A 57,671-nucleotide genomic window follows, 5' to 3' on the forward strand; every position below is an offset into this window, starting at 1 on the left:
ACCAATACTATCCTTACGCATATCTGGAGCAATGATAGATTTTACATATCGTACCCAATCCTTCTCAATTGTTGGACGATCTGCCTTGAAAGAATGTACTATTTCAAGATAGAAATTATCAAAATCATAATTTCCACTATGCATGAACATATAATCAGGCAACTCAATTTCGTAACGGCCAAAACACTGTTTTTGAGTATGTATTTTATTATCCATCATTGCATCCTTACTTTTTGATAAATGAGCACATCCCTGCAATACCAAGACCATACCGCACAAGAGAAATGCCACTTTGAATCCTTTCATAATCATTTACCTTTCTTTTTTGATTTTTCATTAAAATCCCAGGAAGCCTGCTGTATCTCTTTATAAACTGCCTTGCGAATATTTTCGTCCTGATAAATGTCAGTATGATGTTCACTACATACGATAGTTTCTACATTGAGTTTTGGCTCAGAACTGACCATCCCATCACCTTTTGATGCTCCTTTCTGCAAATCAAATTTAACGGGAGGTGCTATTGTGCAAATACCTTTCTCCGATAAATAAACTGTACCTTCACCGCTGTCTACTAACTGACTAAAAATGTCAGTATTAAATATTTTGTTAACTCCCTTAACGAATAGATTATCACTCGGAATATTTTGCCAGTAAAAATCCCATGTTTGGGCATCACCATTATTCGGGAGATTCTTACTTTGAGACTGCCAGCATATTTTACCTCGAGTAGTTGCTTTGCTGTTTTCACCTACAATGAACTTATCAAAAACGTTACAAGTTGAAGCTAATTTCAACTTTTTCTCGAAGGTGTTTGATTTTTTGATTAACTCTTTAACAAAGTAAAAACTATCCTCAATTTTATTTTTTTTATAATTTACAAGTTTCCTGTTAATCAAACGATACCAGAATGAATCATCCCCATAGAAGTTATAAACGTCTTCATCAATCGTTATAGGATTTAATTCAGGTGGTTTTTCCCCTTCAACAAGATTAAATGGCATAGGCTGCCAGCATAACCACCCTTTTGGGTAATCATTATTCGGTAAAGCTTCCAGCCCACACTGGCTGTAACTGAGCACCGCCGTAATCTCGGCAGCGTTAGCACCTAATACTTGATTAGTCACATAGGCAACAGCCATATCAGATGTGCTGTCGGATTTAACCGGCGTCTGCATTCCCGCCCGGAACCAGGCATAGATTTCAGGCATCCCTGTTTGCGGAACCCCAACATGAATGGCTTTCAGTAGTTCCAGATCTTTGCCAAAAGGATTTGGCTCTGGCTTGATACTGAATTGTGGGCTCTGTTCGTCTTTAGCATGCTGCGCAGCGTCTGATTTCTTCACTGGATCAGGCTGTTTAAAGTTATTTTTCGCTGAGGGCTGTTTTTCGGGATTTTCTCCGCCAGAATCTCCACCTTTTCCATCCGTCTCCGGCCCGACCTCCGCCAGCAACGCCCGCATCACCTGCCCCCCCATCCCATGGGTAATGACAATCACCTGCTTGACCGGCTCCTTTGTCATCCACGTTTCATCAGAACTTCCGGGTTGGTAGGATCCCGCGATTTGTTTGATACGACGCTTGAGCCGCTGTGCGCCATCGGCGCTTCCCTGCATCCAGTTGTAACCTACGACATGCAAAGGAAAGGCAAATCTCGCCATCTGTTTGGCAAAATTAGGATTAGCCCCCCAGGGAAGCGGATCCTCTTTCTTTGCCGGTTCAGCCGCTTTGTTAGCTTCCGTCCCGGCAGAAGGTGTAGCGGCAGGCGTTGCAGGTGCGGCGGCAGGTGCCGCTGGCGTGAAATCAAACAGCTTCTCAATGGCAGCAAAGAGATCTTTCAGCGCCTTACCTGTTACCAGAGAAGGCTTGGGAATGCTGCCCATTTCAGTTGTTGCTCCCGCCTGAGCAACTTCGCGAAGATTAAAATGTGCATCCAGATGACGCTGCAAGGTCATCAAAAATTCACCGTACTGCGCCCAACAGACTTCCCCCCAGCCACGTAAATGCCGGTCTGCTGAATCTGAAGGTCGAATGGCGGTTTGCCCCAGATAGTAGGTTTTGTCGTAAGTTTTGCTGCCTTTCTCTGCGTCCTGAGGGATGGTCAGGATCGTATCGTCACGACCAATTTTTTTACCCACCAGCAGCTTGCGCCGTTCAGAGGCATCACGGAACATCCACTCCAGTACAGAGATCATGCCCCATACATTTCGGGCAATACGCAATACTTCTTCGACCTGCCCCATTTTCTCAAAGGCGTTATTAATCTCCTTTTCAATATGCGCAATTTTCTTTTTAATATCCGCTAACTGCGCCTTAACTTTTGCCACTGCGCTTTTGCTGTCGGCGTTAGCATCCTGGCTGGCCGCATCGATGCGCTTTGCAACGTCATCAAGCCCAACCGACTTTAAAACGCGGCTACTGAGCTTATACAAATCATTCAACGCCCCCTGTAGCCCTTTAAGGACAGTCTGTAATTCAATTAATTTTTTAACCATCGGTGAACTGGTGATGGCCGCAGTCGTTTTTGATACCTTACCGCTCAGATCTTCAATTGCCGTTCCGAGGGGCGTGTGATAGCTGCCCATTCCTGCCAGTGGATCCCATACCACCGCTTTTTCAGAAGTGTTGTACAACCGGGTACCTAACAGGTCGGGAACAAAAATAACCGGGATAACCTGCTTCTTGCACTGGCACCCCTGGCGACATTCATGACTACTCATTCCCGACATCCTTATCCAATCGTGAGCGTTGCATCACCTTCAATCACCTTGCCGCCGTGCGCCGTCGGCGACCCTACCAGCGCGACTGGAATACCGTTTACGGTCAGCAATGGCGTCCCGCCGGTGATGACATCCGGACTTTCTTTCTGGCATTCACAGCGGTGCCCTACCAGCGCCACCGCAATACCATTAACTGTCAGTGTGGGGTCACCATCTTGTATCGGACCGCCGATGTGTTTATCCAGCGGGCAGATATGCTGATGTCCTTTTAATGAAACTGGAATTCCCATTTTGTTCTCCTTAACTCAATGATTGTTTACAGATTGGGCAAATTTCCGAGAGTGGATCGCCATTCATTGCGGCAACATCAAGCGAGTTGAGCGCACTGCTGGCACTGGCAGTAATTTTTGTCATGGCGTTGATTTTGAGCTGGCTGCTGGATATCGATATCCCGCTGCTGTCCATGACAATCTTGCCGTTTGGCCCCTGAATCACGACTTTTTCCGAGCCAATGAGCTGTAATTCTCGGGTGGTGACGGTGACTTTTTTCCCCGCCTGCATCTCGTACCAGCCCGCAACACTATGGTGGTGATCGCCCGCCGTCTCTTCGGTGTAATCGGCCCCCATCGTGTCTTTACGCTGGTTAAGCACATGAAAGAGATATTGGTTATCAACCTGAATTTGCTGGTTATGGATGACGTTGATCATCTGGTCGTGATGAACACGCTCTATGTGATCGTGTTCGACGATGGAGGTTTTATCGTTTTTTACCTCCTCCCGCTGGTCATGGTGGATAGTGGCAAAACGATCCTGTTCAACAACGAGGTACTCATTGTTTTTGACCTTGGTCTGAAAATCTTTTTCCGCATGGAAATAGATCAGCTGATTGTCATTTTCATCTTCAAATGACAATTCGTTATAGCCAGCCCCTTTATGCGTGTCAGTACGCAATACGGTACGGGTTTTATGCACTGGCAAGGAATGAGGTGGGACATTCACGACGTGATATGTTCTGCCGGTGATGATCGGCTGGTCAGGGTCGCCTTCCAGGAACGACACAATCACTTCATGACCAATACGCGGGATGGCCATTGCGCCGTAACGACTCCCTGCCCATCCCTGTGCCACGCGGATCCAGCAGGAACTGTTTTCGTTGTTTTCGCCTTCCAGATCCCAGGGGAACTGGACGCGCACGCGCCCTACTTCATCGCACCAGACTTCTTCGCCTTCTGGCCCCACAACCGTAGCGATTTGAGGTCCATCAACGCGTGGACGCGGATTGGGTTGTGGCCGCCAGGTCAATTTATCCGGGATCACGGTGAAATGACTTTCAAGCCATGTCCCCTTAACCCCCGCCTCTTCCTCCTGGGACTGCGACTGTTGACCCGTGGTATGTAAGGACACAATTTGCCAGACGCGGTTAAAATCGTCGTGAGGATGAGACGTCAGGGAGAAGCAATCACCCGCCGTCAACGATGGGGAATCGGAAACACCGTGTGCCTGCATCGCATCTCGGCGTAGTGCATCCAGCCGATAGCCACTGTAAGCGTCACCGTTAAAATCCGTTTTATAGCGACCGGGGTAATCATAGTGCTGCATCTGATGATGCCGATACGGCGCTTTATTACCCTGCTCACGATAGAGCATTGCCCATGCAGGGTTTTTGAAGGTGTATTCCTTTAGCAGTACCTGAGAAACGCGTAAATTTTCCTCATAGCTAAACCGTTGTACGCTGGCACCTTCATTAAGGCCTCGTTTGTGGGAATTCCAGGGCAATGCCTCCCCTTTTGGTAAGAAGGTGTAGTCATCGATAAAGACCACCTCATGGGCGTTTCCCGTAAAGCGGAAATACCATGAGATCCCCTCTTCGGCCGCGAGGCGAGAGATAAAATCCAGCGTGGATTCACGATACTGAACACAGTATTCGCGTACCGGATGATCGTGACGCAGAGAAAAATGAAATGCCGAGATCCCTGTCTTTTGCAACAATTGCGTAATAATTTGCTGTGGTGTTTGCTGCTGAAAAATACGGGAGTGGTACTCCAGAGAAAGTAACCACAGGTCAGGCCGGAGTGTCACGCTGTAACGCGTGCGCTGATGTCCGGTATCGTTGCGGGCAAATCGCGTGACTAAACCGTGAACCCGTCGCGTTAACTCGCCGTTATACCAAATTTGTAGTTCAGCGCTATCATCCAGTACGCGAGGGAAAGCGATATCATCATGCTGAGTTGCCAGCTCAAGGCTTAGTTCATAGGGTTCAGACAGCCCCTCTTTTAGCTCAAACGCAACGACGCTTAATGTGCTTGCAGATAAGGAATTCGCGACAAAGGTGTACTGAAGGCCGGTACTGTCCGCCATAATTTCATCCTCGCTGTTTAGCTAACTGGACAAAAGCGGCAATATGTTTGTTTTCCGCGAGTGGCTGACAGGCGGCCTCCGGTACTGGGTTATCCTTTTCGAGAGATTTCTCGACATTTACACCCATTCGCATTAAGTCCGGATTGTATGGCTGAGAGTTCCAGTCTTCGGTGGTGTAGTCTCTGGGATCCCATCCCATATCCAGCGCAGTGATATCCGCAATAGTGGCCAGAGATTTATCCTCAGGAATATCTTTAAGACCACAATGATCGCGCAGATAGCCTGCACTACCGATCAGATCGGCCAGGGCATTCATTTGCTCAGTGACCGACGGCTTGCCAACCGCCCGGGTTTGACAACCCACGAGTAATACTGCGGCGAGAGCGAGAAGGGTTATTTTTTTCATTTCTTTTCATCCTGATAAGAGAGGGGTGTTTGGGCTGACTTCAGCGTCTGCAACGTTTGCAGATAACGGGCCTGGATCCCTTTCAGCTGATCGTCCACTTTCTGAAGATCGGCCAGGGAAGGCTGTTTACCTTTACGGATGGATTGCTCGATTGACGTTAACTGGTAAGAGAGCGGTTCGGTCTCCGACAGACGCTGTTGAATGTCGTAAATGGCGCTTTTGAGGTAAGAGATCGTAACGGTGCGATGCTGCTTTTCGTTATTGAGGAGTTCGTCCATGAGCAACTGAAGCTTCTCTTTTGCCTGTTCATAGCCGGGCACATTGCCCTGAGAAGAAAGTTGTTCAACCTGCTTATACCATCCACGAGTTACGGTATTTCCCGGATAAATGTCATCCAGCAAACTGACCATCTCAAGCCCTGCACTCATTGATTCCACTGGCGACTGCGCAAGGATGGTCTCCAGCTTTTGCTGGTATTTTTCAAGAATCAACGGGCGGCTGGCCGTGAGCTCCGTGAGATGATTTTCCGCTGTTGCCGTCTTGACCAACGCAGGAGGGGGTTGTGTACTCATGAGCATTTCGTCAACCACGCTGCGTTGTTGAAAACGGCTAACCACAAACGTTCCCAGCAGCGTTAATAGCACACCGGTCACCATGCCAGCCAATATTCCCCTCCCTCGCCCTTTAGCTTTGGATCGCTTTCCGGCGAAAGCATTAAGCGAAGAAGTATCAGTGAATACCTGTTGTTGTCTGTCCGACTGCGCCGCTGTCTCCGCCGAAGGTGGATTGCTCTCTTTATTTTCTGGAAGATAGACCAGCGGTAACGTCACGGTAGGTCCGTTATTATTCGTCGTTGATTCATCCGGGGGCTGAATGGAATTAATCGTCTGTACCAGATAAAAATGGACACTTTGCAGGAGCGTAAAATTTATGTTGCTTATAGCATTCAACTTTTCACATATTTTACTCAACGCATATTCAGCGCGATAGATATCACGCAGCGACAACTTATTTTTAGGCAATTGCCGAATGGCCGAACCGACTCGCGCGGCAAACCAGTCGAGGATTTCTTGCCTTGCCCTACCCGGATTTACCGGTGGCCAAACTATTTCCCACTGAGAAACAATCAGCACAGCCAATAATTCACACCCTTCAGCAAAACCACTCCACTGATTTAACCGGGTACGTGCCATGCTGTAATAAACGACGCTCTGCAGGTCAACGCCATTAGAGGAAAACAACTTGATCGCCTGAGATTGCAGGAGGTTCCAGTCAATAACAGGATGAAGCGGATGATTTAATTTATTAATCTCTGCTCTAATAACCTCAAATGCTTCGAAAGCACGAGGGTCTTTGCCCGTTGCGACAGGTTGATAATCTAAATGTTCCATATAAATTAATCGGGTTCAGTTATATTATAAATAAACCCGATAAAACCCCTTGTCAGTAAAGTTGATCCATCAATGTAAATTGACTAAATATATCTCCAGCGAATGGATTATCGGATGCATCCATATAAACACGATAGCTCACTGCTCCACCATCAACTGTGAAGCGGATATCAAAGCTGCCATCCTGAATACTGGTTAATTCGCCTTTATCAAGAATATGGAAAGTTGCCCATGGGCCAGAATATCCTATGCTCCGCGGCGATGCTCCCACCGCATTGGGCACAAGCGTAATTTTACTTTCATTTCCGGAGCGCATCGCATTTGGCCAGACAAGATGGGCCGTCGTAGGGTTCCCTTGCGTATAATCAATCAATTGACCATCAAGATTAAGGACAGCACGACGCTTATTAGCACTAAGCTCTATCGGCGATATAGCATATTGAATACTAAAACCATTTTGTTTTGAGAAGAAAATCGAACGTATTTTATCTGCTTGCTGAAGAGACCTGACGATTTCAGGGCGAATCACCGATTTCCCATCCACGGCACTGGCGCGTCCCTCAACAAACACTTTCAGGTTATCTTTGTAGAAACTGTCGATGACACCATCCGGTGCAAAGAAGCGTTCCATATCGCTGAGAGCAACATCTTTTGTCGCTCTTCTGTTAAACGGATATTTGTCTGCCAGTTGTGAAAGGAATGGGGTTACCACTTTGCCTGACCACTCTTTTTCAAGCGATTGTAATGCAAGACCCATCACGGTTTCCCAGCTATTATCTGCCAATTGGCCAACCCAACGTCCAAGAGGGTCAGAGAGGTTTCTCGACATCTGTTTCGCAGTGAAGAATGTATCGGCATTATTTTGCTGGAAACGCATTTGCACCAGTAGCAGCGCCGCCTTGCCGGGCTCTGGGGCGTTGCTGATGCGATGCAATTCGGCATTCATTGCTGTTAGCGCATTGTATGCCTGCCGCAACTGCCCATTCTGATCGTCACTGTGCTCGACCAGTGCTTTCTGTTCTGTAAAGGAGCGACCAATACGGTTGAGTAATATATAGTCGGGCTGATTCTCCATTTGCTCCAGCGTATTTTTCTGCGCAATGTTGAGCACCTGCGCAACCTTTTGTTCCTTTTTAGCCGAGCCGGCAACAGGAATGTCAGGATCGACAATAGCGGCCTGAAGCTGAGTTTGCGTGTTATCCCTTAACAGCAGTAAGGCTCGCCAGATAGGCTGCCCGTTATTCAATACGGCATCTAACGCATCCGTCGCTTCGGAGATGTCGGCAAAAGGTCGAATAGAGAGATTCGTGAGCGCATTGCGCCAGCGGCTAACATAATCGCCAACATAGCGATCGGTAATCTGACGCTGGATCTCCCGTTTATCCGCTTCACTGTAGTCAGTATGCTCAGTCAGTTTTAACACCCATGCATCTAACCGAGTGATATCGACCAACCGACCCATTTGTGTGGTTAAGTAATGCCCCAGGCCATAGCGCGTCCAGAACTGAGGGATTTTCAACAGTGCCTCTTCATCTGCGACAAAGACCGTATCGAACTGCGCCCCAATTTCAGTGCGAAGATCGAGATCGGGGGGAAGTTGCTCCCGAGCCTTAATACCCAGGTTTTGATAAACACGCTGGTATAACGGGAGCCTACTCAGTTCGCGCTGGGCACTTTGGACATGGCCGACAAACGGCTCCCAGGCTTTAATCGCATCGCGATCGCCCTTACGTCGATCTCCCGCCCAGTCAGTATGCTGTAATGCGTAGTCCAGGTGCTGCATCAGCCGCTCCTGCACCTCTCGCTGCCCGGTAAATGCATTTTGCCACCGTCCACGCATGTACTCTTCAACAAGCGGAATGCTGCGCCCACTTTTGTCTTCGAGCATGCGCATAATGCGCAGTAGCGCTAATTTTTCATCCCTGTTATCTGGAGCAGCTTCCAGTTGCTTCTGCAGATCGGTCATGAGCTGCGGCAAAAAACGCTGCGTCAGAAAACGGAGATAGGTCTTTTCAACCAGTTGTCCAATTCTGTCTCCCTGATATAACCCCATATCTGAAAACAGCGAGTTTTTCTCATGGTAATCGCCATAAGACAGGGTAGCGTCACGAATAATATCCATGTGCGGTAACCAGTCGGCACCGAGGGGCTTACTGACATCAGGCGAGCCGATTTTCTGAAAGGTTTCGACTTTTTTAAGGGCTATCTCACCTGCGCGATAATTCTTGAGATAGTAATAATACCAGCCACTGAGCAGCGACAATGCAACCCCACCGGCAATGACCGTTGCAAGTGTTAACTGATGGCGGCGCAAGCGCGTAAATTCATAGTTCTCACCGGCAAGATTAGGCTCAGAGAAAAGAGTGTTCGAAAAAAGATCGTGAAGAAAATACCCGCTCTGGTTGTCTTTTGGTTGCCAGACGCCCTGCGTCGTCGTACGTAATCCATACCGTTCTGCAATGGCATCCTGGAAGAAGTCACTGCGTCTGTTTTGTTGGATTGCTGACGTAAAATAGAGGCCACGGATAAGCATTTGTCTGCCCGGATCGCGATTGTAATGCCTTAAGAGATCGTTGATGGTCTCTACGGTCACTGCTTGCAGCGCAGAAAGTTGACCTATAAAGCAAAACAACGCCGTGCGGAGATCGATCGTGGTCCCATTGATCATTTGCTCAGGCATCAGCTGATTTAGATTTTGCTGCCACTCTTCCCAAAACACTTTAAGCTCTTTACGCCAGCTATCTCCTTGTTCCGCTTCTAAAGAGAATGAAACCCCAAGGGTCTTATTGCGCATTTGTTGCGATAAAGCAGGATATATCGCCTCAAAACCATTCAGTACATCGATTTTATTGATGACAATATAGACTGGAACGCGGCATGCAAAACGATCGCTTAGCGCCAGAATTTGGGTTTGCCACCGTTGCGCCCACATACGGCGATTCTCAGCCGTCATCGCCATCAATTCCTGGATGTTAATCGTTAAAACCACACCATTAAGCGGCTGGCGAGGACGATGCGTGATTAACCAGTCCAGAAGATGCTGCAGTAATCGCCTGCCCCGATGGTGCTCTTTGTCTTTATCGTGTTCATCTTGCTGGAAGAATTCCCCGGGAGGATCGATCAGAACAGCAGACTGGGTCAAGAACAGCCCCAGCGATTTAAGCGCTTTGCCATCGGACATCTCTCGCTTCAGCTCACTCTGGAAGTTGAGCGGAATAACCTGATCGGATTTGCGGATCAGGGTACTTTTGCCACTGATACTCTCCCCTATCATCATGTACCAGGGGCGGCTGTACATGGCATTTTTGAGGTGGCTACGCTGGGAATAGTGCTGCAGCCATTCATCAAGAAAACGCGCCTGATGGTCGATACTCGCCTGATAAGGCAGGTTTTCTGCTGCCTGTTGACCGGGTAAGGCACGCTGCACTTGTTTATAGAGATACCAACTGACGGCACTCAGCCCCAGCAGCAAAAGAAGCAACGTTGCCACAATGCGATTGCCTGCCGATCCCAGCGGTTTTATTTCTCCCCATGTCCACAGAGGCCCCCATAACCAAATGGCAAGCAGCCCCATTCCCCATATCAACCAGAGTAACGTCAAAGACAATGAAAAACGGGGTAACAGAGGTTTAAGTTGTAATAATTTGCCTGCGAATACCTTCATTGCCCGCAATGGAGACAGCCAGCTGGCGATTTTATTTATAAAATACATGAATAATTACTCCAGTCCCTGTGAAGTGTCAGAATTATATTTCTTCAGAAAAGTCATTAATGAAGGTTCCCACTCCTCAAGTGAGAGTGTGCGAATACTTTTCCAGAGCGAGCAGAATTGATGCTGGGCGAGTTCACTTAAGCCGGCTTCCTCCAGCAGTCTCGCAGTAGTGAGTTGGTTATAAAAATAAAAGCGAGGATCGGCGTGTGTTCCTTTCTTCTGAATATCTTCAAGTTTGTTTAGCGCGGCCTGTAGGCCATTTAGATGAAATTCTTGCCAGAGTGATTCATCATCATTTATCGCCAGTTTGTGACGCTCTCTCTCTTTTTCTGCATCCATAATCCAGAGGCAAGTATCAGGACTGGCAAAAGATGTCCCATCACTGAATTGCAGTTTCTCAATACCGGGAAGCCTGTTAATCAGCCTCGCCACGTTTTCCCGAATGGCCAGGGCCACTTCATGATAACCACACTGCTCAGCACTTTGAGAAGAGAGATAATGCCCATCAAACCACCAGGGGGCGAGGGTCAGGCTAGTTTCAATCTCTTTCCAGACGTGCGGATCGGTGACCATTCTGTTGCGATAATCAGACACACGGTCCGAAGAGACAGCTGCAAGCTGCGTTTTGGTCCCGTCTTTGCTCGCCGGAGCACTATTCAGGTTCCCCCAAATGGCATGACGACGAACCAGATAGCCAACCGGATCAGCAGGATGGGATTCGCACAGCAGGTCGGCCACTTTAAGTAGGCTTTGTCGCCACGCTCTTTCCGAGTCAGAAGCGATTTCAAAGCTCGCTGTGGCTGACGGGATTAACGAAGAGACTGTCGGCTTAGTCTGCTGCACCTCCACCTCTTTCCTGACGAAAGCATCACTCGCCGATCGGTCATAGATCTGCATAAGCGAACTCACCTCAGATGACAGGGTTGCATCAAAAGAAGAAAGCATTTCCGATAAAGAGTGCATCGTCTCGCGGAATTGTTTTCTTTCAGCCTCATCACATCGCGATGAGAAGTACCCGGCCACGCCTTCAAAACGCTTCAAGACCTGTTGTAAAAGCCGGCCCCTTATCCGGGCATCTTGCGGCCAGGCGGTGGAGGCAAAATGACGTAAATAACCGGTCAGTAATACGCTTGCCAGCACCACCTGTTCGGGATGTCCACCGTGCTGAAGCGTGCGCAACAAATGAATGACGATCCGAAAATCTTTACTTTCCCGCTCCAGCAGGACCAGGCAATTCTCCTGAATGCGAGGAATATCAACTTGTTCATGGGTAAGTGAACCCAATCTTGCAATACCGCTATCAACCTCTTCCCATAAAGGCGCTTCTTCGTTGACTTTTGCCGTCGTTTTTTCCTCCGACAACGGGGCCAGGATCCGCTGCAGCCAGGGGTGATTGTTTAATGTCATCGCTTTTTTCTCAATTTCACCAGTGGCATGCCTGACGCAAAGGCTCAAGCGCCTGCTTCAGGCCATCAATACGAAACCGCAGGTCATTCAGCGCAGGTTGATCTGATGAAATGACCAGCTCTTTCGCGCCAAACAGCTGCTGTATTTCCGCAATACCCTGTAGTCCTCGGCTTGCTTCCAGCCGGTATCCGCTTCCTCGCCAGAACCAGCGGCTGGTGAGCACGTTACCATCAGCATGCATTTCCAGTATCTGGTCACCGTTCCCCTGTGGAGCCGTAAACGCGATTTGCATGCGAGTAATATTCTCTATGCAACTGATGGCAAATATCGCCCGTGCCGGATAGTTGCCATTGCCGGGCACCGTCAACATCACTACCCCGACTGCCCCCCCTGTATTGGATGTTTTGAGTATCATTACGGGATCGCTTGCCTGACGTTGTTTTTCCTGCTCCATAATTTGCAACCAATAGCGGTCAGGCCTGACAGCCTGATTCGTTTTAATTTCAGGGTGCCACGCCTCGTCATAACACTGAAGACGAGGTAATGGAGACGATTGCTGGCGACAGGCCAGCAGAGCCGTTTTTACCTCATTCGTAAATGATGATTCCGCTGTCGCTTTTTCTGCGACTGCCGAACAAGGAGTATTAATAAATAAGAGAAAAAATATCATTGCCATGAATGCTTTTAATTTCATCGCACTATCCCTGATTTTTTGCACTTCATATCCAGTGAACGTCTTGATATTGAGAGACTGGTGGCCGTCCTTTCTTTATCAAAATTATATTTTTCCAGACGCTGACGTAAAACTATCGTTTCGTAACGAGCCAGAATAGTTTTGAGCGAGCCGGAATCATGATTTTCAAATAAGGGAGAAAAAATACTGGCAGGACGACTGATTGTTTTCTCTCTGAGGGCCTTGTATCCGCCAGCCATACCGTTACTTTTCACCCGAGAAATATAGTCATGGAGAATATTTTCCATTTCTCTTATATTTCCCGGATAAGAATATTGGGTCAAAGACTCAACCACTTCCTCAGTTAAATAAAAATCACCAGGAAGCCCTTGCTGATTTTCGGTTAAAAAACGCTCTACAATTTTTTTAATATCCTGTCGTTGCTCCCGTAAAGGTGGGAGGTAAATTTCACTCCCGGCAATCCGGTGATAAAAACCGGCGTGCTTGCTTTTCCATTCTTCGCGATCCTGGCTGGTGAAAATAAGCTTCAGATGAACATTCCCGGCGTCTCGCCCATCCGTACTGAGTACCTCATTGGTATCAAGAAAATGCTGTAAATATCCGTGCCAGCGTGGCGCTAGCCTGTCAATGTTTTCGAGCAGTAAAAATCCCCGGTGAGCTTTTACTAAGGCGCTTCCGGAAACATTTTTCTCGCCAAATATCTTTACGCCCTGCCATTCCTCGGAAAGTACTGCGCAATCCAGATTGACGAAGGGAGCCTGTCCTGTGGAATAGCGGTGCAAATAATGGGCGAGCCAGGTTTTGCCAGTTCCCTTTTCCCCAACAATCAGTACTGGCTTTCCGAGGGACAATGCCTCTACAACATGTTGGAGACAATCGCCCGAAACGCGCCATGGCAGGGTTTCCGCAGCTTGCGTGCATTGAGCTGGCTCAATCTGGGCGTCAGTCTTTTTCAGTTCCCTTGAACGGATCAAGAATACTTGCAGTAAAGATGAAAACTGGCTTTCAACATTGAGCAATGCTTCGAGAGTTATAGCGGGTGCCAGTATCGCCCAAACACCCCATACTCTTCCCTGCCCCTCCAGCAGGGGAATCGCATACAGCCCGCATTCCCCGTTCTGGCGTAATACCAGGTCCCGAAATTTTGGATGTTCAATCCTTGCACCATAATTAAGCGATAGCCAAACAGCAGGTTTGGCGTTTCGAATAACCTGCGCCAGAGGATGTCTGAAGTCGTCAACTCTCAGATGTAGAGAGGCAGCCTTTTCATCGGTAACCTGGCAAGCGATCTCAGATCCCGGGAAAGGGATCACACCAAGGATTTGGCTTCCGCCGGGAGCCAGCATGGCAATCTTGCTGGCAAAACATGCCAAAAGATCGTCCAGTTGCTGACAGGCAAGCAAATCCAGGATCGCGGGCAGCGCTGGCTCAGGCATTAGCTTTCGACCTCAACGGTGAAATTATTCGCCTCAATGCCAAAATGTATACGGCTGATAGTATCGCCGTGGGAAAGTTTTTGTAAAATCACCATGGAAACAGGCGGCAGTAGTGCTCCGTCTATTACAGACTCCAGCATTCGAGCGCCATTTTCTTTGCGGGTTGCCCGGTCAAAAATCTCCTGATATACCGCCTCGTCAATAATAATTTCCGCGTTAAATCGTGTGGATAATTTATTCGACAACTCAGCAAGCTTGCTGCGAATAATGGACACCAATATCTCACTGCCTAACGGGAGGAAAGGTACAGTTTCCATACGTGCAAGTAAGGCCGGTTTGAAGAATGCAGCCAGTTCTGGATAGAGCGCATCAGGTATCTGCTCCGGACTATCACTCATTTCAACGATGGTCTGGTAACCCAGATTTGATGTCAGGAAAAAGGCGATATTCTTGCAATCAATAAGCTGCCCTTCGCCATCCGCCATCTCCCCTTTATCAAAGGCTTGATAGAATAAATTCAGCACGTCTGGATGCGCTTTTTCGACTTCATCCAGCAGCACAACCGAATAGGGCTTTTTACGTATAGCCTCTGTCAGGATCCCGCCTTCGCCGTACCCAACGTAGCCAGGAGGAGAGCCAATAAGCCTTGAAACAGTGTGCTTCTCCTGAAATTCCGACATATTGATGGTCGTTAACCAGGCATTCCCCCCAAAAAGGAGTTCGGTGAGTTGTAACACGGTTTCTGTTTTACCGACACCGCTTGGCCCCACCAGCAAAAAAGCGCCCAGGGGACGTCCGGTTCGCCTTAAATCTGCACGCGCGGTTAATAAATGTCGATGAAGATGCCCAATGGCAAGATCCTGACCTTTAATGGTTTTAGAAAGGAAATCAGGAAGTTCTGTGATAACTTTCAGCTCATTTTGCGTGATCTGCTGTAGAGGTACGCCCGTCCATTCAGCGATGACCGCCGAAATCTGATCTTTGTCGACATGTGTTGAAAGGCACTTCTGCGTTTTTTGTAACGTAATCAGCTGCGCTTCACGATCCGCTAATTGCAATGCGGTATCGGAAGATGCTTCTTCTTTAAGGAGAGACTGGCGCAAGGAGATTATTTCTGAAACCAGTGTCTTCTGGCTATCCCACTGCTTTTCAAGGATTTCCCGTTCGGTCTGGAGACGTTGACGCAATGAAAAAAGCTCACCCAGGCGTTCCGCATATTCGTTTAGTCCTATGCGCTGCTCACGTTCAATATGATGAATTTCTTGTTCCGTTTCTTTCAATCGGGTTTCAAGCCGGGTGAACTCTCGGGGTGGAGCCGTCAGGTTAATGGCGCAGCGCGCACAGGCGGTATCAAGAACATCGATAGCTTTATCAGGAAGTTGTCGGCCTGAAATATAACGAGCACTTAATTGAACTGCAGCGACCAGCGCCTCGTCATCAACAAGAACGTTATGCGCGATTTCATAACGAGCCACCAACCCCCGGAGAATGGTTGTTGCCTGAGCGAGATCAGGTTCGTTGACTTTTACAAGCTGGAAGCGTCGGGTTAATGCCGCGTCTTTCTCAATGTATTTTTTGTACTCCCGCCAGGTCGTGGCAGCGATTGTTTTTAACTCCCCTCTGGCCAGCGCGGGCTTGAGTAAGTTTGAAACATCCAGCCCTCCCTGCGTATTGCCCGCACCTATCAGAGTATGCGCTTCATCAATAAACAAAATGACTGGCATTGGCGCATCAAAGATTTCCTGCATGATCCCTTTGAATCTCTTCTCAAACTCTCCTTTAACTGAGGCTCCCGCTTGCATCGCCCCCAGATCCAACGAAAGCACTACCGTTCCTTTAAGCTGGTCTGGTACCTGGTTCGCAACGATGCGAATAGCCAATCCTTCAATCAGCGCACTTTTCCCCACGCCAGCTTCACCGACAACAATGGGATTGTTTTTGCGACGACGACAAAGAATATCGATCATCAGGTCTATCTCTTCATCCCGACATAAAACGGGGTCGAGCCGGTTCTCACGTGCAGCCTCGGTTATATCGGTAGTAAAGCGAGAAAGTAGCGAGCCCTCTCCACCAACATTGACCGGAGTAGTTACGGATAAGGGAGAATCAGTAGTACTATTCTCAGCGGAATCCTTTGTGATTTGATTAAGTCTGGCAGTCAACTGCTCACGGTGTATTCCTTCGATTAGGCGGCAAAAATCAACCGGAAGGTAGCGATGACGATGTGTCAGCAAAACCAAAAACAAGGCTCCGCTACGCAGCTCTTTATGATTCAGCTCCGTCGACGCCAGTAACCAGCTATCCTGTAACCATTCGATAAGCAATGGTGAAAATGAAGGGTATGACTGCGGATAGTCAGTACGATCGAGAGGACTAACATGTAATAAAGATTCTGCGCGCCCGACATCGATACCATATTCATCAAATATGAACCGAATATCGCAAAGAGGAGCGTCAATTAATTCATTTAATAAATGAATTACACTAATTTCAGTTGCATGCTGATTAACACTCGCCGCCGCGGCCTGTTCAAGAGCACGACGAACGAGAGGATGCAACCGTTCTACAAGAGCGGCTATTTCAATCCTAATCATTTTTATCTCTTACATAATGTTGTTATGAAATCACTGATTGTTCTACTGCAATAAAATATCCAGTCTATCTATGATATTTTCTGTCTGAATATGTAGTTGCCAGTTGAACAGTAAAAATCCCGCCAACGCGATAAACACCATCATCCAGATAATTTTCTTTACCGATAAAAGCCCATGCAGTCGATATTTCTTTTCTCTTGCCGTAGAGCCAACGTGAATTACCGTGTTGCTGAGAAGCGCGGTACGTTCTGCAGGTTGCTGCGGACTTACGCTTTGCAACTTCTGATGTATAAGCCGCAGAATACGCTCACGCTCTTCCTGATATTGCACCGTCATCCGGTAACGCCCCTGAAAACCCAGGCACAAGCAAAGATGAATAAACTCAAGCAAATCATGGTAGCGTGAGGGCTCGAGTAATAATCGGTTGATGAGTTGATAACATTTTTCTCCGCCCCAGGTTTCACTGTGAAAACGAACCAGCAAAGTATGCTGAGCCCAGCATTCAATTCCCCAGGGACGGGCCATAACCATTTCGTCAATAAATGTGCAGAAGAAATAACTCCAGGAAATCAAAATCCCTGGCTCATAGCGTTCCGCTTCAAGGTGCAACAATATGTGGCGAATATCCTGCTCAATCAGATCAATAAGTTTTTTATCATCAGGGGGTTCAAGTAATGATTTAACCCGAACAGTAAAACCCAGCAAAGGAGACGACTCTCTGATTAGCGGATTGGGATGGTTAATCATTCCAGAAAGGTCACCCACCGCTCCCGACGCCGGTATGTTCCTTAAGCCGTTATCTTGAGCAAACGTAGTGTGTGTGGCATTCATTTAAATTTATCTCCTGATAGCCCAGAATTGCATATCTAGCTCTGGGAACTTCCCGCCGATGTGAAAAGCAAACCCGGTATTTGTCCCCACTCTCGGCCAGTAAGGGCTCTGGCGATCTAAAGAGAAATAGATATAGCCATTATGGTATGGCAACTGACGAGGCGAGGTGGCAAGCGGACGCAGAGGGATACCATGCGTATGCGTGCTGACCAGTTTCATAATCGCTTCAGGTGTTGCGATTTTACTTTGCTGAACAAATTGCTTACTCAAAATATCAAGAGGCATGTTCGCTTTCACTGCAAGGACAAAATCTGCATCCCGGAGCAGCTCTTCTTGCGTAACCGCAGCAACAAAGACGCCAAAGCGTTGCTCAATTAACTGCAAAGACTGTGCCCGAGGTGAAAGAACGGTGCTCAGCGCCTGTCGAAGTGCCAGCATTAATGGCTGGAAACTACGCTGCAAATCATCATGGAAATAGCGCGGGATGCTCCTGGGCAATCGGCTAAGATCGGTAAACGTCATTAATTCACCGCAAAACCCGGATAACAGAGTGAACAGATGTTCGGGGTGCACAACCGCTCGGCTGTTTAAATGTTCAAGAACGGGTTGTGTGCGATTTAAAAGCTGCAGCAGCATAAATTCAGCAACATCAGCGACGCCCTGCTGACCCGGAGATCCAATCCTGTCCGCCAGATTTTTTGCTCGCTCACCAACCAGACCGGTGACTTCAGACAAGAAGCTTTTCAAATGCGTGACGGTATTAATGGTTAAGCAGGTGGGGATAAAATGCGGATCCAGCAGCAAGCTCCCGTCAGGTCTCTTATCCGCAATTCGCGCAACAGGGAGCGACGCAAACGTGCTTCTGTCATCACTTTCCAGCATCAGCCGCAGGTTAACTTTTGCGACATTTACTGCCGCTATTTCTGCACTCTGAGAATAAAGATCGCGGACAGACTCAAGACACGCCTGATAACGCGTCCGGCTTCCGTTATGCTCCAGAGAAGTATTTATCTCAAGGATATGATCGCTCGCCAAAGGCACCGCGAGATAAACGACTTGCCCAACCAGATTAGCCTCTGAGACTTGCAACGGAAGGGGAAGCACATCTTCATAAGGTAAGCTAAAGAATGTCCCATCGGGCATGATGCCTGAAGCAGTAACAAGCGTGATGCGACCAAAGCCTAAGTGATCTTCGTTAATTTTTAACTCAGATACACCGTAAAAATGCTCAGTTAAAGCTGAAAGCGAAGCATAAAGCAGATAATCATTATGCCTTTGCTGCTGCTGAAAATGTTGGGGTTTAATAAATAACCCTTCCCCCCAGACAATTCGGTTGCGGGTTAACATCAGTCTTCGCTCTCCTTGAGGATATCTACGCTGTTCTTATGCAAATGAATTAAAATCTGATAACGATGACCAATGGGTGAAACTTTTATCACTTTCTTCCACTGCGTTGCATTTGGCTGACTGAAGTAAACAGCTACCCCTATAAATCGTGTTTCTTTCTCCAGTTCCACGGGCGGAAGATATTTGTATTGGCCCGGTATAAGGGTGAAATCCTGGTGGTTCACGTAGTTTTTGCCGAGGACATCTTCAATTTTTTTGGTAGTAAGCTGATCGATATCTGTGGCTAAAAGTTTAGAGTCCTCTGACATCCAGATAACCTGAAAAGAGGCAGGCGAGGCAGCCTGACTCTCATTAGGATTGATGTCACTGTCGGCCAGCAATGTGAGCCCAGCCTGCGAAGGAAGCGTCGAAACATCAGGCGTCCCATCTACAGGCCAGAGAGGGTTTTTACATCCTGAGAGCAGGACGGAAAATAAGAGGAGCCACGGGCCTGCTATCAACATAGACAACCGTTTCATGACTTGTCCTCATCGCGTAAATCACGCAGAGCTTTATCGTAGACTTGTTCGAAAACTTCATGAAACAGGCGGTCGACCCCCTGCTGCCTTGTCGATTTTAGCTCTTCAAAATAGTGGTTATACATTTCCCAAATCCATGTCGGATCGTTTATATCAACCAGGTGATCGCGACGGTAGCGCTGAAAACGCGCCATAAGGACGTCTGGGGAGAAGGTGTCAACCACACACGTGAGGGCTTCGCTCACTGCCTGACGAGAGGCATACGCATGCATTCTCAAAAAAGAGAGGCATTCCGTTATCGCAGCAGATGGCGACAAATGAACCTGGCTCTGTTGGTCCCCGAAAAGCGCATCAACCGTGGCGACATAATCTAAGCCTAACCGCAGCGGGTTATCTTCTACGGGCTGAAGCTGCTTATTAACACGGATGCGATCCTGCTCCAGAAGCAGAATCCCTTTGATAGCAGCTTCCAGCGTGCGTCCGGCTTCTTCTAAAAAGCCATTGGCCTGCTGGCTATCCGAAAGACTTAAAAAATGTCCCATTCCGCGCATCAACGGCGTAATTGCTACACTTTCAAAGGGCTGTGATTCGTGACTCTCGCCGTAAAGAGACGATGCTGGCGTGGGGATATCAATAAATTCTTCATCCAGCATGGGCTCTGCCCGTGAAATAGCGGCCGAGGTGTCGAGGATATTATCTTCTGAAGGTATAAATTCTGAGGATGAAAGCGAACCTCCCATACCCAGAGTGCCCGGATCATAAGGGCGATGACTGTAAACAACAGATTGCGGGTAGCCTGAATGCGTACCAGTCACTGAAGGTTCATCAATGATTTGGTTTACATCGCTCTGGTTCGACATAGTAATAAGGCTCTGGGGATGTTGATAATCAGCAATATCCACTTTTTCACTACCGATGATTATCTGGGTCGTGAATGTAATGCTCCCCATTTTGATCTGGTCCCCAGCGGACAGCGCAATCACATTTTGCGCGCCAATACTGTGCCCGGCTTCGTTGACAAAAGTTGTTCCACTGACATCTTCAAGACAGAATTGACCATCTTGCCAGATAATTCTGGCATGAATACTTTGGATCTCCTGACGGCTATCCTGTACCTGCCAGTGCCGGGTTTCGCCAGCATCCAAACTTCCAATCGTTCCGCCCTCTTTACTAAAACGATGAGAACGATCGATTTTTCTGCCGACACTGTTCAAATCCACAACGGTTAGAATCAGTTCCATTGAATCATTCATATAAATTATTCCTGAACACAGAGTGAAACTTTTAAATTTTTTGGCAAAGGAGCAAGAAAGGTCGTCCAACCGAGTAGACATCCCTTTCCACGACCGAGACATGTATTTTCAGACTGGTTGTGTGCTAAATTTAACTCTAAATCCCACGCAAACTGTTCCCTCATTATAAAAGACATCACTTTTGTCAGCGGTGCAAAAAGATCGCCGTTAGGGAGAAAACGTAAAAAGGTGGAATAGCTTAATTGATTAATTTTTAATATGTATTTACTGCTAATATTTGGAGCGTATTCTCCAACAACAAAATCATTGCCAATCGACATATTGGCTTGCCCGAGTCGATTTTGTTGATGCTTTGCTATCGCTACCCGGCGATATTGCCAGCATAAAATTTTAACGTCATCCAAATCAAAGCAATGAGACATTAGTCCCTCAACAACCTGAGGCGAACGGCCGGGAGCAGCAAGGAGGCCTGCATAAGCTAACATTTTGCTGTGATTTATTGCCACCGAATCGCGTAGCACTTCACTTCCCAGCCCTATCAGGGCAAACATACATTGAGAAAATCGGTCTACACCGCCAGGGCGATATCGAACATGGTAACGATATTTCCGCCATCCACGATGTAACAGCATCAAAAAACGATGGTTAAAGAAATTCAAAAATTGCCCCGGCCCATTTTCTTGATGCATATACTGCCATGCAAGGTTTTCCAGGTAATATCCAGGTAGCGGCGACTGAGCTCCATGCAGTCCGAGGAAGGATACCTCTATATCATAACCATGATCTTGCTTATTAACGGATACTATATCGCCTGAAGGAAAACCAAGTGAAGCACTAGCGAAGTACCGAATCCGCTCATTTTCGGGTAACTGATTCTCAAGCTGTTCGATATCCTGCCCTTCACTACGGTAGAGCAACTCAACAAGCTGGTAAAAATTATAATCTTTTAAATTATTATTCATTATATCAATGAATGATTACCTTGTTGTAATGGCCAGTGGTAAGTGGAATTATTTTCAGTATCTATTAATGACAGTTCATGAAATGAGTTAATATTAGAAAAAAGTGATAAAAACCGTGCCAGGATACATCCAAATAAGTAAAACTCACCCTCACTCATGAAAGCACTTTGTTTTGCGTACAATGTTGAATGGATCCCCCGGACAGGCATACCTCGAATCAATCTGTCGACAGGTTTTGTTTCTATTTTTTCCACACCTTCAAATCTCTTCTGAGAAATTTTTGCCGCATGCCGGTCGTTCATTGCCGGGAAATCATAATTTCGAATTATCTGTAACAACGCATCCTTATCCAGAAGTGAATGGTAATTTAGTGCCATGCTGGAGATGAGTGTCCAGTGCAATTTTTCATCAATCATAGGACGCAATGTCTGCGAAGGTAATAAGACATTGCTGTAAGCAAGCCAGGGGGGTGAGTCTCCCAAAGGGAGACGGATATCGCCGATTCCAAGTTCCGCGGGTAAGTTCCGGTTTGTGCAGAGCATCGTGACCGCAACGATTTCATCACTACTCCTCAGAATGCTTTCGTCACTGCGCAAAAATGAAATATTATGCTCATAGCCCTTCATTTTCATTGAGTTACAAATGCTAACTTTGAAATAATTCATCGTTCTCTTTTTTTCAAACTCAACCTCATGCCTGAAGCTTTCAAAGGCATGATACGTCCTGAGTTCTCCCTTGATGCGTTCACCGTCCTTTCCTGCATGTTCACTTTTCCATCCTTCAACGTTCTCAACGGAAAACACTTCATAATGCTCGGGGAGCATATGGCTTGCCCTGAGCGGATAGCTCATTCGCTTTCCGTGAAGTTGAATGGGCTCCGCATGATGTTCAAATAGATTCGCCGCAGGGGAACAATTCAACTTTATTGATGACGATGTAATGCGACAGTCTGAGGGAAAAGGTTTGTCATAATGGAAACTCAGTTCAATATCGCTTACCGCTATATTCTGCGGAAGCTGGTCAAAGCCATGAATGTCGACAAACAGGAACCCTTCAGGAAAACAGAAAAACTCCTGCAAAATACGGTAGCCAGAGTAAACATTTTTAGGATATGGTAGTAAAGCATCATTGTCAGAAAAACCCACAGGGCTAGCTTTGGCTTCAGGCAGCGTAAATTCGGTACCATCCAGCTTAACCGTGACGTTTTTAATATGATTTAGCATGTAAAGATATAGTTGACTAGCGACATAGTAGTCACTGCCGAGAAACAATCTCAGGTTATCCAGCCTGATTTTATCGAGAGGCATCGCGCTAAAGGGCTTAAGTGTAAGCGAAAGACATCCATTCTCATTTGTGTTTATCGTTACAATATTGGTGAGTTCTACAGGTAAAATCCGAATATCCCTGCAGGTAGAGAATGTACATCCAGTCCCCTTTATTTCTTTGGAGCCCAGCTTAATCCCTTTTTTAACGAGGCAAGCCTCGGTAATAGATCCCATTTTGGGCTGGCACTCAATGATAGTAAATGATGGAACGGGCCGTAAATAATTAGGCCATAAAATATTTAGTAAACCATGGGTGAGCTCCGGAAAATCATCCTCAATTTTTGCGCGCAATGTACCTGATAAGAATGCAAAACCTTCCAGAAGTCTCTCAACGTCAGGATCTGCACTCTTTTCCGCAAGGAAACGGGTGAGCTGAGGGCTGGTTCTGGAGAAATCGGCCCCCTGCTTTCGTAACCAGGATAATTCATCCCTAAAAAACTCTTCTAGTTTCATAAATATTATTTATATTCACTCAAATTTATATTTGTGATTTCCATCAATACGCAAATTGAAATTGATAATGCTCTCACGCTCCTCGAGCGAAACGTATGCTTTAACCAAAAAATAAAGTGTTAAAGGATCGGCTTCATTAGGTTGCGCGATGATTTCAGCCCTGCTTATTCTCGGCTCATAATCCTCTATGCATCGTTTAATTGCCCTACACATCGCCGAATAAACCTCAACAGAGCTCCCCGTTGCATCATTGAAATCGATAATGCCTAATTCGGGACAACTCTGCGCGTTACCAGAGCGGGTGTTGAGTATCGCCTGAAGATTGCGTTTTAGAGAAGCCACCAGATCGTCAGTGTCATCCGCAGACCTGGCGGCATTGCACTCCTCAATGCGCTCAAAAAGGCTGGCAGAACGACTCCTTCGCCATGCAGTAAGCGCAGACACCCTCTTATTCCTTGTCCAAACGACCAACGAGAGAGAGTTCGAAACTCGCCCCCATATATTTAAAATGTGGCCGCACAGCCATGGACACCTGATACCAGCCAGGATCGCCTTCTACATCAGAAACGGTGATTTGAGCTGCGCGTAAAGGACGGCGGCTACGTACTTCTGCCGGCGGGTTTTCCTGGTCTGCAACATATTGCCTAATCCAGCGGTTAAGTTCTCGCTCCAGATCCTGGCGCTCTTTCCACGCACCAAGCTGTTCCCGCTGGAGGACTTTTACATAGTGAGCCAGGCGGTTAATGATGAACATGTAAGGAAGTTGAGTGCCAAGTCGGTAATTAGTTTCTGCGATTTTTCCTTCCCGAGTATTGGGGAATACTTTGCATTTCTGTACTGAGTTTGCCGAGAAGAAAGCTGCATTATCGCTGCCTTTGCGCATTGTAAGCGTGATAAATCCCTCTTCAGCGAGTTCAAACTCACGACGGTCGGTTATCAGGACCTCGGTTGGGATTTTGGCCTGAAGTTGCCCAAGGGACTCAAACTTATGCACTGGTAAGTCATGCACAGCACCACCACTTTGAGGTCCAATGATATTTGGGCACCAGCGATAACGGGCGAAGCTATCCGTCAGATTACAGGCCATCAGATAGGCCGTGTTTCCCCACAGGTAATTATCATGTTCACCCTGAATGGTTTCACGATAATCAAAGGATTTAGCCGGATTATCTTCACTGTCGTAAGGAAGACGCAACAAGAAACGCGGTGTCGTAAGTCCTAAATAACGTGAATCTTCTGATTCTCTTAAGGCACGCCACTTGACGTATGCTGGACCTTCGAAAACAGCTTTTAACTCCTTAATGGCAGGAAGTTCAGTAAAGCTTTTGAGGCCAAAGAAGGCTGGTGCGGCCGAAGAGATAAATGGCGCATGTGCCATAGCGCCAACGGAGCTGACATACTGGAGGAGCTTCATATCCGGGGCAGAGGGTGTGAACGCATAGTTACCAATGACAGCGGCTACCGGCTCTCCGCCAAACTGGCCATAACCACTCGCGTAGATATGTTTATAGAATCCAGATTGTACAATTTCAGGGGAATATTCAAAATCGTCTAACAACTCTTCTTTTGTGGCATGAAGGATCGTAATTTTGATGTTTTCTCTAAAATCCGTTCTGTCCACCAGAAGTTTTAATGACCGCCAGGAGGATTCCATATTCTGGAACTCGTCAGAATGCAGAATCTCATCCATCTGAGCACTCATTTTTTTGTCGAGTTCGGCGATCATTCTATCAACGATTAACTTATTTACTGGAACATCTTCTTGCCCTGACTCCAGTAAATTCGCTATAAATGCTGATATGCCATGCTTAGCAATATCATATCCTTCATCCTCAGGTTGAAGTCTGGCCTGATGCATTATGTGATCAAGTAATGAGGATGCCTCATTTATTAATTCACCGTTTTGATTAACACTTTCAACTATCATACGTACACCTTATTAATTCTCTATGGGAATTACTCTTTTATGGCGCTATCGTCTTCAAGAGCGATATCAAGTTCTTTGAGAAGTTGTGCACGCATTTCGCCATCTGTGAGTAACTGCTGTAAACTTGCCCTGAACGAAGGAATATTGCCCAATGGGCCCTTCAACGCGACCAGAGCCTCTCTTAGCTCAAGTAATCTTTTCAATTCAGGAACTTGTCGTGCAACGTTATCGGGTGAAAACTCTTTGAGTGCATTAATGTTCAAACTGATCGGCAACTCTTCATCAGTATTGTCTTGTAACTTATTTTTCACTGAGAAGTTCAGTCGTAGGCCAGCAGTTTGCATAACCGAATCAAAGTTATGCTTATTAATTGAGATACCCTCTCTTTCTTCAATAGCGGAGTCTTCTTTGCCACCTTTTAGGTCGCCCACAACTAAAATGTTAAGGGGTAATTCGACTTCAGCTTGTTCATCCCCTGTTGCTGGAACATACTTAATATTTATACGTTCTTTGGGTGCTATGCTTCCTTCGTATATTTTTTTACTCATCCGCGTTCAACTCCAGTCCATGTTAAGTTCAGTCACTCTTATAATTTACTTTTTATAGCACAATATAATTGCAAGGAAAAATACACCTCAAGAATTTTGAACACCAAAATAAAAGGTCAAATATATAATAATCATTTATTTTATGGATTAGAAAAAATACATTCACCCCAAGAGGGAATTAAATATTTCCCAGCGCTAAGACTAAGCGTAAAAAAGAAAAAGCTGGAACGTTATAGAAATTATAAGGAGCTTATTAAACGAAAAAAGGCGGCAAGCGCCGCCTTTCATGTCATTTGTCGTAGCATTATGCAGCTTTTACGGCATCCGCAATACGGTGCGCAAATTCGGTCACCTGCGCTTCGTCTTCACCTTCAACCATCACGCGAATCAAAGGTTCAGTTCCGGACTTACGCAGCAGTACGCGTCCACGGCTGCCCAGAGCCGCTTCAACATCCGCCATCACCGCTTTCACATTTTCATTTTCCAGCGGGTCGCCTTTGCCAGCAGTGAAACGTACGTTTACCAGGATCTGCGGGAACATTTTCATACCGCTGCACAGGTCGTGCAGGCTCATATGGTTGCGAACCATTGCCGCAACAACCTGGAGCCCCGCAACAATACCGTCACCGGTCGTTGTTTTGTCGAGCAGGATAACGTGACCTGAATTTTCAGCGCCAATACGCCAGCCTTTCTCCTGAAGTTTTTCCAGCACATAGCGGTCGCCCACTTTGGCGCGAACAAACGGAATACCCAGCTGTTTCAGTGCCAGCTCAAGACCCATGTTGCTCATCAGCGTTCCCACTGCACCACCGCGTAACTGGCCCTGACGCAGCGCTTCACGCGCAATGATATAGAGGATCTGATCGCCATCGACCTTATTCCCTTCGTGGTCGACCATAATGACACGGTCGCCATCACCGTCCAGCGCGATACCGAGATCCGCTTTTTCTGCCAGAACACGGGCCTGGAGGGCGCGAACATCCGTTGCACCGACTTCTTCGTTAATATTCAGACCATCGGGTTCACAACCAATGGTGATCACTTTCGCACCCAGCTCGCGGAAAACATTCGGCGCAATGTGGTAGGTCGCACCGTTTGCGCAGTCCACAACAATCTTCAGATGGCCCAGGCTCAGTTCATTCGGAAATGTGCCTTTGCAGAACTCAATATAGCGACCGGCAGCATCAACGATGCGGCTGGCTTTACCCAGCTCAGCAGAGTCGACGCAGGTGATCTCTTTTTCCATTTCAGCTTCGATCGCTTCTTCAACTTCGTCCGGGAGCTTAGTGCCGTCGATGGAGAAGAATTTGATGCCGTTGTCATAAAACGGATTGTGGGAGGCAGAAATAACAATTCCGGCTTCAGCACGGAAGGCGCGCGTCAGGTATGCAACGGCAGGCGTTGGCATTGGCCCCGTGAAAGACGCGGACAACCCCGCAGCAGCCAGGCCGGCTTCCAGGGCTGATTCCAGCATGTAGCCTGAAATACGGGTATCTTTACCGATAATGATTTTACGGGAACCATGACGCGCCAGCACCTTGCCTGCCGCCCAGCCCAGTTTCAGAACAAAGTCGGGAGTGATTGGAGCATCGCCTACGCGCCCACGGATGCCATCGGTACCAAAATATTTACGATTACTCATAGCGTTTATTTTCCTTCGCCGCCAGTGTGGCTTCAACCACACGCATGGCTTCTACTGTCTCTTTGACGTCATGGACGCGAATAATGTGCGCGCCTTGCATCGCTGCAATCACCGCGCAAGCCAGGCTGCCACTCAGACGTTCGCTCGGCCCTACATTCAGTAACTGCCCAATCATCGATTTTCTCGACATTCCGACCAGCAGCGGCAGTCCGTACTGATGAAACGCGGATAAGCGTGAAAGCAGCTCATAATTATGGGAGAGATTTTTACCGAAACCGAAGCCCGGGTCGAGTATCAATTTCTCTTTTGCGATACCCGCACGTTCACACCGTGCAATATGTTCAATAAAGAAGCGATTCACATCAGCAAACACATCATCGTATTTAGGTGCTTCCTGCATGGTTTTCGGCTGCCCCTGCATATGCATCAGGCAAACCGGTAGGCCGGTTTCTGCGGCGGCTTCCAGCGCACCTGGTTCTGTGAGCGAACGAATATCATTAATAATGTGAGCACCCACTCTCGCCACTTCACGGATAACCTCCGGTTTAGAGGTATCGACAGAGATCCACACTTCAAAACGCTGCGCAATGGCTTCAACCACAGGGACTACGCGCGCCAGTTCTTCTTCCACTGAAACATCAGCCGCACCAGGACGTGTTGATTCCCCACCGACATCAATGATGGTCGCACCCGCGTTAATCATCAAGTTAGCGTGTTTAACGGCCTCGATAAGCGTGTTATGCGTGCCACCGTCAGAGAAGGAATCAGGGGTGACATTCAGGATCCCCATCACATGCGGATGTGAAAGATCGAGATGCGAGTCCTGGGCGAAAAGTTTCATGGCGAAATCCCTGGTATTAAAATGGTTTAACAAAAAAGAAAAACCCCGGAGCAAGCTCCAGGGTTTCAGGTACAAACAATATCATCAACAGCAGAGGCTTACTTGTCGCCCAACTGTTCTGACATGGTGTTGCCCGGGTTCGGCGTACGCGGTTCATCAACCGGACGCGGAGCTCGTGGGGTGCCATTGTTGTCAGAATTGTTGGAAGCGCCTGGGTCTTCCCAGCCTGCTGGCGGACGCACTTCGCGGCGAGCCATCAGGTCGTCAATCTGCGGAGCATCGATAGTCTCATATTTCATGAGCGCGTCTTTCATCGAATGCAGAATATCCAGATTGTCGTTCAGGATTTCACGAGCGCGACCGTAGTTGCGTTCAATCAGTGCTTTCACTTCCTGATCGATGATACGTGCAGTCTCATCGGACATATGTTTCGCTTTCGCAACCGAGCGGCCCAGGAATACTTCACCCTCTTCCTCTGCATACAGCAGCGGACCGAGTTTGTCGGAGAAGCCCCACTGAGTCACCATGTTACGCGCCAGGTTAGTCGCGACTTTAATGTCGTTAGACGCACCGGTAGAAACATGTTCTGCACCGTAGATAATCTCTTCTGCCAGACGACCGCCGTACAGGGTTGAAATCTGGCTTTCCAGTTTCTGACGGCTGGCGCTGATCGCATCACCTTCCGGCAGGAAGAATGTTACGCCCAGAGCGCGACCACGAGGAATAATCGTCACTTTGTGCACCGGATCGTGTTCCGGTACCAGGCGACCGATAATCGCATGGCCTGCTTCGTGGTATGCCGTGGACTCTTTCTGCGCTTCCGTCATCACCATGGAGCGGCGTTCCGCACCCATCATGATTTTGTCTTTCGCTTTTTCGAATTCCACCATGGACACCACGCGCTTGTTGCCGCGAGCAGCAAACAGTGCAGCTTCGTTGACCAGGTTCGCCAGATCCGCACCGGAGAAGCCCGGAGTACCACGCGCAATGATTGCCGCGTCGATATCTGGCGCCAGCGGTACGCGACGCATGTGAACTTTCAGAATCTGTTCACGGCCGCGAACATCCGGCAGACCAACCACAACCTGACGGTCGAAACGGCCTGGACGCAGCAGCGCTGGGTCAAGTACGTCTGGGCGGTTAGTTGCTGCGATAACGATAATACCTTCGTTACCTTCAAAGCCGTCCATCTCAACCAGCATCTGGTTCAGCGTCTGTTCACGTTCATCGTGACCGCCACCCAGGCCTGCGCCACGCTGGCGGCCTACGGCGTCGATTTCATCGATGAAGATAATGCACGGCGCTGCCTTCTTGGCCTGCTCGAACATGTCACGCACACGAGATGCACCAACACCCACGAACATTTCAACGAAGTCAGAACCTGAAATAGTAAAGAACGGCACCTTCGCTTCACCCGCAATGGCTTTTGCCAGCAGGGTTTTACCGGTACCAGGAGGCCCCACCATCAGAACGCCTTTCGGGATCTTACCGCCCAGTTTCTGGAAACGGCTCGGCTCACGAAGGTATTCTACCAGCTCACCCACCTCTTCTTTCGCTTCGTCACAACCAGCGACATCCGCAAACGTGGTCTTGATCTGGTCTTCCGTTAGCATACGCGCCTTGCTCTTACCGAACGACATGGCACCTTTGCCACCGCCGCCCTGCATCTGGCGCATAAAGAAGATCCAGACGCCAATAAGAAGCAGCATCGGGAACCAGGAGATGAAGATAGAAGCCAGCAGGCTTGGTTCTTCTGGCGGCTCGCCTACCACCTTGACGTTTTTGGTCAGAAGGTTATCAAGCAGCTTAGGATCGTTCACCGGGATGTAGGTCGTGTAACGGTTACTATCTTTCTTGGTAACGTTGATCTCACGTCCGTTGATACGCGCTTCGCGAACCTGGTCCTGATTGACCTCTTGCAGGAAGGTAGAATAATCCACCTTGCGGCCATTCGACTCGCTGGGCCCAAAGCTCTGGAATACTGACATCAGCACAACGGCAATGACCAGCCAGAGTATTAGGTTTTTCGCCATGTCACTCAAGGGATTAACCTCACATTACAACTGTGTTAAAAACAGCGTCAGGATACTCAATATTCAGCTTCATTCAAACTTTCGTTTGAAATCCACCGGTTATCATTTTCGCCCGGTCGCTACAATATACACTTCTCGGGAGCGAGCCCGGGAAGAGTCCGGCTTACGAACTTTGACCTTCGCAAACAGGGAGCGAATTTCCTTAAGGTACTCCTCGAAACCTTCGCCCTGAAACACCTTCACAACAAAACTACCACCAGGCGCTAGAACATCACGACACATTTCTAACGCTAGCTCCACCAGATACATGGCACGGGGGATATCCACCGCCGGTGTTCCGCACATATTTGGTGCCATATCGGACATGACAACCTGGACCTTACTATCACCTACACGATCAAGTAACGCTTTCAGCACTAATTCATCACGAAAGTCGCCCTGAAGGAAGTCCACACCGACAATTGGATCCATTGGTAAAAGATCACATGCGATGATTCGGCCCGTACCGCCTATCTGCGTTACCGCATACTGGGACCATCCGCCAGGTGCCGCACCGAGGTCGACAACCGTCATTCCCGGTTTAAAAAGTTTGTCACTTTGCTGTATTTCATCAAGTTTAAACCAGGCGCGGGATCGCAACCCCTTTTTCTGCGCCTGAAGAACATATTTATCGCTAAAGTGTTCCTGAAGCCAGCGGCTGGAACTGGCAGAACGCTTTTTACCTGTCATTTAACATTTCCGTCCTGGTTCATCGTTGCTTGCCTGTGACGTAAATTTCTACGCAGCTATTTGGCGATATTAGGGAGATGGCGGTAGAATGAACCGTTTTCAATCCCAACGTAAGCAAAAATATACGATGAATCTGAGTACTAAACAAAAACAGCACCTTAAAGGTCTGGCACATCCGCTCAAGCCTGTAGTCATGCTTGGCAACAATGGTTTGACCGAAGGGGTGCTTGCCGAGATTGAACAAGCGCTGGAACACCACGAGCTGATCAAGGTGAAAATCGCCTCTGAAGACAGAGACACTAAAAACCTGATCGTGGAAGCCATCGTGCGCGAAACCGGCGCCTGTAATGTACAGGTCATCGGTAAAACGCTGGTGCTCTATCGCCCATCTAAAGAGCGTAAAATCTCGCTGCCACGCTAAGAATATCCTGAATCGAACACATTTTCTGTGTAAAACGAGGGATTTCTGTCAGCAGGTGAGCAAAATGCCACGCTCCTTGAGTTGATAAAAGGCCGCTATGCGGCCTTTTTCCTTTCTTTACAATGTATCAACATCTTAGCGGAGATGCGAATTACAGGTACTCAACCTTGATAATTTCGTATTCCACTTCGCCACCCGGCGTACGGATGTTAACAACATCATCCTGCTCTTTACCGATCAGGCCACGCGCAATCGGCGAGTTCACAGAGATCAGGTTCTGTTTAAAATCAGCCTCATCATCACCCACTATGCGATAAGTCTGTTCTTCTTCGGTGTCCAGGTTCAGTACATTGACGGTAGCACCAAAGATAACGCGGCCATTGTTTGGCATCTTAGTGATATCGATAACCTGCGCATTAGACAGCTTAGCTTCGATATCTTTAATACGCCCTTCACAGAAGCCCTGCTGCTCACGCGCGGCGTGGTATTCAGCATTCTCTTTCAGGTCGCCATGCTCACGCGCATCCGCGATAGCGGCGATGATTTCAGGGCGACGGACAGATTTCAGGAAATCCAGCTCTTCGCGCAGTTTTTCGGCACCACGTAAGGTCATCGGAATAGCTTGCATTTGTTATACCTCTTAAACATTCCTGTTGGGAGCGACATTACCCGCCCCGCCCCTGTGCCCACGTTAGTCATGACCATGAGCGGGCCAGAAGCAAAAAGAAAACCGACCCGGAAGCAAAGCCCAGGTCAGCAGCAATTTTTCAATTTGATACGTATTTTACCGCGAAGTTCACTATGGGTCATCGTTTACTTTGCAGGGGGTTGCGCCGTAGTATGGCGGTTTGTTTCCGGGTTGTTAGCGCGAGATTATGCGATTTTCCAGATTTATCATCGGATTGACTACCAGTTTAACGTTCGCCGTCCAGGCCGCGAATGTTGATGAGTACATTAATCAGCTGCCCGCAGGTGCTAACCTTGCACTGATCGTGCAAAAGGTCGGGGCTCAGACGCCTGATATTGACTATCACAGTCAGCAAATGGCGCTGCCTGCCAGTACCCAGAAGGTTATCACTGGACTTGCCGCCCTACTTCAGCTTGGCCCTGACTTTCGCTTTACCACAACGCTTGAAAGCAAAGGTAATGTCGATGGCGGCGTGCTGAAAGGTGACCTGATCGCCCGATTTGGCGGCGATCCTACGCTGAAACGCCAGGATATTCGCAACATGGTTGCGGTGCTCAAGAAATCCGGCGTCCAGAAGATTGAAGGCAACGTACTGATCGACACCTCCATTTTTGCCAGCCATGATAAAGCCCCAGGCTGGCCCTGGAACGACATGACGCAGTGCTTTAGCGCCCCGCCAGCGGCGGCCATTGTTGATCGTAACTGCTTCTCTGTGTCGCTCTATAGCGCCCCAAAACCAGACGATTTAGCGTTTATCCGCGTGGCGTCATATTACCCGGTGACAATGTTTAGCCAGGTTCGCACGCTGGCAAAAGGCTCGCCGGATGCGCAGTATTGCGAGCTCGACGTTGTACCAGGGGATCTTAACCGCTTCACGCTTACCGGCTGCCTGACGCAACGTGCAGACCCTCTTCCGCTGGCTTTCGCGATTCAGGATGGTGCCAGCTATGCCGGAGCCATTATCAAAGACGAGCTGAAGCAGGCAGGAATTACCTACACCGGAACGCTGCTGCGCCAGACGCAGGTCAATCAGCCCGGCACGGTGATCGCCAGCAAGCAGTCTGCGCCGCTTCACGACTTACTGAAAATCATGCTGAAAAAATCAGACAACATGATTGCTGATACCGTTTTCAGAATGATTGGTCATGCCCGTTTCGGCGTTCCAGGCACCTGGCGTGCGGGTTCCGATGCGGTTCGTCAGATCTTGCGTCAACAGGCCGGTGTTGATCTGGGTAATACCATCGCCGTCGACGGTTCCGGGTTATCACGCCATAACTTGATCTCCCCTGCAACAATGATGCAAGTACTTCAGTACATTGCCCAACATGACTCTGAGCTAAACTTTATTTCGATGCTGCCCCTCGCCGGGCACGATGGTTCACTTCAGTACCGCGCCGGGCTTCACGCCGCTGGCGTAGATGGCAAAGTCTCAGCCAAAACAGGTTCACTGCAAGGGGTATACAACCTTGCCGGGTTTATCACCACCGCCAGCGGGCAACGCATGGCATTCGTGCAGTACCTCTCCGGCTATGCTGTTGAACCGGCCGATCAGCGCAATCGTCGTATTCCGCTGGTTCGGTTCGAGAGCCGGCTTTACAAAGACATCTACCAGAATAATTAGTGATGAAATTACTTATTGTTGAAGACGATCTGTTATTGCAGGAAGGACTGTCACTGGCGCTGGCTAACGAAGGCTATGCGCTGGACTGCGCAGCGACCGCAGCTGAAGCGGATTCCTTGATCCAAAGCGGTGAATACAGCCTGGTGATCCTCGATTTAGGGTTACCCGATAAAGACGGCGCAACGCTGCTGAGTCAGTGGCGCCGCCGGGGTATTTCAAACCCGGTCCTGATCCTCACCGCCCGTGATTCCCTGGAAGACAGGATCAACGGTCTCGACTCTGGCGCAGATGATTATCTGGTTAAACCTTTTGCCCTCGCCGAACTTCAGGCGCGGGCGCGGGCGCTTATCCGCCGCTATCAGGGCCACAGCGATAACCTGCTGACGGATGGAGATATAACGCTAAACCTGCAAACACAACAGGTGCTGCGTAGTTCACAGCCCGTTGAGGTCACCCCTAAAGAGTTTGCGCTGCTGACGCGCCTTATTATGCGAAGCGGCCAGACAGTACACCGGGAAACGCTCCAGCAAGACATCTACTCCTGGCAGGATGATCCTGGTTCAAACACGCTTGAAGTACATATCCATAATTTGCGCCGTAAGCTTGGTAAAGACAGGATCAAAACCGTGCGCGGCGTGGGCTATCGGCTGGAGAGCCAGAAATGAACAGTATGCGTCGGCGACTGATGATACTGCTGGCGGTTATTTTGTTATTTTTCCAGCTGATAAGCGTGGTCTGGCTGTGGCATGAGAGCCGTGAACAGATTAGCTTTCTGGTCAGTGAGACGTTATCTGCTAAAGCGCGAAACAACCATGTTGAAAAAGAGATCCGTGAAGCCATTGCCTCGCTGCTGGTGCCATCTCTGGTCATGGTCAGCTTTACTCTGCTTTTCTCTTTCTGGGCAGTGACCTGGATAACACGGCCGCTGAATCAGCTGCGCGACAGCCTGGCCAACCGCTCGGCGGATAATCTCACACCACTGCCTATGTATTCCGATATGGAAGAGATTGGCGCGGTCACCACATCACTCAATCAACTGCTCGCCCGTCTGGACCATACCATTCAGCAGGAGCGGCTGTTCACCGCAGACGCAGCCCATGAGTTACGTACCCCGCTTGCAGGGATAAGGTTGCACCTGGAGCTGATGGCTCAGGCGGGCTCTGCACAGGCGAAGACCTTAATTAGCCGCATCGATCAACTGATGCACACGGTAGAGCAATTGCTGATGCTGGCCCGGGCCGGGCAGGCGATGGCCAGTGGGCACTACGACACCCTCGTGTGGACGGAGAATATAATCGCGCCACTCGGGCTTGAGCATGAAGCCAAAGAACATAAGGTGATTTGGCCGGAGAAAAGTCCTCTGACCGTGCAGGGCGATGCCGTTCTGTTGCGTCTGATGCTCAGAAACCTGCTGGAGAATGCTGCGCGCTATAGCCCAACAGGAACGACGATTACGGTCAGAGTCACGCAGCAAGACGATGGTACTGAGGTAAGCGTTATCGATCAGGGACCGGGTATCGATGAGGCACACCGGCAATCGATCACCGAACCTTTCCGCCGTCTTGATCAGCGTTACGGAGGAAGTGGCCTGGGGCTGAGCATCGTCCAGCGTATTGTTCAGCTCCACCACGGCAAACTGACGCTTGAGAATGGTCCGGGAGGCGGCTTGATCGCCAGCTGCTGGTTACCTTCAGTGCTGAGCTAAAAAAAAGCCCCCTTTGCAGGGGGCTTGTTACAGAGATTAGTGCTTGTAGATGAACTCGACGCCTTCTTCGTCGTCTTCATCCCAGTCATCGTCCCAGTCTTCATCATCGTCTTCCGCTTCCAGCTCTTCGAGCTGTTGACGGTGGTAGTCATCCCACATGAATTCGACTTTTTCAGGCTGCTTCATTTCTTCCGCAGGAGCAATTGGGTTTTCGATGATAAAGGTCATCACATCCCAGCAGAGATCTTTCACGCCAACCTGGCTTGCAGCAGAGATCAGGTAGTATTTATCTTCCCAACCCATCGCTTCTGCGATCGCTTTGGCTTTCGCTTCAGCTTCCGCTTTATCCATCAGGTCGACCTTGTTGAAGACCAGCCAGCGCGGCTTACCTGCGAGTTTTTCGCTGTATTTTTCCAGTTCGCCGACGATGATACGGGCGTTTTCAACCGGATCGGATTCATCGATAGGGTTAATATCAACAATGTGCAGCAGTACACGGCAGCGCTCAAGGTGTTTCAGGAAGCGAATGCCCAGTCCAGCGCCTTCTGCAGCACCCTCAATCAACCCCGGGATATCGGCAACCACGAAGCTCTTCTCGTGGTCCATGCGGACAACGCCCAGGCTTGGTACCAGCGTGGTAAACGGATAATCCGCCACTTTTGGCTTGGCGGCAGACACCGCACGGATGAAGGTCGATTTACCGGCGTTCGGCATCCCCAGCATCCCTACGTCTGCCAGCAGCATCAGTTCCAGCTGCAGTTCACGCGTATCACCCGGTGTACCCATGGTTTTCTGACGTGGCGCACGGTTAACAGATGATTTAAAACGGCTGTTACCCAGACCGTGCCAACCACCTTTCGCAACCAGCAGGCGCTGACCGTGTTTGGTCATGTCGCCCATGGTTTCACCCGTGCCCTGATCGATAACACGCGTACCGACTGGAACCTTAATGTTGACGTCTTTACCACGCTTACCGGTACAGTCACGGCTCTGGCCATTCTGGCCACGCTCTGCGCGGAAAGATTTTTCGAAACGGTAGTCGATCAGCGTGTTGAGGTTCTCATCTGCCTCTAACCACACGTCACCACCATCACCACCGTCGCCGCCATCAGGGCCGCCACGTGGAATATATTTTTCACGGCGGAAGCTTACACAACCGTTACCGCCATCACCTGCCACGACCAGAATCGTAGCTTCATCAACAAACTTCATTTTACTCTCCGTAACTCATTCGCCTGAGCGGGGGACTTCTACTACTACCGCTTCATTTTTGCGCCAACGTCCCCAAAGACGATGACCAATGGCGGAATACATCGCGCCCGCAACCACGACAAACGCACCGAGATAACCCAACAAGTTGAGCATCGGCTTGACGAAGACATCGGGCCAGGCCATTGATAACAAATCTGAAAATAACAGCGTAAACAGCGGGGTCAGCGTGATCAACGCGCTCACCTGTGCTGCCTGCCAACGCGCCATCGCTTCGGCGAGCGCGCCATAACCGACCAGCGTATTCAAGCCACAAAAAATGAGGCACGCCAGTTGCCAGTCACTAAGCTGGGTGATCACACCCGGCTTTGCTAACGGCAGCAATGCTATTGTACACAAAGTGTACAGCAAAAGGAGGATCTGCTGTGAGGCAAGACGACGCAATAACACCTTTTGCGCGACGCCGTAGCTCACCCAGACCGTTGCTGCACCCACGCCAAAAATTACACCCCAGGTGTAATCCGTCAGCCGGGTAAAAATCTCAATCAGGCTGGTGTTGAAAAACATCACCAGACCGCACAGCAGCATACTCGCCCCGATAATCTGCGTACCACGCATCTTCTCTTTCAGGATAAAGACGCTGGCGACCATCATGCCTACCGGTGAAAGTTGACCAATCACCTGCGATGCCGTGGGGCTAAGATATTGCAGAGAAGAGCTGAACAGGATGAAGTTACCGAACAAGCCTCCCGTCGCGATAGCCAGCAACACCAACCAACGCGGTTTACGGAAGATGCGCAGAGGCGGGAGTTTACCTTTAATCGCAAGGATTGCACCAAGGCCAATGCTTGCCATCAGGAAGCGATAGAACACCACCGTGGGCGGTTCCATGACCTCCAGTACCTGCTTCATTGCAATTGGCAATGCACCCCAACACATTGCGGTGGTGAGCGCCAAAAGAATACCAATGCCGGCCTGCTGCTTCATGCCCGTTTTCCCTACAGAAAAATTACCGGGTTTCCAATGTAAAAAGCCCCGCAACAGGGTGCGGGGCTTTAATCCGTTACCGGACCGAGAAAACCTTACTCAGCAACGATGCTGATGTATTTACGGTTGTTCGGGCCTTTAACTTCAAATTTCACTTTACCGTCTGCTTTAGCAAACAGAGTGTGGTCACGACCGCAACCTACGTTGTTGCCAGCGTGGAATTTGGTACCACGTTGACGAACGATGATGCTACCCGCCAGAACGGATTCGCCACCGAAACGCTTAACGCCCAGGCGTTTAGCTTCTGAATCGCGACCGTTACGTGTGGAGCCGCCAGCCTTTTTATGTGCCATTTAAATCTCTCCTCAGGTCTTAGGCGCTGATGCCAGTAATTTTCACATCAGTGAACCACTGACGGTGGCCCTGCTGCTTACGGTAGTGCTTACGACGACGAAACTTAACGATTTTAACTTTCTCGCCACGACCGTGTGCAACAACTTCAGCTTTGATAACGCCGCCATCAACGAAAGGAACGCCGATTTTGACTTCTTCACCGTTTGCGATCATCAGAACTTCAGCGAACTCAACAGATTCGCCAGTTGCGATGTCCAGCTTTTCCAGGCGAACGGTCTGACCTTCGCTTACTCGGTGTTGTTTACCACCACTTTGGAAAACCGCGTACATATAAACTCCGCTTCCGCGCACGTCCTCGTATGAATCAGAGTGCGCTATAAATATTCACAATAGGGCGCGAATATTACGCAAAACGCGAGCCTTTGACAAGTGCTACCGTCAATACATGAAGAAAAAAAACACAACACGTAAGGTAACGTTTATCTGAGCCGTTTTTTCAGTACAATCAGCAATACTTTTGATAAACCGAAACCCTTCGTTAACCCATTTGATGTGGGATAAACAGGATAAAAAGCCCGGCTTTTGCGATGAATTTAGAAAAAATCAATGAGTTAACCGCGCAAGATATGGCGGGTGTGAATGCAGCAATCCTGGAGCAACTCAACTCTGACGTTCAGCTGATCAATCAGTTGGGCTATTACATCGTCAGTGGCGGCGGCAAACGTATTCGCCCGATGATAGCCATTCTGGCGGCGAGAGCCGTTGGCTATCAGGGAAATGCGCACGTCTCCATCGCGGCACTGATCGAGTTTATTCACACTGCGACCCTACTTCATGACGACGTCGTGGATGAATCAGACATGCGTCGTGGTAAAGCCACGGCAAACGCCGCATTTGGTAACGCTGCCAGCGTTCTGGTGGGGGATTTTATCTATACCCGCGCCTTCCAGATGATGACCCGCCTGGGATCGCTGAAAGTGCTGGAAGTGATGTCTGAAGCCGTGAACGTCATTGCCGAAGGTGAAGTGCTGCAACTGATGAACGTCAACGATCCTGACATCACCGAAGAAAACTACATGCGCGTGATTTACAGTAAAACGGCGCGTTTGTTTGAAGCGGCAGCACAGTGTTCTGGCATTCTGGCAGGATGTTCAGAGGCTCAGGAGCGCGGATTACAGGACTATGGCCGCTATCTAGGCACTGCATTCCAGCTGATTGACGATTTACTGGACTACAGCGCAGATGGCGAAACGCTCGGTAAAAATGTCGGCGATGACCTGAACGAAGGCAAACCAACTCTGCCGCTGCTCCATGCTATGCGCAATGGTTCTCCGGAGCAGGCTCAAATGATCCGTGAAGCGATCGAGCAGGGAAATGGTCGACATCTTCTGGAACCTGTACTGGAAACAATGGCTATTTGCGGTTCCCTTGACTGGACGCGCCAGCGTGCAGAGGAAGAGGCGGATAAAGCTATTGAAGCGCTTCAGGTCATCCCAGACAGCCCATGGCGTGATGCCCTGATCGGCCTTGCCCACATCGCCGTTCAGCGCGATCGTTAATACGTCATCTTCTCCCCGTGCACTTCACGGGGATATTCCAATAATCGCCTGTAAACTCCATGTTCATGTTAAAAAACCAGCTTACAGGCCGCATGAATAAAGCTATGTCTTATTCTGAATGTTGCTTCCGGTAATGCGAACCTTTTAGAACGAATGTTCGAAGAAGGTATAGTAACGCAGTCATTTCAAGAGAACTGACTCGGACGAATACGCATACAAGGACAGCACTATGGATATGAAATTTATCGACTGGCACTCGGCCGATATTATTGCGGCACTCCGCAAAAAAGGGACATCGCTGGCAGCAGAATCGCGTCGCAGCGGATTGAGCTCCTCTACGCTGGCAAATGCACTGACCCGCCCATGGCCAAAGGGGGAATTAATCATTGCAACCGCTCTTGAAACCGATCCGTGGATAATCTGGCCATCGCGTTACCACGATCCCATCACACACGAATTTATCGACAGAACACGCATGATGCGCCAGAAAAAATGCAAGCAAGAGGATCAGAACTGACGCTCTGGTTTTGACAGGAACAGCACCCCCCCGGCCATCTCTGGCAGGGGGCTGCCGGAACGATTACTCGCCCTTCACACGCTCGATATTGGCACCCAGCGCGCGCAGTTTGTCTTCGATACGCTCATAGCCACGATCGATGTGATAAATACGATCGACAACCGTTGTACCTTCAGCAATACAACCCGCCAGAACCAGGCTCGCAGACGCGCGAAGATCGGTTGCCATCACCTGTGCACCAGACAGTTTCTCAACGCCATGGCAAATCACGGTGTTGCTTTCGATTTCTGCATGTGCGCCCATACGGATAAGTTCCGGTACGTGCATAAAGCGGTTTTCGAAGATAGTTTCGGTGATAACACCAGTCCCTTCAGCAACCAGGTTCAGCAGGGTGAACTGCGCCTGCATATCGGTCGGGAATGCCGGATGTGGAGCAGTGCGAACGGTAACGGCTTTAGGACGCTTACCGTGCATGTCCAGACTAATCCAGTCTTCACCCACTTCGATGTCAGCACCTGCTTCACGCAGCTTCGCCAGCACGGCATCCAGCGTATCAGGCTGAGCGTTACGGCAAACAATTTTGCCGCCAGAAATGGCTGCTGCGACCAGGAAAGTACCTGTTTCGATACGGTCTGGCAGCACGCGGTAAACACCGCCGCCCAGACGCTCAACGCCTTCGATGGTGATGCGGTCAGTACCCTGCCCCGTGATTTTCGCACCCAGTGCGACGAGGAAGTTTGCGGTATCAACGATTTCCGGCTCACGCGCGGCGTTTTCGATGATAGTGGTACCTTCTGCCAGCGTGGCCGCAGACATAATGGTCACCGTTGCGCCGACACTCACTTTGTCCATGACAATGTGCGCGCCCTTCAGGCGACCGTTTACAGAAGCTTTGACGTAACCTTCTTCCAGCTTGATCTCTGCGCCCAGTTTTTCCAGGCCAAAGATGTGCAGGTCAACCGGACGCGCGCCGATTGCGCAACCACCCGGCAGAGAAACCTGACCCTGACCAAAACGCGCCACCAGCGGGCCTAACGCCCAGATGGATGCACGCATGGTTTTTACCAGGTCGTACGGTGCAGAAAAGTTATTCACGTTGCTGGCATCAATCCAGACGGAGCCGTTACGCTCAACTTTCGTGCCCAACTGGCCGAGCAGTTTCATGGTCGTGTCGATATCTTTCAGCTTCGGTACGTTCTGGATCTCTACCGGCTCTTCTGCGAGCAGCGCTGCAAAGAGGATTGGCAGTGCAGCGTTTTTTGCGCCAGAAATTGTGACTTCGCCCTGGAGGCGCGTCGGCCCCTGCACACGAAATTTATCCATGATTTTGCTCTCTTATAAATTCAACCGTGCCGCGGGCCTGTGGCCCTCAGCTCAAAAACCGTTTAGTTTGCGATCGCGAGCCCACTCTTGTGGGGTGAACGCTTTAATCGACAGGGCGTGGATGCGGTTATCCGCAATGTATTCCATCAGCGGCGCGTACACAGCCTGCTGTTTCTTCACGCGGCTCATTCCGTCGAAGATCTCACCCACAGCAATAACCTGGAAGTGACTGCCATCGCCAGAGACGTGGGCTTCCTGAAGGGAGAGTGCATTCATCAGCACTGCCTGGATTTCATTATTTTCCATGGGTTCTACATCATCTGATAGTGAAAACAAGCCCAACATCTTAGAGCAAAGTGGCGTTGTCTTAAACAAGCAAAAAGCCCCAACGATGAAACAGTCGGGGCTTTCAGAATTAACGCTTTGAAAATATTAACGAGGTAATACGTCTTCCGGCAAATTGTAGAGCTGCGCAAGGGTCATCACATTATCGCTGGCACCCGCCAGTGCAACCGTGTTCCCCTGCTTTTTGCCTGCCGCAACAAGATGCACTAACAGGGCGATACCTGCCGTATCCACGCGTGAAACGCCGCTCAAATCAATCAGCGTCACACCTTTCATGGCCTCGTTGCGAGCATCCCATAACGGGTTCAGCAAATCCTGATCAAGCTCGCCAGACAACAACAACGTCTCACCTTCGCGCGACCAGCTCAGTTGCTGTTGCATTACTTTTTCTCGTCCAGGGAAATTTTCTGACGCGAGATGGACTGCAACTGCGCAGTCAGGCCATCAATACCTTTGGTACGCAGCAGGTCGCTCCATTCGTTTTGCTTGGTGGTGATCATGCTCACCCCTTCCGCAATCATGTCATACGCCTGCCAGTTACCTGTCTGGGAGTTTTTACGCCACTGGAAGTCCAGGCGAACCGGTGGACGACCATTAGGATCAAGAATAGTCACACGAATTGGCACAATGGTCGCATCACCCAGAGGCTGTTCTGGCGCGATTTGATAGGTTTGGCCGTGATACATTGCCAGCGCCTGACCGTAAGCCTGTTTCAGGTACTCACGGAAGGCAGCAAAGTACGCATCACGCTGGGCAGGCGTCGCATCTTTGTAGTAACGCCCCAGCACAAGGGCGCCCGCATATTTAATCTGCACATAAGGCAGCAGTTCCTGATCAACCACGTCACGCAGATAATCCGGGTTAGCACGAATTTTAGATTGTTCGTTTTTAAGACGATCGAAGGTCTTTTTCGCGGCCTCATCCATCTGTTTGTACGGATTACTCATATCGGCAGCATGTGCTGCGGTCAGAGGGGCAATCACCAGCATGGCAACCATTAACAGTCGTTTAAACATGAATTACTTCTCCTGAGATGAATTCGTCGCGTCTGGGGCTGGCGCGGCGTCAGTATGGCCTTCACTCTGTGCTGGCGCACCGTCAGTTTTCTTATCATCACCGCCTTTACTGCTGTAAAGGAACTGACCAATCATATCTTCCAGCACCATGGCTGATTTCGTATCCTGAATTACGCTACCGTCTTTAAGGATAGTCGTTCCCAGCTCAGGATCTTCAAAGCCAATGTTAAGTGCCAGGTATTGTTCACCTAACAGGCCGGAGGTGCGAATCGACAGTGAACTGGTATCCGGGATATGGTTGTAACGCTCTTCGATATCCATCGCGACACGCGGCAGATAGGTTTTCTCGTCCAGAGTGATATCCGCCACGCGGCCAATAACCACACCGCCAACACGCACCGGTGAGCGCGCTTTCAGGCCACCGATGTTATCGAAGGTTGCATAGATGCGATATGTCGGTTCGGTGCGGATAGAGGTGATATCCGCAGCTCTCAGACAGATGAACAGCGCAGCCAGCAGTGCCAGCAACAGAAACACGCCGACCCAAATTTCATTTTTTCTCGTTTGCATGAACTCAATTCCCAAACATCAGTGCGGTGAGCACAAAATCCAGACCCAGTACGGCCAGCGACGAATGTACGACAGTACGTGTAGTTGCACGGCTAATGCCCGCCGACGTCGGGATGGCATCGTAACCGTTGAACAACGCAATCCAGGTGACCGTAATAGCAAATACCACGCTCTTAATCAGACAGTTAACCAGGTCCATCCGCAGGTCGATTGCATCCTGCATGGCAGACCAGAAGAACCCGGCATCAATCCCTTTCCAGTGTACGCCCACCAGCGAGCCTCCCCAGATCCCGACCGCAACGAACAGGATAGTGAGCAGCGGCAGTGAAATCACGCCCGCCCAGAAACGTGGGGAAATCACGCGGCGCAGAGGATCGACCGCCATCATCTCCATACTGGATAACTGCTCGGTGGCACGCATCAGGCCAATTTCAGCGGTTAACGCTGACCCGGCACGCCCGGCAAACAGGAGCGCGGCAACAACCGGGCCTAGTTCGCGCAGCAGCGAGAGCGCCACCAGCATCCCGAGACTGGTTTCTGCACTGTAGGTTGTGAGCACAAGATAGCCCTGCAACCCAAGCACCATGCCAATAAACAGGCCAGAAACGATGATAATGACCATCGACAAAACGCCGACATTATAGAGCTGTCGCACCAGCAAAGGTGCGTGCTTACGGAATTCCGGTTTGCCAACCAGCGCATTGAATAACATCAATCCGGCACGCCCGAACGTCCTGATGGTTTTTACGCCACGGTGTCCCAGAGCGGCCAACGCATTTAACAGCATGAGTGGCTTAACTCCCTATTCCCAATAAATCGTCACGATAGTCGCCCGATGGATAGCGGAACGGCACCGGGCCGTCTGCGATACCGTCCAGGAACTGCCGTACTCGCGGATCGCAATTATCCTGTAGTGCCTGAGCACCACCGTGCGCGACGATCCTTTTGTCTGCCACAATATAGGCGTAATCAGCGATACTCAGCACTTCCGGTACATCGTGAGAAACCACGATACAGGTGACGCCGAGCGCACTGTTCAGTTCAGAGATTAACTTCACCAGAACGCCCATGGTGATAGGGTCCTGCCCGACAAAGGGTTCGTCGAACATGATTAAATCGGGTTCTAACGCAATGGCACGCGCCAGTGCGGCACGGCGCGCCATCCCACCAGAAAGCTCTGACGGCATCAATTTGGCCGCCCCACGAAGGCCAACGGCCTCGAGTTTCATCATGACCGTACTTTTCAATAATTCATACGGCAAATGGGTGTGCTCGCGCAGCGGGTAGGCCACGTTATCAAAGACATTCATATCGGTGAATAATGCCCCTGACTGAAAGAGCATACTCATGCGCTTGCGGACAGTATACAAGCGCGAACGCGACATCTCCGGGACGTTCTCTCCGTCAAAGAGGATTTCGCCGCTATCCGGCGGAATTTGCCCACCGATAAGACGCAACAGGGTCGTTTTACCAATTCCCGACGGCCCCATAATGGCAGTGATCTTACCACGGGGTACGGTCAGTGAAATATCATCAAATATCAATCGGTTGCCGCGAGAAAAGCTGACACCACGGACATCGACTAAATTCGCCAAATTGGGGCTCATTTATGTTTCCTTTCTTACCCTGATTCACATTAAGCATGACGCTTAAATCAGCCCTAAACTCAACATTTTTACAGAATAATAGCCGTTGAGGTTAGCGAAAGCTGGCATTTGTTTTACTTTTCCGGCGCATAAAGTCAAAATTAGGAATTCGTTACGTCTTAGACTGTATGCAGCACCAAAATTCACGCGCAGTGGACCGGCGAGTATACCTGAAGAAAGGACTTTTGATGCTTTTAGCAACAGCACTGTTAATAATTGGTTTACTTTTGGTGGTCTACAGTGCTGACCGTTTGGTATTCGCTGCATCAATATTGTGCCGGCTGATTGGCGTGCCGCCTATCATCATCGGGATGACGGTCGTCAGCGTCGGGACTTCTCTTCCTGAAATTATCGTGTCTGTCTCGGCATCGCTTCATGGCCAGGTCGATCTCGCTATTGGCACGGCCATAGGTTCCAACATCGTCAATATCCTGCTGATTCTTGGCCTGGCTGCACTGTTGCACCCATTTCGCGTGCATTCTGATGTTCTGCGCCGTGAATTGCCGCTAATGTTAATCGTAAGCCTGTTGGCGGGCTGTGTGCTCTATGATGGGGTGCTGAGCTACAGCGACGGCATTTTCTTACTGGCGCTGGCGGTAATTTGGCTGCTGTTTATCGTTAAAATCGCCCGTCAGGCAGAAAAACAGGGCAATGATAGCCTCACGCGTGAGCAGGTGGCAGAACTGCCGCGGGAAGGAACGTTACCGGTCGCGCTTCTTTGGCTTGGCGTGGCGCTCATTATTATGCCAATGGCTACCCGCATGGTAGTGGACAATGCCACCGTGCTGGCGAACGCCTTCGCCATGAGCGAATTAACCATCGGCCTGACCGTGATTGCCATCGGTACCAGCCTGCCGGAACTGGCTACCGCCATTGCGGGCGCGCGTAAGGGTGAGGATGATATCGCGATTGGCAATATCATCGGCTCGAACATTTTCAATATCGCGATCGTGACCGGCTTGCCGGCATTGATATCGCCAGGGCCGTTTAATCCGCTGGCATTTTCGCGCGATTACGGTGTGATGTTGCTGGTCAGCGTTATTTTCGCCCTGCTCTGCTGGCGGCGAAAACGTCAGATTGGCAAAGGCGCAGGCGCGCTGCTGACAGGTGGATTTATCGTATGGATGGCGATGCTGTACTGGCTTTCGCCTCTTCTCTCTGGGTAAACGGAAACGCATTATGTCGCAAATAGAATTGCAGCCGGGTTTTGACTTTCAGAAAGCAGGCAAAGAAGTTCTGGAGATTGAACGTGAAGGTCTGGCGCAGTTAGATCAGTACATTAATCAGGATTTTAGTCTGGCATGTGAGAAGATGTTCTACTGTGCCGGCAAAGTCGTGGTGATGGGGATGGGCAAGTCTGGACATATCGGGCGCAAAATGGCCGCCACGTTCGCCAGTACCGGGACCTCTTCATTCTTTGTTCACCCAGGTGAAGCGGCACACGGCGACCTGGGCATGGTCACGCCGCAGGATGTGGTCATTGCGCTGTCAAATTCCGGTGAATCGAACGAGATCCTGGCGCTGATCCCGGTGTTGAAACGGCTGCACGTCCCGCTGATTTGCATGACCAGCCGCCCGGAAAGCAGCATGGCCCGCGCCGCGGATATTCACCTGTGCGTCAAAGTGCCAAAAGAAGCGTGCCCGTTAGGCCTTGCTCCGACGTCCAGCACCACTGCTGCGCTGGTCATGGGCGATGCGCTTGCGGTGGCACTACTCGAAGCCCGTGGTTTTACGCCGGAAGATTTCGCGCTTTCTCATCCTGGCGGTGCGCTGGGACGCAAGTTGCTGCTTCGGGTAAACGACATTATGCATACGGGCGATGAGATCCCGCACGTAAGCAAAGCTGCGTCGCTGCGCGATGCATTACTGGAAATCACCCGCAAAAATCTTGGCATGACGGTCGTTTGCGACGATCTGATGAAGATTCAGGGGATCTTCACCGACGGCGACTTACGTCGCGTATTCGATATGGGCGTGGATGTCCGCACATTAGGCATCGCCGATGTCATGACGCCTGGCGGGATCCGCGTTCGTCCTGGCACCCTGGCGGTGGACGTGCTGAACCTGATGCAGTCCCGCCACATAACCTCAGTGATGGTTGCCGATGGCGACCAACTGCTGGGTGTGGTACATATGCATGATCTTCTACGCGCTGGCGTAGTGTAATGAAGGATAAGACAATGAGTAATGCGGGTGCATCCCTTGCAACCTGTTATGGTCCGGTGAGTACAGCCATGATGGCGAAGGCGGAAAACATCCGTCTGCTGATCCTGGATGTAGATGGCGTACTCTCCGATGGCCTGATTTACATGGGCAATAATGGCGAAGAGCTAAAAGCATTCAATGTTCGCGACGGTTACGGCATTCGCTGCGCGCTCACATCCGGCATCGAAGTTGCTATCATCACCGGGCGAAAAGCTAAACTTGTAGAAGACCGCTGCGAAACGTTGGGCATTACCCATCTGTATCAGGGACAATCCGACAAGATGTTGGCATTCAACGATTTGCTTGCGAAACTGTCCATCGCGCCCGAGCATGTTGCCTATGTGGGCGACGATCTGATCGACTGGCCGGTGATGGCCGAAGTGGGCCTGAGCATCGCGGTAGCCGATGCCCATCCGCTGTTGATACCGCGTGCTGACTATGTCACCCACATCAACGGCGGTCGCGGTGCCGTACGTGAAGTCTGCGATCTGCTTCTGCTGGCGCAGGGCAAGCTTGAAGAGGCCAAAGGGCAATCAATATGAGTAAAACCAGACGTTGGGTTATCATTCTGCTAACGCTTGTCGCACTGGTACTGATTGGCGTAAACCTCGCTGACCGTGACGATACCCAAACGGAAGTGATCAACAATAGCGATCCAACATACAAAAGCGATCATAGTGACACGGTGGTTTACAGCCCGGAAGGCGCGCTGAACTATCGCCTGATCGCAAAGCATGTTGAGTATTTTTCAGATGATGGTATCTCGTGGTTTACCCAACCGGTAATGACCACATTTGATACCGATAAAGTGCCAACATGGTCGATCAAGTCTGACAGAGCAAAATTAACAAATGACCGTATGCTTTATCTGTATGGTCATGTTGAAGTCAACGCCCTGACCGCTGACTCTCAACTGCGTAAAATTACAACAGATAATGCCCAGATTAACCTGGTGACCCAGGATGTGACTTCGCAGGATCTGGTTACACTGTATGGCACAACATTTAATTCCAGCGGTCTGAGAATGCGCGGGAACTTACGCAGCAAAAACGCCGAGCTGATTGAAAAGGTTAGATCCTCTTATGAAATTCAAAACAAACAAACTCAGCCTTAATTTTGTTATCGCCAGCGCGCTGCTGGCAGCCAGTCTTCCCGCACTTGCTGTGACTGGCGATACAGAACAGCCGATTCATATTGAATCTGACACCCAGTCTCTCGATATGCAGGGTAATGTCGTCACCTTTACCGGCAACGTCGTCATGACTCAGGGCACCATCAAAATTAACGCCGACAAAGTTGTCGTTACCCGTCCGGGCGGCGAGCAAGGCAAAGAAATTATTGATGGCTATGGCAACCCGGCAACCTTCTACCAGATGCAGGACAACGGTAAACCGGTTAAAGGCCACGCCACCCATATGCACTATGAACTGGCGAAGGATCTTGTCATCCTGACTGGTAATGCCTACCTGGAACAGCTGGACAGCAATATCACCGGCGACAAGATCACCTATCTGGTGAAAGAGCAGAAAATGCAGGCTTCCAGCGAGAAAGGCAAACGCGTCACCACCGTGCTTGTTCCTTCACAGCTGCAAGATAAAGGCAAAGGCCAGGCCCCGGCACAGAAGAAGAGTAACTAATTCGTTATGGCAACATTAACTGCAAAAAATCTCGCTAAGGCCTATAAAGGCCGCCGCGTCGTGGAAGATGTCAGTCTGACCGTCAACTCCGGCGAAATTGTTGGCCTTTTAGGCCCTAACGGTGCGGGTAAAACTACTACCTTCTACATGGTGGTAGGTATTGTGCCGCGCGATGCAGGCAACATTGTCATTGATGATGAAGACATCAGCCTGCTGCCGCTGCACGCCCGTGCGCGCCGTGGTATCGGCTATCTTCCACAGGAAGCGTCCATTTTCCGCCGTTTAAGCGTTTTCGATAACCTGATGGCCGTGTTGCAGATCCGTGACGATCTGTCGAGCGAGCAGCGTCAGGATCGCGCTAACGAACTGATGGAAGAGTTCCATATTGAACACCTGCGCGATAGCTTAGGCCAGGCGCTGTCAGGCGGTGAACGTCGTCGTGTCGAGATTGCACGCGCGCTGGCTGCAAACCCGAAATTCATCCTGCTGGATGAACCCTTCGCGGGCGTTGACCCTATTTCCGTCATCGATATCAAACGTATTATTGAGCATCTGCGTGACAGCGGGCTTGGCGTACTGATCACTGACCACAACGTCCGTGAAACGCTGGCCGTGTGTGAACGCGCCTATATTGTGAGCCAGGGCCATCTGATTGCCCACGGTACGCCGCAGCAGATCCTCGAAGATGAGCATGTTAAGCGCGTGTACCTTGGGGAAGACTTCAGACTCTGATAGGGTAGAGGTAACGTAACGCCGAACCGGAGAAAAATGCTCTGAACATGAAGCAAGGTTTGCAATTAAGGCTCAGCCAACAACTGGCGATGACGCCGCAGCTACAACAGGCTATCCGCCTGTTGCAGCTGTCCACGTTAGAACTCCAGCAGGAACTCCAGCAAGCGCTGGACAGCAACCCGTTGCTGGAGCAAACCGATCTTCATGACGAGGTAGACACTCAGCAAACGCAAGACACCGAAACGCTCGACACCGTTGATGCTCTCGAACAAAAAGAGATGCCGGACGAGCTGCCTCTGGATGCCAGCTGGGATGAAATCTACACCGCAGGAACACCATCCGGGACGCGTGCAGACTATCAGGACGATGAGCTACCGGTCTATCAGGGTGAAACCACCCAGTCGCTTCAGGATTACCTGATGTGGCAGGTGGAGTTAACGCCCTTCACTGATACCGATCGTGCGATTGCAACCTCCATTGTCGATGCCGTTGATGACACCGGGTATTTGACCGTTTCTCTGGACGATATTCTTGAAAGCATCGGCGATGATGAGATTGAACTTGAGGAAATTGAAGCGGTTCTGAAGCGTATTCAGCGCTTCGACCCGGTTGGCGTGGCCGCGAAAGATCTGCGTGACTGTCTGCTGATCCAGCTTTCTCAGTTCGCCAAAGAGACCCCGTGGATTGAAGAAGCCCGGTTAATCATCAGCGATCATCTGGATCTGCTGGCGAACCATGACTTCCGTACCCTGATGCGCGTCACCCGCCTTAAAGAAGAGGTGTTGAAAGAAGCCGTCAACCTGATCCAGTCGCTCGATCCTCGCCCTGGCCAATCCATCCAGACCAGCGAACCCGAATACGTTATCCCAGATGTGCTGGTCAGAAAGCATAACGGCCGCTGGGTTGTCGAATTGAACTCTGACAGCATTCCTCGCCTGCAAATCAACCAGCAGTACGCCTCCATGTGCACCAACGCACGCAACGACTCCGACAACCAGTACATTCGTAGCAATCTTCAGGAAGCGCGATGGCTGATCAAAAGTCTGGAGAGCAGAAATGATACGCTGCTCCGTGTAAGCCGCTGTATTGTCGAGCAGCAGCAGGCGTTCTTTGAGCAGGGCGAAGAGTATATGAAACCGATGGTGCTGGCAGATATCGCCCAGGCCGTCGAAATGCATGAATCAACCATTTCCCGCGTAACAACGCAGAAGTATCTGCACAGTCCGCGCGGTATTTTTGAGCTTAAGTATTTCTTCTCCAGCCATGTGAATACCGAAGGCGGCGGCGAAGCCTCGTCGACGGCCATTCGTGCACTGGTGAAGAAGTTGATCGCCGCGGAGAATCCCGCGAAGCCACTGAGTGACAGTAAGTTAACCACCATGCTGTCCGATCAGGGTATCATGGTGGCACGCCGTACTGTTGCAAAGTATCGAGAGTCTTTATCCATTCCGCCGTCTAACCAGCGTAAACAACTGGTCTGACACAACCGATAAGGAAGACACTATGCAGCTCAACATCACAGGACACAACGTCGAAATTACTGATGCTTTACGCGATTTTGTGAACGCTAAGTTCGCGAAACTTGAGCAGTATTTCGAAAGGATCAACCAGGTCTATATTGTGTTGAAAGTGGAGAAAGTGACTCATATCTCGGATGCAACCCTGCACGTGAACGGGGGTGAACTCCATGCCAGTGCGGAAGGGCAAGACATGTATGCTGCTATCGACGGCTTGATTGACAAGCTTGCACGACAGCTCAATAAACATAAAGATAAACTGAAACAACACTAATTGTCCGGGCAGTTAACGGGTGCAGGAAGGCCTGTTGTGAAACACAACAGGCCATTTGTACAGTTAGCGCTTAGGTGAAATTATGATGAACAACGATTCCGCTCTTCAACTGAGCAATGTCCTTAACCAGGAATGTACCCGCAGTGGCGTTCACTGCCAGAGCAAAAAACGTGCGCTGGAAATCATCAGTGAACTGGCCGCAAAACAGCTGGGCCTGCCGTCTCAGGTGGTGTTCGAAGCTATTCTGACCCGCGAAAAAATGGGCAGTACTGGCATTGGCAACGGCATTGCTATCCCGCATGGCAAGCTGGAAGAAGACACCCTGCGTGCCGTGGGTGTTTTTGTGCAACTCGAAACGCCGATCGCCTTCGACGCCATCGATAATCAGCCAGTCGATCTCCTCTTCGCGCTGCTGGTTCCTGCTGACCAGACCAAAACCCACCTGCATACGCTTTCGCTGGTCGCCAAACGTCTGGCCGATAAAACCATTTGCCGTCGACTGCGCTCAGCCCAAAGTGATGAAGAGTTATATCAAATTATCACTGAAGCAGAAGGCAATCAGGATGATGCATAACCGGGAGATGGCCTTCACATCTGTTGTCCTGAGGAGAAACGGAACATGGTGCTGATGATCGTCAGCGGTCGTTCAGGGTCGGGGAAATCCGTCGCCCTCCGCGCGCTTGAAGATATGGGCTTTTACTGTGTCGATAACCTGCCGGTTGTTCTGCTGCCCGACCTGGCCCGGACGCTCGCGGACCGACAAACGTCTGCTGCCGTCAGTATCGACGTCCGTAACATGCCAGAATCACCGGAAGTCTTTGAACAGGCGATGAACAACCTGCCTGACTCGTTTTCGCCTCAGCTGCTGTTCCTTGATGCTGACCGTAACACGCTGATCCGTCGTTACAGCGATACCCGCCGTTTGCATCCGCTCTCCAGCAAGAATCTCTCTCTGGAAAGCGCCATCGACGAAGAGAGCGACCTGCTGGAGCCGCTGCGCTCTCGTGCCGACCTCATTGTCGACACCTCTGAAATGTCCGTTCACGAGCTGGCCGAAATGTTGCGTACCCGTCTGCTGGGTAAACGCGAGCGCGAACTGACCATGGTGTTCGAATCCTTCGGCTTTAAGCACGGCATTCCTATCGATGCGGATTATGTTTTCGACGTGCGCTTCCTGCCGAACCCCCACTGGGATCCAAAACTGCGTCCAATGACCGGTCTTGATAAACCCGTGGCGGCGTTCCTCGACAGGCACACAGAAGTTCACAATTTTATCTACCAGACGCGCAGCTACCTTGAGCTATGGTTACCTATGCTGGAAACAAACAATCGCAGCTACCTGACGGTGGCGATTGGCTGTACCGGTGGTAAACATCGTTCGGTGTACATTGCCGAACAACTGGCCGATTACTTCCGCTCACGCGGGAAGAACGTTCAGTCCCGTCATCGCACGCTGGAAAAACGTAAAACATGACCGTAAAACAAACTGTTGAAATCACGAATAAGCTGGGTATGCACGCCCGCCCGGCGATGAAACTGTTTGAACTGATGCAGGGTTTTGATGCGGAAGTTCTGCTGCGTAACGATGAAGGTACAGAGGCTGAAGCCAATAGCGTCATCGCGCTACTGATGCTGGATTCTGCCAAAGGCAGACAAATTGAAGTTGAGGCAACAGGCCCACAGGAAGAAGAAGCTCTGGCAGCAGTGATTGCACTGTTTAATGCCGGGTTTGATGAAGACTGATGCACCCGCCCTCTCCTTCCCGGAGAGGGTCATTAATACAGCTTATTCCCCGTCATAAACTCTTCCCCGCCTAGCTGGCGCATTTGCCGCATAATCCACACCTGACGACCGCGAACATACCCCGACGGGGCACTGGCCTTAAAGCGCACAGGATTGGGCAATACGGCCGCTAACAGAGCAGCTTCTGACATCGTCAGACGACTGGCAGGTTTATGGAAATAACGCTGTGCAGCGGCTTCGACACCAAACACCCCATCACCAAACTCAGCGATATTCAGATAGACGGTCAGAATACGTTTTTTGCTCCAGACCGTTTCCATGCCCAGTGTCAGACCCGCCTCAAGACCTTTTCGCAGCCAGCTGCGTCCATCCCATAAAAACAGGTTTTTTGCCGTTTGCTGAGAAAGCGTGGATGCACCACGGACACGATCTTCATGTCTCTCGTTATGCGCCAGCGCTTTCTGGATAGCCGCCACGTCAAACCCCCAATGATCCGGGAATTTCTGATCTTCTGCGGCAATCACCGCCAGCCCCATAAACGGGGAGATCTGATCCATGCTCACCCAGTCAGAGTGCGCCACGTAGCCGAAATCACCGGATAACCAGGCGCTAATCTGGCGCTCAACCATCACGGCAGAAAAAGGGACAGGCATGATGCTAAACAAAGCGATACCACCGCCCCAGAAAACAGCCAGGACGATAACAATGCGCAACAGGATCCGTTTAACCCATGCGCCAGCCGTAAATTTTCGGATCATTCAGTCAAAACCAACACTCGGTCCACCAGCTTCTCGATACCGGCAGCCGCCTCAGCGATGTTTTGCGCCAGCATGTAGGCAGGCGTTGTGACAATCTTATTGTCTTCATCCACCACGATGTCATCGACCGGGCAAGGCACATGTTCGCCCCCCATATCTTCAATCACTTCTGCAGTATCGATATCTGTCCCGATGGTCAGGCGAAGCGGGAAATCGAAAATTTTTGGCAGCATGGCAGGGGCAATACAGATAAAGCCCAGCGGCTTACCGGCGGAATGCATCGCCTGGGCCAGCACGCTAAGATCCCTGTCGACCAGACATTCACTGCCCTGGGCTGCAAAGGTGCTTAAATTTTTGGCCGCGCCAAAGCCCCCCGGAACAATAAGCGCGTCAAGTTCAGCGGCATTGGCCTGCGCCAGGGGATAAATGTCACCCCGCGCAATTCTGGCCGCCTCAATCAGCACGTTACGGGTTTCCGGCATGGCTTCGCCAGTCAGATGATTTACCACGTCCACCTGATTTTTATCCGGGGCGAAGCAGATAACTTCAGCGCCACGTCTGGCTAATGCCAGCAGCGTTATTACCGATTCGTGTATCTCAGAACCGTCGTAAACACCACATCCACTCAGCACGACACCAATCTTTTTCATCATGACGTTCCTTCTTTGCAAATCGCTGAAGCATATTAATAATTCTGATTAAAACGCTATGCTTCACACATTTCACTGATTCATGTAACAAACTATTTAAGATTTGCTATCTTATCTGCGTGCGGCCTAAATTTTCAGGCGGCGTCCATGCGAAAACAACACAAAAAATCAGGCGCAGCCACGATTTCCCTGGTGTTGGCGCAGTATTCGCGCACCCCGGTTAAGCCGGGGTCATTTTTTTCTGGCGTCTACCCAGGCTTTCAGTACCACCACATCGTTCTGCCACTCTTGTTTCATCTCTTCAACCCATTCACCCACGTTATCTTCCCATGCAGGTAAATCCGGGGATTGAATCTGTTGACCGAGCTGTTGCAGGTGACGCAAACCAACCGAACCGGCAGCACCTTTAATTTTATGGCCCTCTTCAACGATCCCTTTTTGATCGCGCGCGGTCAGGTTCGATTCCAGCACACTTAAATATCCCGGCATCATTTTTTCAAATACGGCCAGACCGTCGGTAATCAGTTTCGGGCCAACCAAATCGATGTATTGCTCAAGCATGGCAGTATCCAGAATCGCTTGTGTCTTCGCGCTATCAACAGACGTCATGGTGCTCTCCTCTTCATCACAGGTATCCCAGAACTTCTTAATCATGGCGGTTAATGCAGGAACCGCCAGCGGCTTGCTGAGCACATCGTCCATACCGGCATCGAGATACTCTTTTTTGTCCTTCAGCACGTTCGCTGTCAACGCTACCAGCGGCGGCAGCTCATCGGCGGCGTATTTACGCGTCAGCTCACGGGAAATATCCAGCCCGGTCATGTCCGGGAGCTGAATATCCAGCAGCACCAGGTCGTACTCGCCTGGCGTGAACATATCCAGCGCCGCCTGACCGGTCATAGCCACATCCACGCTGTTACCCAATTTTTCCAGCACTGAGCGCGCCACAATCACGTTCAGCTCAATGTCTTCCACCAGCAGGACATGCAGTGCAGGCAGCGGCATTTCGTCGTTATCAAAGGTGTCTTCAACCTCTTCTGCAACGGCCGGGGCATGAACCGTCAGCGTAAAGACAGAACCATTGCCCGGCTGGCTGGCGACGGTAATATCCCCACCCATGCTTCTGGCCAGACGCTTAGAGACGGCCAGGCCAATCCCGGTACCCGTTGCCGGTTTACCGCCGTGACTGTCTTTCACCTGGTAATACATTGCGAAGATTTTATCCTGCTCTTCCTGCGGAATGCCGATACCGGAATCTTCAACCTCGAAATGCAGCATGTCCCCTTCGTCATAGCGGATACGTACTGCCACCCGGCCCTTCTGGGTAAATTTCACCGCGTTGCTGATCAGGTTCCACAGGATCTGGCGCAGACGCGTGCCGTCAGTGGTCACTTTATGCGGCAGCGGCAACGTTGTCTCCATCACAAAGCTCAGCCCCTTTTGCTGAGCCTGTAAGCCGGACAGGTTTTCCAGGTCGGCCAGGAAGCTGGTAAAATCCACCGGCTGGTTGTCGAGCTGAACTTTACGGCGTTCCATCTTATCCATGTCGATAATATCGTTGAAGATATTGCCCAGCGTCACCGCAGAGACATGGATCGTTTTCAGGTATTTTTCCTGTTCGCCCGTTAATTCCGTATCCAGCAGAATGCGGCTCAGGCCAACAATCCCGTTCAACGGCGTGCGCAGTTCATGGCTGATGGTGGAGATAAAGGTGGTTTTGTCTCGGCTGGCGCGCTCCAGGGCATCCTGATAACGCTTACGCTCGGTGATATCACGGCCAAAGCCCATCAGGCCGTGGCGTTTCCCCACGCGGTCGTAGTAAGGCACCTTACGGATTTCAAAGCAGGCTTTCCGCCCGTCAGGGTAGTCCAGCCACTGCTCATAGGTGAGAGAAACATTATGGCGGAAGACCTTTTCGTCCGTTTCCATGACCTTCGCCGCCGCTTCTTCAGAATAGACATCCTGCGGCTTAAGGTTAACGAGCTGTTTCTCACTCTTACCGGTAAGCAACTCCATCGCCCGGTTACAGCCGGAAAACTCTTTATCTTCGTTACGGTAGAATACCAAATCCGGTGAGGCATCAAGGAAGGAGCGCAGGAAAGAGGATTGCTGCTCGAGCTGGATTTGCGTCACCTCACGCTCTTTCATTTCAATTTTCAGTTGCTCAAGCGTGGCCTGACGTTCGGCTTCAGCTTTCTCACGATCTGAAATCTCCTGGTTGAGCTGAGCAATATTGTCCTTGAGCTGGACGTTAAGTTTGAGATCGCGCTCGCGCATCTCTTCCAGCTTATCAACCAGTTTTGATAAACGCTGACGGGACTCTTCAAGCTGCTCCACCACCACGGAGAGGAAATAGACCGCCCAGGGCGTAATCAGCAATCCGAAGAAGATAGAGCGGATCACGTCGATACTTTCGACCTGACCATGCAAGACCATGGTGACAGCCATCTGCACAACAATCGCCAGAACAACCAGCGCCAGAGCCAGCAGCATGGAGAAACGTACCAGGCCGAGCTTCATCATCAGGTCGACATAGTACTGGGCCAGCATTCGAATTTGCTTCATAGAGGATCCCTTCACGACTTTATCGCTCAATAATACTCAAATTCAGGGCGGGGCGGTGGAGGTTGTGAGAAAAAGTGCGGGGTGAAACAGGAGATTAGCCTCGCTCCCGACGGGCCGGGAGCGAGGAAAAGGATTTATCAGGAACGTTTCAGAAGCAGCCAGAGGCTGATCAGCAGGAAACTGGCGCTTGGCAACAGCGCACCGATAATCGGCGGGATGCCATAAACCAGCGTCAGCGGGCCAAAGATCTGGTCGAGAACGTAGAACACGAACCCGCAGCTGATACCGGTTACGACGCGAACCCCCATCGGCACACTACGCAACGGCCCGAAGATAAACGACAGCGCCATCAGCATCATGACCGCAACGGACATCGGCTGGAAAATCTTGCTCCACATATTGAGCTGATAACGCCCGGCGTCCTGGCCGCTCGATTTCAGATATTTCACGTAGTTATGCAGACCGCTAATGGACAGCGCATCAGGATCTAACGCCACCACACCCA

The 57,671-nt window shown here is 50.0% G+C and carries 56 protein-coding genes and 1 pseudogene (1 of these 57 running past the window's edge); 17 read left to right on the forward strand and 40 right to left on the reverse strand.

Translation table 11 applies throughout. The annotated features are described in order from the left end of the window. The 24 genes and pseudogenes from M987_RS02730 to rlmE all read right to left on the reverse strand — a co-directional run. A pseudogene (locus M987_RS02730) lies at positions 1-306 on the reverse strand (hypothetical protein); the annotation flags it as partial. A 2-nt stretch (positions 307-308) separates the two neighbouring features. Beyond that, on the reverse strand, positions 309-2,717 hold the full coding sequence (locus M987_RS02735; RefSeq protein WP_014071910.1) for a hypothetical protein: 2,409 nt from the start codon (positions 2,715-2,717) through the stop codon (positions 309-311). A gap of 11 nt (positions 2,718-2,728) precedes the next feature. Continuing rightward, on the reverse strand, positions 2,729-3,007 hold the full coding sequence (locus tag M987_RS02740) for a PAAR domain-containing protein (RefSeq protein ID WP_014071911.1): 279 nt from the start codon (positions 3,005-3,007) through the stop codon (positions 2,729-2,731). A 10-nt stretch (positions 3,008-3,017) separates the two neighbouring features. Further along, positions 3,018-5,075 (reverse strand): type VI secretion system tip protein TssI/VgrG, encoded by a 2,058-nt coding sequence (gene tssI, locus M987_RS02745; RefSeq protein ID WP_014071912.1) that lies wholly within the window; start codon positions 5,073-5,075, stop codon positions 3,018-3,020. 4 nt (positions 5,076-5,079) lie between these two features. Then, the gene (locus M987_RS02750; protein WP_014071913.1) at positions 5,080-5,481 is read right to left on the reverse strand and encodes a Chaperone lipoprotein, PulS/OutS; all 402 of its coding nucleotides are present in this window, start codon (positions 5,479-5,481) and stop codon (positions 5,080-5,082) included. Then, on the reverse strand, positions 5,478-6,872 hold the full coding sequence (locus M987_RS02755) for a VasL domain-containing protein (protein ID WP_014071914.1): 1,395 nt from the start codon (positions 6,870-6,872) through the stop codon (positions 5,478-5,480). Before M987_RS02755 ends, M987_RS02750 begins: the two co-directional genes overlap by 4 nt. 52 nt (positions 6,873-6,924) lie before the next feature. Further along, positions 6,925-10,584 (reverse strand): type VI secretion system membrane subunit TssM, encoded by a 3,660-nt coding sequence (tssM, locus tag M987_RS02760; protein WP_014071915.1) that lies wholly within the window; start codon positions 10,582-10,584, stop codon positions 6,925-6,927. A gap of 6 nt (positions 10,585-10,590) precedes the next feature. Further along, a complete protein-coding gene (gene tssA / locus M987_RS02765) occupies positions 10,591-11,991 on the reverse strand; it encodes a type VI secretion system protein TssA (RefSeq protein WP_014071916.1) in 1,401 nt (466 codons plus the stop codon). Positions 11,992-12,007: 16 nt separating this feature from the next. After that, positions 12,008-12,685 carry a type VI secretion system-associated protein VasI gene (gene vasI / locus M987_RS02770; RefSeq protein WP_041162287.1) on the reverse strand — a complete coding sequence of 226 codons (678 nt, stop codon included), beginning with the start codon at positions 12,683-12,685 and terminating at the stop codon, positions 12,008-12,010. Further along, the gene (locus M987_RS02775; protein ID WP_064555834.1) at positions 12,682-14,121 is read right to left on the reverse strand and encodes a sigma 54-interacting transcriptional regulator; all 1,440 of its coding nucleotides are present in this window, start codon (positions 14,119-14,121) and stop codon (positions 12,682-12,684) included. Before M987_RS02775 ends, vasI begins: the two co-directional genes overlap by 4 nt. Beyond that, entirely contained in the window at positions 14,121-16,715 is a 2,595-nt protein-coding gene (tssH, locus tag M987_RS02780) for a type VI secretion system ATPase TssH (protein ID WP_014071918.1), read from the reverse strand. The genes M987_RS02775 and tssH overlap by 1 nt, the downstream gene beginning before the upstream one ends. A gap of 42 nt (positions 16,716-16,757) precedes the next feature. Then, on the reverse strand, positions 16,758-17,546 hold the full coding sequence (gene icmH / locus M987_RS02785; protein ID WP_014071919.1) for a type IVB secretion system protein IcmH/DotU: 789 nt from the start codon (positions 17,544-17,546) through the stop codon (positions 16,758-16,760). Positions 17,547-17,552: 6 nt separating this feature from the next. Further along, positions 17,553-18,893: a type VI secretion system baseplate subunit TssK gene (gene tssK / locus M987_RS02790; RefSeq protein WP_014071920.1), complete on the reverse strand. Its 1,341-nt coding sequence runs from the start codon at positions 18,891-18,893 to the stop codon at positions 17,553-17,555. Then, positions 18,893-19,411, reverse strand: coding sequence for a type VI secretion system lipoprotein TssJ (tssJ, locus tag M987_RS02795; RefSeq protein WP_014071921.1), 519 nt, complete (start codon positions 19,409-19,411; stop codon positions 18,893-18,895). Before tssJ ends, tssK begins: the two co-directional genes overlap by 1 nt. Beyond that, positions 19,408-20,664 (reverse strand): type VI secretion system-associated FHA domain protein TagH, encoded by a 1,257-nt coding sequence (gene tagH / locus M987_RS02800; RefSeq protein WP_014071922.1) that lies wholly within the window; start codon positions 20,662-20,664, stop codon positions 19,408-19,410. Before tagH ends, tssJ begins: the two co-directional genes overlap by 4 nt. A 5-nt stretch (positions 20,665-20,669) precedes the next feature. Continuing rightward, complete coding sequence (gene tssG, locus M987_RS02805) at positions 20,670-21,626, reverse strand: type VI secretion system baseplate subunit TssG (RefSeq protein ID WP_014071923.1); 957 nt, start codon at positions 21,624-21,626, stop codon at positions 20,670-20,672. Further along, the gene (gene tssF, locus M987_RS02810; RefSeq protein ID WP_014071924.1) at positions 21,626-23,404 is read right to left on the reverse strand and encodes a type VI secretion system baseplate subunit TssF; all 1,779 of its coding nucleotides are present in this window, start codon (positions 23,402-23,404) and stop codon (positions 21,626-21,628) included. Before tssF ends, tssG begins: the two co-directional genes overlap by 1 nt. Before the next feature lie 15 nt (positions 23,405-23,419). Next, entirely contained in the window at positions 23,420-23,848 is a 429-nt protein-coding gene (gene tssE, locus M987_RS02815) for a type VI secretion system baseplate subunit TssE (RefSeq protein ID WP_014071925.1), read from the reverse strand. A 4-nt stretch (positions 23,849-23,852) separates the two neighbouring features. Continuing rightward, positions 23,853-25,331, reverse strand: coding sequence for a type VI secretion system contractile sheath large subunit (gene tssC / locus M987_RS02820; RefSeq protein ID WP_014071926.1), 1,479 nt, complete (start codon positions 25,329-25,331; stop codon positions 23,853-23,855). 29 nt (positions 25,332-25,360) lie between these two features. After that, on the reverse strand, positions 25,361-25,879 hold the full coding sequence (gene tssB / locus M987_RS02825) for a type VI secretion system contractile sheath small subunit (RefSeq protein ID WP_014071927.1): 519 nt from the start codon (positions 25,877-25,879) through the stop codon (positions 25,361-25,363). Positions 25,880-26,183: 304 nt separating this feature from the next. Continuing rightward, on the reverse strand, positions 26,184-27,521 hold the full coding sequence (glmM, locus tag M987_RS02830) for a phosphoglucosamine mutase (RefSeq protein ID WP_014071928.1): 1,338 nt from the start codon (positions 27,519-27,521) through the stop codon (positions 26,184-26,186). Further along, complete coding sequence (gene folP, locus M987_RS02835) at positions 27,514-28,362, reverse strand: dihydropteroate synthase (RefSeq protein ID WP_014071929.1); 849 nt, start codon at positions 28,360-28,362, stop codon at positions 27,514-27,516. The genes glmM and folP overlap by 8 nt, the downstream gene beginning before the upstream one ends. Before the next feature lie 98 nt (positions 28,363-28,460). After that, complete coding sequence (ftsH, locus tag M987_RS02840) at positions 28,461-30,395, reverse strand: ATP-dependent zinc metalloprotease FtsH (RefSeq protein WP_041162135.1); 1,935 nt, start codon at positions 30,393-30,395, stop codon at positions 28,461-28,463. Between the two features lie 102 nt (positions 30,396-30,497). Next, positions 30,498-31,124 carry a 23S rRNA (uridine(2552)-2'-O)-methyltransferase RlmE gene (rlmE, locus tag M987_RS02845; protein ID WP_014071931.1) on the reverse strand — a complete coding sequence of 209 codons (627 nt, stop codon included), beginning with the start codon at positions 31,122-31,124 and terminating at the stop codon, positions 30,498-30,500. 127 nt (positions 31,125-31,251) lie between these two features. Between rlmE and yhbY the strand changes: the two genes are divergently transcribed. After that, the gene (gene yhbY, locus M987_RS02850) at positions 31,252-31,545 is read left to right on the forward strand and encodes a ribosome assembly RNA-binding protein YhbY (protein ID WP_003861814.1); all 294 of its coding nucleotides are present in this window, start codon (positions 31,252-31,254) and stop codon (positions 31,543-31,545) included. 151 nt (positions 31,546-31,696) lie between these two features. On the opposite strand, the gene greA is transcribed toward yhbY, so the two are convergent. Then, complete coding sequence (greA, locus tag M987_RS02855) at positions 31,697-32,173, reverse strand: transcription elongation factor GreA (protein WP_014071932.1); 477 nt, start codon at positions 32,171-32,173, stop codon at positions 31,697-31,699. 247 nt (positions 32,174-32,420) lie between these two features. Here greA and dacB point away from each other — a divergent pair, with 247 nt between their 5' ends. The 3 genes from dacB to pmrB are packed head-to-tail and all read left to right on the forward strand — an operon-like array spanning position 32,421 to position 35,559. Further along, positions 32,421-33,854, forward strand: a complete 1,434-nt coding sequence (dacB, locus tag M987_RS02860; protein WP_014071933.1) for a serine-type D-Ala-D-Ala carboxypeptidase — start codon at positions 32,421-32,423, stop codon at positions 33,852-33,854. Between the two features lie 2 nt (positions 33,855-33,856). After that, positions 33,857-34,519, forward strand: a complete 663-nt coding sequence (gene pmrA / locus M987_RS02865) for a two-component system response regulator PmrA (protein ID WP_014071934.1) — start codon at positions 33,857-33,859, stop codon at positions 34,517-34,519. Further along, complete coding sequence (pmrB, locus tag M987_RS02870; RefSeq protein WP_014071935.1) at positions 34,516-35,559, forward strand: two-component system sensor histidine kinase PmrB; 1,044 nt, start codon at positions 34,516-34,518, stop codon at positions 35,557-35,559. Before pmrA ends, pmrB begins: the two co-directional genes overlap by 4 nt. A 36-nt stretch (positions 35,560-35,595) precedes the next feature. Here the strand turns inward: pmrB and cgtA are convergent, their stop codons facing one another. The 4 genes from cgtA to rplU form a co-directional block, all read right to left on the reverse strand. Next, the gene (gene cgtA / locus M987_RS02875) at positions 35,596-36,771 is read right to left on the reverse strand and encodes an Obg family GTPase CgtA (protein WP_014071936.1); all 1,176 of its coding nucleotides are present in this window, start codon (positions 36,769-36,771) and stop codon (positions 35,596-35,598) included. Positions 36,772-36,786: 15 nt separating this feature from the next. After that, positions 36,787-37,755: a DMT family transporter gene (locus M987_RS02880; protein ID WP_014071937.1), complete on the reverse strand. Its 969-nt coding sequence runs from the start codon at positions 37,753-37,755 to the stop codon at positions 36,787-36,789. Between the two features lie 95 nt (positions 37,756-37,850). Next, the gene (gene rpmA / locus M987_RS02885) at positions 37,851-38,108 is read right to left on the reverse strand and encodes a 50S ribosomal protein L27 (RefSeq protein ID WP_004385076.1); all 258 of its coding nucleotides are present in this window, start codon (positions 38,106-38,108) and stop codon (positions 37,851-37,853) included. Positions 38,109-38,127: 19 nt separating this feature from the next. After that, positions 38,128-38,439 carry a 50S ribosomal protein L21 gene (rplU, locus tag M987_RS02890; RefSeq protein WP_003025032.1) on the reverse strand — a complete coding sequence of 104 codons (312 nt, stop codon included), beginning with the start codon at positions 38,437-38,439 and terminating at the stop codon, positions 38,128-38,130. A gap of 257 nt (positions 38,440-38,696) precedes the next feature. Between rplU and ispB the strand changes: the two genes are divergently transcribed. Beyond that, complete coding sequence (ispB, locus tag M987_RS02895; RefSeq protein WP_014071938.1) at positions 38,697-39,668, forward strand: octaprenyl diphosphate synthase; 972 nt, start codon at positions 38,697-38,699, stop codon at positions 39,666-39,668. A 229-nt stretch (positions 39,669-39,897) separates the two neighbouring features. Beyond that, positions 39,898-40,185, forward strand: coding sequence for a DNA-binding transcriptional regulator SfsB (gene sfsB, locus M987_RS02900; RefSeq protein ID WP_014071939.1), 288 nt, complete (start codon positions 39,898-39,900; stop codon positions 40,183-40,185). 63 nt (positions 40,186-40,248) lie between these two features. Here sfsB and murA read toward each other — a convergent pair whose 3' ends face one another. From murA to mlaF, 7 genes are all read right to left on the reverse strand, one after another. After that, positions 40,249-41,508, reverse strand: a complete 1,260-nt coding sequence (gene murA, locus M987_RS02905) for a UDP-N-acetylglucosamine 1-carboxyvinyltransferase (protein WP_014071940.1) — start codon at positions 41,506-41,508, stop codon at positions 40,249-40,251. A gap of 51 nt (positions 41,509-41,559) precedes the next feature. Next, positions 41,560-41,814, reverse strand: a complete 255-nt coding sequence (gene ibaG, locus M987_RS02910) for a BolA family iron metabolism protein IbaG (RefSeq protein WP_014071941.1) — start codon at positions 41,812-41,814, stop codon at positions 41,560-41,562. A 126-nt stretch (positions 41,815-41,940) separates the two neighbouring features. Beyond that, the gene (gene mlaB, locus M987_RS02915) at positions 41,941-42,234 is read right to left on the reverse strand and encodes a lipid asymmetry maintenance protein MlaB (RefSeq protein ID WP_014071942.1); all 294 of its coding nucleotides are present in this window, start codon (positions 42,232-42,234) and stop codon (positions 41,941-41,943) included. Beyond that, positions 42,234-42,869 carry a phospholipid-binding protein MlaC gene (mlaC, locus tag M987_RS02920; RefSeq protein WP_014071943.1) on the reverse strand — a complete coding sequence of 212 codons (636 nt, stop codon included), beginning with the start codon at positions 42,867-42,869 and terminating at the stop codon, positions 42,234-42,236. The genes mlaB and mlaC overlap by 1 nt, the downstream gene beginning before the upstream one ends. Positions 42,870-42,872: 3 nt before the next feature. Continuing rightward, on the reverse strand, positions 42,873-43,439 hold the full coding sequence (mlaD, locus tag M987_RS02925; protein WP_014071944.1) for an outer membrane lipid asymmetry maintenance protein MlaD: 567 nt from the start codon (positions 43,437-43,439) through the stop codon (positions 42,873-42,875). Between the two features lie 4 nt (positions 43,440-43,443). Then, positions 43,444-44,226: a lipid asymmetry maintenance ABC transporter permease subunit MlaE gene (gene mlaE, locus M987_RS02930; protein ID WP_014071945.1), complete on the reverse strand. Its 783-nt coding sequence runs from the start codon at positions 44,224-44,226 to the stop codon at positions 43,444-43,446. 7 nt (positions 44,227-44,233) lie between these two features. Further along, positions 44,234-45,046, reverse strand: a complete 813-nt coding sequence (gene mlaF / locus M987_RS02935; protein WP_014071946.1) for a phospholipid ABC transporter ATP-binding protein MlaF — start codon at positions 45,044-45,046, stop codon at positions 44,234-44,236. 227 nt (positions 45,047-45,273) lie between these two features. On the opposite strand from mlaF, the gene M987_RS02940 reads away from it, so the two are divergent. From M987_RS02940 to npr, 11 genes are all read left to right on the forward strand, one after another. After that, positions 45,274-46,251 (forward strand): calcium/sodium antiporter, encoded by a 978-nt coding sequence (locus M987_RS02940; RefSeq protein WP_014071947.1) that lies wholly within the window; start codon positions 45,274-45,276, stop codon positions 46,249-46,251. A gap of 13 nt (positions 46,252-46,264) precedes the next feature. After that, positions 46,265-47,251 (forward strand): arabinose-5-phosphate isomerase KdsD, encoded by a 987-nt coding sequence (gene kdsD, locus M987_RS02945; protein WP_014071948.1) that lies wholly within the window; start codon positions 46,265-46,267, stop codon positions 47,249-47,251. A gap of 14 nt (positions 47,252-47,265) precedes the next feature. Continuing rightward, complete coding sequence (gene kdsC / locus M987_RS02950) at positions 47,266-47,832, forward strand: 3-deoxy-manno-octulosonate-8-phosphatase KdsC (protein WP_014071949.1); 567 nt, start codon at positions 47,266-47,268, stop codon at positions 47,830-47,832. Then, positions 47,829-48,404 (forward strand): LPS export ABC transporter periplasmic protein LptC, encoded by a 576-nt coding sequence (gene lptC, locus M987_RS02955; protein WP_014071950.1) that lies wholly within the window; start codon positions 47,829-47,831, stop codon positions 48,402-48,404. Before kdsC ends, lptC begins: the two co-directional genes overlap by 4 nt. Then, positions 48,373-48,927, forward strand: coding sequence for a lipopolysaccharide ABC transporter substrate-binding protein LptA (gene lptA / locus M987_RS02960; protein ID WP_014071951.1), 555 nt, complete (start codon positions 48,373-48,375; stop codon positions 48,925-48,927). Before lptC ends, lptA begins: the two co-directional genes overlap by 32 nt. Before the next feature lie 6 nt (positions 48,928-48,933). Beyond that, positions 48,934-49,659 (forward strand): LPS export ABC transporter ATP-binding protein, encoded by a 726-nt coding sequence (gene lptB, locus M987_RS02965; RefSeq protein WP_014071952.1) that lies wholly within the window; start codon positions 48,934-48,936, stop codon positions 49,657-49,659. Between the two features lie 47 nt (positions 49,660-49,706). After that, positions 49,707-51,140, forward strand: a complete 1,434-nt coding sequence (gene rpoN / locus M987_RS02970) for an RNA polymerase factor sigma-54 (protein WP_014071953.1) — start codon at positions 49,707-49,709, stop codon at positions 51,138-51,140. A 22-nt stretch (positions 51,141-51,162) separates the two neighbouring features. After that, on the forward strand, positions 51,163-51,450 hold the full coding sequence (gene hpf / locus M987_RS02975) for a ribosome hibernation promoting factor (protein ID WP_014071954.1): 288 nt from the start codon (positions 51,163-51,165) through the stop codon (positions 51,448-51,450). 82 nt (positions 51,451-51,532) lie between these two features. Then, positions 51,533-52,024, forward strand: coding sequence for a PTS IIA-like nitrogen regulatory protein PtsN (gene ptsN, locus M987_RS02980; protein WP_014071955.1), 492 nt, complete (start codon positions 51,533-51,535; stop codon positions 52,022-52,024). Positions 52,025-52,069: 45 nt separating this feature from the next. Continuing rightward, on the forward strand, positions 52,070-52,924 hold the full coding sequence (gene rapZ / locus M987_RS02985; protein ID WP_014071956.1) for an RNase adapter RapZ: 855 nt from the start codon (positions 52,070-52,072) through the stop codon (positions 52,922-52,924). After that, complete coding sequence (npr, locus tag M987_RS02990) at positions 52,921-53,193, forward strand: PTS phosphocarrier protein NPr (protein ID WP_003861872.1); 273 nt, start codon at positions 52,921-52,923, stop codon at positions 53,191-53,193. The genes rapZ and npr overlap by 4 nt, the downstream gene beginning before the upstream one ends. 32 nt (positions 53,194-53,225) lie before the next feature. Here npr and mtgA read toward each other — a convergent pair whose 3' ends face one another. From mtgA to lptG, 4 genes are all read right to left on the reverse strand, one after another. Next, positions 53,226-53,951: a monofunctional biosynthetic peptidoglycan transglycosylase gene (mtgA, locus tag M987_RS02995; protein WP_014071957.1), complete on the reverse strand. Its 726-nt coding sequence runs from the start codon at positions 53,949-53,951 to the stop codon at positions 53,226-53,228. Further along, the gene (gene elbB, locus M987_RS03000; protein WP_041162136.1) at positions 53,948-54,601 is read right to left on the reverse strand and encodes an isoprenoid biosynthesis glyoxalase ElbB; all 654 of its coding nucleotides are present in this window, start codon (positions 54,599-54,601) and stop codon (positions 53,948-53,950) included. Before elbB ends, mtgA begins: the two co-directional genes overlap by 4 nt. A 231-nt stretch (positions 54,602-54,832) precedes the next feature. After that, positions 54,833-57,166, reverse strand: coding sequence for an aerobic respiration two-component sensor histidine kinase ArcB (gene arcB / locus M987_RS03005; RefSeq protein WP_014071959.1), 2,334 nt, complete (start codon positions 57,164-57,166; stop codon positions 54,833-54,835). A 137-nt stretch (positions 57,167-57,303) separates the two neighbouring features. Beyond that, positions 57,304-57,671: the 3' portion of an LPS export ABC transporter permease LptG gene (gene lptG / locus M987_RS03010; protein WP_014071960.1), read on the reverse strand. Its footprint extends 715 nt past the window's final position; only the last 368 of its 1,083 coding nucleotides appear in the window; its start codon lies off the right edge, out of view; the stop codon is at positions 57,304-57,306.

The organism is Enterobacter soli ATCC BAA-2102 (assembly GCF_001654845.1).
GTDB lineage: Bacteria > Pseudomonadota > Gammaproteobacteria > Enterobacterales > Enterobacteriaceae > Enterobacter > Enterobacter soli.

Excerpts from the sequence above, each read along its gene's own strand:
- M987_RS02735 (WP_014071910.1), bottom strand. The coding sequence starts at position 2,717 with ATGAGTAGTCATGAATGTCGCCAGGGGTGCCAGTGCAAGAAGCAGGTT.
- M987_RS02740 (WP_014071911.1), bottom strand. The coding sequence starts at position 3,007 with ATGGGAATTCCAGTTTCATTAAAAGGACATCAGCATATCTGCCCGCTG.
- tssI (WP_014071912.1), bottom strand. The coding sequence starts at position 5,075 with ATGGCGGACAGTACCGGCCTTCAGTACACCTTTGTCGCGAATTCCTTA.
- M987_RS02750 (WP_014071913.1), bottom strand. The coding sequence starts at position 5,481 with ATGAAAAAAATAACCCTTCTCGCTCTCGCCGCAGTATTACTCGTGGGT.
- M987_RS02755 (WP_014071914.1), bottom strand. The coding sequence starts at position 6,872 with ATGGAACATTTAGATTATCAACCTGTCGCAACGGGCAAAGACCCTCGT.
- tssM (WP_014071915.1), bottom strand. The coding sequence starts at position 10,584 with ATGTATTTTATAAATAAAATCGCCAGCTGGCTGTCTCCATTGCGGGCA.
- tssA (WP_014071916.1), bottom strand. The coding sequence starts at position 11,991 with ATGACATTAAACAATCACCCCTGGCTGCAGCGGATCCTGGCCCCGTTG.
- vasI (WP_041162287.1), bottom strand. The coding sequence starts at position 12,685 with ATGAAATTAAAAGCATTCATGGCAATGATATTTTTTCTCTTATTTATT.
- M987_RS02775 (WP_064555834.1), bottom strand. The coding sequence starts at position 14,121 with ATGCCTGAGCCAGCGCTGCCCGCGATCCTGGATTTGCTTGCCTGTCAG.
- tssH (WP_014071918.1), bottom strand. The coding sequence starts at position 16,715 with ATGATTAGGATTGAAATAGCCGCTCTTGTAGAACGGTTGCATCCTCTC.
- icmH (WP_014071919.1), bottom strand. The coding sequence starts at position 17,546 with ATGAATGCCACACACACTACGTTTGCTCAAGATAACGGCTTAAGGAAC.
- tssK (WP_014071920.1), bottom strand. The coding sequence starts at position 18,893 with ATGTTAACCCGCAACCGAATTGTCTGGGGGGAAGGGTTATTTATTAAA.
- tssJ (WP_014071921.1), bottom strand. The coding sequence starts at position 19,411 with ATGAAACGGTTGTCTATGTTGATAGCAGGCCCGTGGCTCCTCTTATTT.
- tagH (WP_014071922.1), bottom strand. The coding sequence starts at position 20,664 with ATGAATGATTCAATGGAACTGATTCTAACCGTTGTGGATTTGAACAGT.
- tssG (WP_014071923.1), bottom strand. The coding sequence starts at position 21,626 with ATGAATAATAATTTAAAAGATTATAATTTTTACCAGCTTGTTGAGTTG.
- tssF (WP_014071924.1), bottom strand. The coding sequence starts at position 23,404 with ATGAAACTAGAAGAGTTTTTTAGGGATGAATTATCCTGGTTACGAAAG.
- tssC (WP_014071926.1), bottom strand. The coding sequence starts at position 25,331 with ATGATAGTTGAAAGTGTTAATCAAAACGGTGAATTAATAAATGAGGCA.
- tssB (WP_014071927.1), bottom strand. The coding sequence starts at position 25,879 with ATGAGTAAAAAAATATACGAAGGAAGCATAGCACCCAAAGAACGTATA.
- glmM (WP_014071928.1), bottom strand. The coding sequence starts at position 27,521 with ATGAGTAATCGTAAATATTTTGGTACCGATGGCATCCGTGGGCGCGTA.
- folP (WP_014071929.1), bottom strand. The coding sequence starts at position 28,362 with ATGAAACTTTTCGCCCAGGACTCGCATCTCGATCTTTCACATCCGCAT.
- ftsH (WP_041162135.1), bottom strand. The coding sequence starts at position 30,395 with ATGGCGAAAAACCTAATACTCTGGCTGGTCATTGCCGTTGTGCTGATG.
- rlmE (WP_014071931.1), bottom strand. The coding sequence starts at position 31,124 with ATGACAGGTAAAAAGCGTTCTGCCAGTTCCAGCCGCTGGCTTCAGGAA.
- yhbY (WP_003861814.1), top strand. The coding sequence starts at position 31,252 with ATGAATCTGAGTACTAAACAAAAACAGCACCTTAAAGGTCTGGCACAT.
- greA (WP_014071932.1), bottom strand. The coding sequence starts at position 32,173 with ATGCAAGCTATTCCGATGACCTTACGTGGTGCCGAAAAACTGCGCGAA.
- dacB (WP_014071933.1), top strand. The coding sequence starts at position 32,421 with ATGCGATTTTCCAGATTTATCATCGGATTGACTACCAGTTTAACGTTC.
- pmrA (WP_014071934.1), top strand. The coding sequence starts at position 33,857 with ATGAAATTACTTATTGTTGAAGACGATCTGTTATTGCAGGAAGGACTG.
- pmrB (WP_014071935.1), top strand. The coding sequence starts at position 34,516 with ATGAACAGTATGCGTCGGCGACTGATGATACTGCTGGCGGTTATTTTG.
- cgtA (WP_014071936.1), bottom strand. The coding sequence starts at position 36,771 with ATGAAGTTTGTTGATGAAGCTACGATTCTGGTCGTGGCAGGTGATGGC.
- M987_RS02880 (WP_014071937.1), bottom strand. The coding sequence starts at position 37,755 with ATGAAGCAGCAGGCCGGCATTGGTATTCTTTTGGCGCTCACCACCGCA.
- rpmA (WP_004385076.1), bottom strand. The coding sequence starts at position 38,108 with ATGGCACATAAAAAGGCTGGCGGCTCCACACGTAACGGTCGCGATTCA.
- rplU (WP_003025032.1), bottom strand. The coding sequence starts at position 38,439 with ATGTACGCGGTTTTCCAAAGTGGTGGTAAACAACACCGAGTAAGCGAA.
- ispB (WP_014071938.1), top strand. The coding sequence starts at position 38,697 with ATGAATTTAGAAAAAATCAATGAGTTAACCGCGCAAGATATGGCGGGT.
- sfsB (WP_014071939.1), top strand. The coding sequence starts at position 39,898 with ATGGATATGAAATTTATCGACTGGCACTCGGCCGATATTATTGCGGCA.
- murA (WP_014071940.1), bottom strand. The coding sequence starts at position 41,508 with ATGGATAAATTTCGTGTGCAGGGGCCGACGCGCCTCCAGGGCGAAGTC.
- ibaG (WP_014071941.1), bottom strand. The coding sequence starts at position 41,814 with ATGGAAAATAATGAAATCCAGGCAGTGCTGATGAATGCACTCTCCCTT.
- mlaB (WP_014071942.1), bottom strand. The coding sequence starts at position 42,234 with ATGCAACAGCAACTGAGCTGGTCGCGCGAAGGTGAGACGTTGTTGTTG.
- mlaC (WP_014071943.1), bottom strand. The coding sequence starts at position 42,869 with ATGTTTAAACGACTGTTAATGGTTGCCATGCTGGTGATTGCCCCTCTG.
- mlaD (WP_014071944.1), bottom strand. The coding sequence starts at position 43,439 with ATGCAAACGAGAAAAAATGAAATTTGGGTCGGCGTGTTTCTGTTGCTG.
- mlaE (WP_014071945.1), bottom strand. The coding sequence starts at position 44,226 with ATGCTGTTAAATGCGTTGGCCGCTCTGGGACACCGTGGCGTAAAAACC.
- mlaF (WP_014071946.1), bottom strand. The coding sequence starts at position 45,046 with ATGAGCCCCAATTTGGCGAATTTAGTCGATGTCCGTGGTGTCAGCTTT.
- M987_RS02940 (WP_014071947.1), top strand. The coding sequence starts at position 45,274 with ATGCTTTTAGCAACAGCACTGTTAATAATTGGTTTACTTTTGGTGGTC.
- kdsD (WP_014071948.1), top strand. The coding sequence starts at position 46,265 with ATGTCGCAAATAGAATTGCAGCCGGGTTTTGACTTTCAGAAAGCAGGC.
- kdsC (WP_014071949.1), top strand. The coding sequence starts at position 47,266 with ATGAGTAATGCGGGTGCATCCCTTGCAACCTGTTATGGTCCGGTGAGT.
- lptC (WP_014071950.1), top strand. The coding sequence starts at position 47,829 with ATGAGTAAAACCAGACGTTGGGTTATCATTCTGCTAACGCTTGTCGCA.
- lptA (WP_014071951.1), top strand. The coding sequence starts at position 48,373 with ATGAAATTCAAAACAAACAAACTCAGCCTTAATTTTGTTATCGCCAGC.
- lptB (WP_014071952.1), top strand. The coding sequence starts at position 48,934 with ATGGCAACATTAACTGCAAAAAATCTCGCTAAGGCCTATAAAGGCCGC.
- rpoN (WP_014071953.1), top strand. The coding sequence starts at position 49,707 with ATGAAGCAAGGTTTGCAATTAAGGCTCAGCCAACAACTGGCGATGACG.
- hpf (WP_014071954.1), top strand. The coding sequence starts at position 51,163 with ATGCAGCTCAACATCACAGGACACAACGTCGAAATTACTGATGCTTTA.
- ptsN (WP_014071955.1), top strand. The coding sequence starts at position 51,533 with ATGATGAACAACGATTCCGCTCTTCAACTGAGCAATGTCCTTAACCAG.
- rapZ (WP_014071956.1), top strand. The coding sequence starts at position 52,070 with ATGGTGCTGATGATCGTCAGCGGTCGTTCAGGGTCGGGGAAATCCGTC.
- npr (WP_003861872.1), top strand. The coding sequence starts at position 52,921 with ATGACCGTAAAACAAACTGTTGAAATCACGAATAAGCTGGGTATGCAC.
- mtgA (WP_014071957.1), bottom strand. The coding sequence starts at position 53,951 with ATGATCCGAAAATTTACGGCTGGCGCATGGGTTAAACGGATCCTGTTG.
- elbB (WP_041162136.1), bottom strand. The coding sequence starts at position 54,601 with ATGAAAAAGATTGGTGTCGTGCTGAGTGGATGTGGTGTTTACGACGGT.
- arcB (WP_014071959.1), bottom strand. The coding sequence starts at position 57,166 with ATGAAGCAAATTCGAATGCTGGCCCAGTACTATGTCGACCTGATGATG.